This is a genomic window from Ruminococcus sp. D54t1_190329_F1 (assembly GCF_015551645.1).
Taxonomy (GTDB): domain Bacteria; phylum Bacillota; class Clostridia; order Lachnospirales; family Lachnospiraceae; genus Blautia_A; species Blautia_A faecis.
On record NZ_JADNDC010000034.1, the window covers coordinates 1 to 51,672 of the forward strand.

The 51,672-nt window shown below is 41.1% G+C and carries 43 protein-coding genes and 3 pseudogenes; 43 read left to right on the forward strand and 3 right to left on the reverse strand.

The window, feature by feature from the left end; genetic code table 11:
* Positions 1 to 589: 589 nt before the first annotated feature.
* Positions 590 to 2,116, forward strand: coding sequence for an anthranilate synthase component I (gene trpE, locus I2D69_RS14845; protein WP_173719752.1), 1,527 nt, complete (start codon positions 590 to 592; stop codon positions 2,114 to 2,116).
* Positions 2,113 to 2,682, forward strand: a complete 570-nt coding sequence (locus I2D69_RS14850; RefSeq protein WP_173719753.1) for an aminodeoxychorismate/anthranilate synthase component II — start codon at positions 2,113 to 2,115, stop codon at positions 2,680 to 2,682. The genes trpE and I2D69_RS14850 overlap by 4 nt, the downstream gene beginning before the upstream one ends.
* On the opposite strand, the pseudogene I2D69_RS21180 reads toward I2D69_RS14850, so the two are convergent.
* A pseudogene (locus tag I2D69_RS21180) lies at positions 2,616 to 2,762 on the reverse strand (DUF6783 domain-containing protein); the annotation flags it as partial. The gene I2D69_RS14850 and the pseudogene I2D69_RS21180 overlap by 67 nt on opposite strands.
* Between I2D69_RS21180 and I2D69_RS21185 the strand changes: the two are divergent.
* The 4 genes and pseudogenes from I2D69_RS21185 to I2D69_RS21190 all read left to right on the forward strand — a co-directional run.
* Entirely contained in the window at positions 2,700 to 2,852 is a 153-nt protein-coding gene (locus tag I2D69_RS21185; RefSeq protein ID WP_306467785.1) for a DUF6783 domain-containing protein, read from the forward strand. The pseudogene I2D69_RS21180 and the gene I2D69_RS21185 sit on opposite strands and share 63 nt — an antisense overlap.
* A 38-nt stretch (positions 2,853 to 2,890) precedes the next feature.
* Positions 2,891 to 3,904 carry an anthranilate phosphoribosyltransferase gene (gene trpD, locus I2D69_RS14855; RefSeq protein WP_195380147.1) on the forward strand — a complete coding sequence of 338 codons (1,014 nt, stop codon included), beginning with the start codon at positions 2,891 to 2,893 and terminating at the stop codon, positions 3,902 to 3,904.
* Positions 3,905 to 4,046: 142 nt separating this feature from the next.
* On the forward strand, positions 4,047 to 4,844 hold the full coding sequence (gene trpC / locus I2D69_RS14860; protein ID WP_195380148.1) for an indole-3-glycerol phosphate synthase TrpC: 798 nt from the start codon (positions 4,047 to 4,049) through the stop codon (positions 4,842 to 4,844).
* Between the two features lie 28 nt (positions 4,845 to 4,872).
* Positions 4,873 to 4,950, forward strand: a pseudogene (locus I2D69_RS21190) (DUF6783 domain-containing protein); the annotation flags it as partial.
* Here the strand turns inward: I2D69_RS21190 and I2D69_RS21195 are convergent.
* A pseudogene (locus I2D69_RS21195) lies at positions 4,931 to 5,163 on the reverse strand (DUF6783 domain-containing protein); the annotation flags it as partial. The pseudogenes I2D69_RS21190 and I2D69_RS21195 overlap by 20 nt on opposite strands.
* On the opposite strand from I2D69_RS21195, the gene I2D69_RS14865 reads away from it, so the two are divergent.
* The 13 genes from I2D69_RS14865 to leuS all read left to right on the forward strand — a co-directional run bounded on the left by I2D69_RS14865 (position 5,078) and on the right by leuS (position 22,729).
* Positions 5,078 to 5,728 (forward strand): phosphoribosylanthranilate isomerase, encoded by a 651-nt coding sequence (locus tag I2D69_RS14865; RefSeq protein ID WP_195380149.1) that lies wholly within the window; start codon positions 5,078 to 5,080, stop codon positions 5,726 to 5,728. The pseudogene I2D69_RS21195 and the gene I2D69_RS14865 sit on opposite strands and share 86 nt — an antisense overlap.
* Positions 5,729 to 5,775: 47 nt before the next feature.
* On the forward strand, positions 5,776 to 6,960 hold the full coding sequence (trpB, locus tag I2D69_RS14870) for a tryptophan synthase subunit beta (RefSeq protein WP_195380168.1): 1,185 nt from the start codon (positions 5,776 to 5,778) through the stop codon (positions 6,958 to 6,960).
* Positions 6,953 to 7,732, forward strand: a complete 780-nt coding sequence (trpA, locus tag I2D69_RS14875; protein WP_118578364.1) for a tryptophan synthase subunit alpha — start codon at positions 6,953 to 6,955, stop codon at positions 7,730 to 7,732. Before trpB ends, trpA begins: the two co-directional genes overlap by 8 nt.
* A 200-nt stretch (positions 7,733 to 7,932) precedes the next feature.
* Positions 7,933 to 8,832, forward strand: coding sequence for a diacylglycerol kinase family protein (locus I2D69_RS14880; protein ID WP_347708398.1), 900 nt, complete (start codon positions 7,933 to 7,935; stop codon positions 8,830 to 8,832).
* Between the two features lie 199 nt (positions 8,833 to 9,031).
* Entirely contained in the window at positions 9,032 to 11,146 is a 2,115-nt protein-coding gene (locus I2D69_RS14885; protein WP_173773491.1) for a glutamine synthetase III, read from the forward strand.
* 68 nt (positions 11,147 to 11,214) lie between these two features.
* Positions 11,215 to 12,135 carry a MoxR family ATPase gene (locus I2D69_RS14890; protein ID WP_118578362.1) on the forward strand — a complete coding sequence of 307 codons (921 nt, stop codon included), beginning with the start codon at positions 11,215 to 11,217 and terminating at the stop codon, positions 12,133 to 12,135.
* Positions 12,125 to 14,329 carry a nitric oxide reductase activation protein gene (locus I2D69_RS20245; protein ID WP_227199091.1) on the forward strand — a complete coding sequence of 735 codons (2,205 nt, stop codon included), beginning with the start codon at positions 12,125 to 12,127 and terminating at the stop codon, positions 14,327 to 14,329. The genes I2D69_RS14890 and I2D69_RS20245 overlap by 11 nt, the downstream gene beginning before the upstream one ends.
* A 25-nt stretch (positions 14,330 to 14,354) precedes the next feature.
* On the forward strand, positions 14,355 to 15,224 hold the full coding sequence (locus tag I2D69_RS14900) for a YitT family protein (RefSeq protein WP_148463244.1): 870 nt from the start codon (positions 14,355 to 14,357) through the stop codon (positions 15,222 to 15,224).
* A gap of 388 nt (positions 15,225 to 15,612) precedes the next feature.
* A complete protein-coding gene (locus I2D69_RS14905) occupies positions 15,613 to 16,701 on the forward strand; it encodes a helix-turn-helix domain-containing protein (RefSeq protein ID WP_173716296.1) in 1,089 nt (362 codons plus the stop codon).
* Positions 16,702 to 16,972: 271 nt separating this feature from the next.
* Positions 16,973 to 17,656, forward strand: coding sequence for a cell division ATP-binding protein FtsE (gene ftsE / locus I2D69_RS14910; RefSeq protein WP_118578359.1), 684 nt, complete (start codon positions 16,973 to 16,975; stop codon positions 17,654 to 17,656).
* Positions 17,646 to 18,554, forward strand: coding sequence for a permease-like cell division protein FtsX (gene ftsX / locus I2D69_RS14915; protein ID WP_148463242.1), 909 nt, complete (start codon positions 17,646 to 17,648; stop codon positions 18,552 to 18,554). The genes ftsE and ftsX overlap by 11 nt, the downstream gene beginning before the upstream one ends.
* A gap of 351 nt (positions 18,555 to 18,905) precedes the next feature.
* Positions 18,906 to 20,090, forward strand: coding sequence for a S41 family peptidase (locus I2D69_RS14920; RefSeq protein ID WP_195380150.1), 1,185 nt, complete (start codon positions 18,906 to 18,908; stop codon positions 20,088 to 20,090).
* Between the two features lie 236 nt (positions 20,091 to 20,326).
* On the forward strand, positions 20,327 to 22,729 hold the full coding sequence (leuS, locus tag I2D69_RS14925; RefSeq protein WP_195380151.1) for a leucine--tRNA ligase: 2,403 nt from the start codon (positions 20,327 to 20,329) through the stop codon (positions 22,727 to 22,729).
* 221 nt (positions 22,730 to 22,950) lie between these two features.
* Here leuS and I2D69_RS14930 read toward each other — a convergent pair whose 3' ends face one another.
* Positions 22,951 to 23,352, reverse strand: a complete 402-nt coding sequence (locus tag I2D69_RS14930) for a helix-turn-helix domain-containing protein (RefSeq protein WP_195380152.1) — start codon at positions 23,350 to 23,352, stop codon at positions 22,951 to 22,953.
* A 447-nt stretch (positions 23,353 to 23,799) separates the two neighbouring features.
* Between I2D69_RS14930 and I2D69_RS14935 the strand changes: the two genes are divergently transcribed.
* The 24 genes from I2D69_RS14935 (at position 23,800) to I2D69_RS15055 (ending at position 51,639) form a co-directional block, all read left to right on the forward strand.
* Entirely contained in the window at positions 23,800 to 25,380 is a 1,581-nt protein-coding gene (locus tag I2D69_RS14935; RefSeq protein ID WP_195380153.1) for an ASKHA domain-containing protein, read from the forward strand.
* A 108-nt stretch (positions 25,381 to 25,488) separates the two neighbouring features.
* Positions 25,489 to 26,031, forward strand: a complete 543-nt coding sequence (locus tag I2D69_RS14940) for a Uma2 family endonuclease (protein WP_195380154.1) — start codon at positions 25,489 to 25,491, stop codon at positions 26,029 to 26,031.
* Between the two features lie 154 nt (positions 26,032 to 26,185).
* Positions 26,186 to 26,566 (forward strand): diacylglycerol kinase family protein, encoded by a 381-nt coding sequence (locus I2D69_RS14945; protein WP_148463237.1) that lies wholly within the window; start codon positions 26,186 to 26,188, stop codon positions 26,564 to 26,566.
* Between the two features lie 77 nt (positions 26,567 to 26,643).
* Positions 26,644 to 27,033: a hypothetical protein gene (locus I2D69_RS14950; RefSeq protein ID WP_148463236.1), complete on the forward strand. Its 390-nt coding sequence runs from the start codon at positions 26,644 to 26,646 to the stop codon at positions 27,031 to 27,033.
* Between the two features lie 156 nt (positions 27,034 to 27,189).
* Positions 27,190 to 28,890, forward strand: a complete 1,701-nt coding sequence (locus I2D69_RS14955; protein WP_227199093.1) for an AarF/UbiB family protein — start codon at positions 27,190 to 27,192, stop codon at positions 28,888 to 28,890.
* 397 nt (positions 28,891 to 29,287) lie between these two features.
* The gene (locus tag I2D69_RS14960; protein WP_195380155.1) at positions 29,288 to 30,739 is read left to right on the forward strand and encodes a sugar transferase; all 1,452 of its coding nucleotides are present in this window, start codon (positions 29,288 to 29,290) and stop codon (positions 30,737 to 30,739) included.
* Between the two features lie 67 nt (positions 30,740 to 30,806).
* Complete coding sequence (locus I2D69_RS14965; protein ID WP_195380156.1) at positions 30,807 to 33,875, forward strand: L-fucokinase; 3,069 nt, start codon at positions 30,807 to 30,809, stop codon at positions 33,873 to 33,875.
* 193 nt (positions 33,876 to 34,068) lie between these two features.
* On the forward strand, positions 34,069 to 34,836 hold the full coding sequence (locus I2D69_RS14970) for a WecB/TagA/CpsF family glycosyltransferase (RefSeq protein WP_227199095.1): 768 nt from the start codon (positions 34,069 to 34,071) through the stop codon (positions 34,834 to 34,836).
* Between the two features lie 10 nt (positions 34,837 to 34,846).
* Positions 34,847 to 36,028 carry a glycosyltransferase family 4 protein gene (locus tag I2D69_RS14975; protein ID WP_195380157.1) on the forward strand — a complete coding sequence of 394 codons (1,182 nt, stop codon included), beginning with the start codon at positions 34,847 to 34,849 and terminating at the stop codon, positions 36,026 to 36,028.
* Between the two features lie 11 nt (positions 36,029 to 36,039).
* Positions 36,040 to 36,621: a glycosyltransferase family 2 protein gene (locus tag I2D69_RS14980; protein WP_207741821.1), complete on the forward strand. Its 582-nt coding sequence runs from the start codon at positions 36,040 to 36,042 to the stop codon at positions 36,619 to 36,621.
* A gap of 228 nt (positions 36,622 to 36,849) precedes the next feature.
* Positions 36,850 to 37,947: a glycosyltransferase family 4 protein gene (locus tag I2D69_RS14985; protein WP_195380159.1), complete on the forward strand. Its 1,098-nt coding sequence runs from the start codon at positions 36,850 to 36,852 to the stop codon at positions 37,945 to 37,947.
* 46 nt (positions 37,948 to 37,993) lie between these two features.
* Positions 37,994 to 39,247, forward strand: coding sequence for a glycosyltransferase family 4 protein (locus I2D69_RS14990; RefSeq protein WP_195380160.1), 1,254 nt, complete (start codon positions 37,994 to 37,996; stop codon positions 39,245 to 39,247).
* Between the two features lie 29 nt (positions 39,248 to 39,276).
* Positions 39,277 to 40,281 (forward strand): glycosyltransferase family 2 protein, encoded by a 1,005-nt coding sequence (locus tag I2D69_RS14995; RefSeq protein WP_195380161.1) that lies wholly within the window; start codon positions 39,277 to 39,279, stop codon positions 40,279 to 40,281.
* Positions 40,257 to 41,243, forward strand: coding sequence for a glycosyltransferase family 10 (locus I2D69_RS15000; RefSeq protein WP_195380162.1), 987 nt, complete (start codon positions 40,257 to 40,259; stop codon positions 41,241 to 41,243). Before I2D69_RS14995 ends, I2D69_RS15000 begins: the two co-directional genes overlap by 25 nt.
* Entirely contained in the window at positions 41,230 to 42,396 is a 1,167-nt protein-coding gene (locus tag I2D69_RS15005; RefSeq protein WP_195380163.1) for an O-antigen ligase family protein, read from the forward strand. The genes I2D69_RS15000 and I2D69_RS15005 overlap by 14 nt, the downstream gene beginning before the upstream one ends.
* The gene (locus I2D69_RS15010; protein ID WP_195380164.1) at positions 42,383 to 43,885 is read left to right on the forward strand and encodes a hypothetical protein; all 1,503 of its coding nucleotides are present in this window, start codon (positions 42,383 to 42,385) and stop codon (positions 43,883 to 43,885) included. Before I2D69_RS15005 ends, I2D69_RS15010 begins: the two co-directional genes overlap by 14 nt.
* A gap of 259 nt (positions 43,886 to 44,144) precedes the next feature.
* Positions 44,145 to 44,891, forward strand: coding sequence for a hypothetical protein (locus tag I2D69_RS15020; RefSeq protein WP_227199099.1), 747 nt, complete (start codon positions 44,145 to 44,147; stop codon positions 44,889 to 44,891).
* A gap of 551 nt (positions 44,892 to 45,442) precedes the next feature.
* Positions 45,443 to 46,114 (forward strand): hypothetical protein, encoded by a 672-nt coding sequence (locus I2D69_RS15025; protein ID WP_195380165.1) that lies wholly within the window; start codon positions 45,443 to 45,445, stop codon positions 46,112 to 46,114.
* 13 nt (positions 46,115 to 46,127) lie between these two features.
* A complete protein-coding gene (locus I2D69_RS15030; protein WP_195380166.1) occupies positions 46,128 to 48,158 on the forward strand; it encodes a metallophosphoesterase in 2,031 nt (676 codons plus the stop codon).
* Positions 48,148 to 48,771, forward strand: coding sequence for a hypothetical protein (locus I2D69_RS15035; RefSeq protein ID WP_173718816.1), 624 nt, complete (start codon positions 48,148 to 48,150; stop codon positions 48,769 to 48,771). Before I2D69_RS15030 ends, I2D69_RS15035 begins: the two co-directional genes overlap by 11 nt.
* The gene (locus tag I2D69_RS15040; protein WP_173718817.1) at positions 48,768 to 50,657 is read left to right on the forward strand and encodes a metallophosphoesterase; all 1,890 of its coding nucleotides are present in this window, start codon (positions 48,768 to 48,770) and stop codon (positions 50,655 to 50,657) included. Before I2D69_RS15035 ends, I2D69_RS15040 begins: the two co-directional genes overlap by 4 nt.
* Positions 50,658 to 50,660: 3 nt before the next feature.
* Positions 50,661 to 51,017: a hypothetical protein gene (locus I2D69_RS15045; protein ID WP_173718818.1), complete on the forward strand. Its 357-nt coding sequence runs from the start codon at positions 50,661 to 50,663 to the stop codon at positions 51,015 to 51,017.
* A gap of 149 nt (positions 51,018 to 51,166) precedes the next feature.
* Positions 51,167 to 51,409, forward strand: coding sequence for a hypothetical protein (locus tag I2D69_RS15050; RefSeq protein ID WP_173718789.1), 243 nt, complete (start codon positions 51,167 to 51,169; stop codon positions 51,407 to 51,409).
* Between the two features lie 56 nt (positions 51,410 to 51,465).
* Positions 51,466 to 51,639: a hypothetical protein gene (locus I2D69_RS15055; protein WP_195380167.1), complete on the forward strand. Its 174-nt coding sequence runs from the start codon at positions 51,466 to 51,468 to the stop codon at positions 51,637 to 51,639.
* Positions 51,640 to 51,672 lie beyond the last annotated feature (33 nt).

A 51,672-nucleotide genomic window follows, 5' to 3' on the forward strand; every position in this document is an offset into this window, starting at 1 on the left:
CTGTTGATGGAAGCATTATACTACATTGGGACATTTTCCTTTATGGTATATTAGGACATTATCATAAATGGTTCATAATGTTTATAAAATATGAAAAAATTGCTTGACAATTCATTGCCTGTATGCTATTTTAAATAAAAATTCGATTCAACGAACTAAACCGATGAAGCGGGAATAAAAACAATCGTGCACCCACAGAGAGTCCGGGAGGCTGAGAGCCGGGCGGTAAGGCAGTTTGTTAAATGGGCCGCTGAGGGCGCATGGAAAGGCAGAACAAATGCAGAGAATTGCAGACATATCTGATTGAAGCATGAAAGTAGATTCTGCAGAAGCCAAGTATTATGCGACGTAGGACATACGTCAGTTGTCAGGAATATGATGGTATTCCGTTAAGAGCACGATTTTATCGTGAAGCAAGGTGGCACCGCGGGTGAATATTCAGACCCGTCCTTGACAGATATGGAAATTCTGTCCTGGACGGGTTTTTTGTGTACTAGAAAATTACTCCGTAATGTTCCTGTTACACCTAAAAACGCTCTGCGAGGATGCGGCGCGTGCACTGTTCAGGAAATAAATCGGGAGGTGTTCTATGTATCCAACATTTGATAAGATCAGGGAAATGGCAGCAGGAGATTACAAAAGAATTCCAATCTGCAAAGAGTTATACGCAGACAGCTACACACCAGTAGAGATGATGCGGATTCTGCAAAAGGCAAGTCATCACTGCTATCTGCTGGAAAGCGCCAGCCAGAGCGAAGCGTGGGGCAGGTATTCTTTTCTGGGATATGACCCTTCCATGGAAATCACCTGTACAGACGGAATCCTGCGAATTCGAAAAACCAGTAAGACGGAAACTTTTGGTAGAAGCGGCAATGCTGCAGAAAGCAGTACAGAAAGCAGTACAGAAGAGGTTCGACAGGTTGCCCATCCAGGCGATGCCATCCGTGAAATCATCAGTCAGTACAAAAGTCCGGTTATGGACGATATGCCCACATTTACCGGCGGTCTGGTAGGTTACTTCTCCTACGATTACATCAAATACAGTGAGCCCAAGCTGGAACTAAAAGATAAGGAACAGCAGGATTTCCGGGATCTGGATCTGATGCTGTTTAATGATGTGATCGCATTCGACCACTACCGTCAGAAGGTTCTTCTTATTACAGGTGTGATGACAGATGATCTGGAAAAGTCCTATAAACAGGCCTGTGAAAAACTGGAAGAAATGACAGAGCTGATCAAAAAGGGTGAGAAAAAAATCTTTCCTCCGATCAGGCTTAAATCTGAAATCCAGCCTCAGTTCGCTAAAGAAAAATATTGCCAGATGGTGGAAACGGCGAAGCATTATATCCACGAGGGCGATATTTTCCAGGTGGTTTTGTCAAACCCCATGAGGGCAAAAGCAGAGGGCAGCCTGTTTGATACTTACCGTGTTCTGAGAGCTACCAACCCATCCCCCTACATGTTCTATTTTTCCAGTGATGACATTGAAATCGCAGGTGCCTCCCCGGAGACACTGGTGAAATTAGATCATGGCAAGTTAAGCACTTTCCCACTGGCAGGAACAAGGCCGCGAGGAAAAACACCGGAAGAGGACAAAGCACTGGAAGCGGATCTTCTTCAGGATGAAAAAGAGCTTGCCGAGCACAACATGCTTGTGGATCTGGGAAGAAACGATATTGGAAAAATCAGTGAGCTTGGCAGCGTAAAAGTAGAAAAATATCTGACTGTGGAACGTTATTCCTGTGTCATGCACCTGGGCTCCACAGTAACAGGAACCATCAAAAAGGGTAAAGATGCCATAGACGCGGTGGATGCCATCTTACCTGCAGGAACCCTTTCAGGGGCACCGAAATTCCGTGCCTGCCAGATCATTCAGGAACTGGAACAAAGCAAGAGAGGCATTTACGGCGGTGCAATCGGATATGTGGATTTCACAGGAAATCTGGATGTGTGCATTGCAATCCGTCTGGTATATAAGAAAAAAGATGAAATCTGTATCCGGTCGGGAGCCGGAATCGTGGCAGACAGCGTACCGGAAAAAGAATTTGAAGAGTGCCAGAATAAGGCAAGAGCGGTGGTAAGGGCCATCAGCCAGGCAGAGGAGGGATTAGAATGATTTTACTGATTGATAATTACGACAGCTTTTCCTATAACCTGTATCAGCTGATCGGGTCCGTTAATCCGGATATTCAGGTGGTTCGAAATGACGAAATTTCCCTGGGAGAAATAGAGAAGTTGATACCAGAAGCAATTGTTCTTTCCCCGGGTCCTGGAAGACCGGAGGAGGCAGGCATCTGTATTCCGGTGATCAAAGAGTTCGCTGGAAAAATCCCAATTCTGGGTGTGTGTCTGGGACATCAGAGCATCTGCGAAGCCTTTGGCGGAGTGGTTTCCTATGCAAAAGAACTGAAGCATGGGAAAAGAGATGAGATGATCCAGTGCGGTTCCAATGTCCTGTTTAAAGGACTTCCGGAAAAGTTCCCGGCAGCAAGATATCATTCCCTGGCAGCAATAGAAGAGACTCTTCCGGAGGAGCTGGTTGTGACAGCCAGAGCAGAAGATGGAGAAATCATGGCAGTGGAGCATAAGGAATATCCGGTTTACGGTGTGCAGTTTCATCCGGAGTCTGTTATGACTCCCGATGGAAGGAAGATGATTGAGAATTTTCTAGAGCGTGTTTGAAAAAGGCTTTCTGCAAGATGTGCGTCACAATTTGTGGGAGATTTTGTCCGGATGAGGGAGCCGTAGCGGGCTACGGAAACCGAATTCGGGCAAAATATACCGCAAAGTGGGGCGTGCAGATTGCGGGAATGATTTTTCAAACACGCTCTGGAAGCGCAAGTCAGATTTGACAATTTATAAAGGACAACATCAGAGAGGAGCAGAAAAAATGATCAGAGAAAGTATTATCAAATTATCGAAGAAACAGAACTTAACCTATCTGGAAGCAGAAGAGGTAATGGACGAGATTATGAGCGGAAAAGCTACTCCGGTACAAATGTCAGCCTATCTGACTGCTCTGGCGTTGAAAGGGGAAACTATTGATGAGATTACCGCTTCCGCGGCAGGCATGAGAGCACACTGCATCAAGCTGCTTCATGACATGGATGTACTGGAAATCGTAGGTACTGGTGGAGACGGCTCCAATTCCTTTAACATTTCCACCACTGCCTCCCTTGTGATCGCAGCAGGAGGTGTACCGGTAGCAAAGCATGGAAACAGAGCTGCTTCTTCAAAATCCGGAGCCGCAGATGTGCTGGAAGCTCTGGGCGTTAAGATCACAATTCCACCGGAAAAAAGCCAGGAACTTCTGGAAAAAATCGGAATCTGCTTCCTGTTTGCACAGAACTATCACATTGCAATGAAGTATGTGGCTCCAATCCGTAAAGAGCTGGGAATCCGTACTGTATTTAATATTCTTGGACCGTTAAGCAACCCGGCTGGCGCCAATATGGAGCTGATGGGTGTTTATGATGAAGCCCTTGTTGAGCCTCTTGCGCAGGTCATGGCAAATCTTGGAGTAACAAGAGGAATGGTTGTCTTCGGACAGGACAGTCTGGATGAAATTTCCATGAGTGCACCGACTTCTGTATGCGAGATCAAAGATGGCAAATTTACATCCTATGTACTCACTCCGGAGCAGTTTGGTTATGAGCGCTGCACAAAAGAGGAGCTTCAGGGAGGAACCCCGCAGGAGAACGCCGAAATCACAAAAGCAATTCTGGAAGGCAAAGAGACAGGGGCGAAACGTCATGCAGTTTGTCTGAATGCTGGTGCCGCACATTATATTGCAGGCAAAGCAGCTTCCATTGAAGCAGGTGTGAAGATGGCAGAGCAGCTGATCGACAGTGGGGCTGCCCTGAAGAAACTGGAAGAATTTATAGAAAAGAGCAACCAGGAGTAATGAGTAAACACAAATAATAACAAAAATGACAATAATCACATTGCAAAACAAAATAACACAGAAAAGAATAACAATATAACTCATTTGGATAAAGATGACGACAAGAGAGAATGACATCACAGAGAGTTTTACAGGAGATAGAATGAGTATTTTAAACGAGATAGCAGCGCGCACAAAAGAGCGTATTGCGGAGGAAAAATTTAAAGTCCCATTAAGGGAACTTATCTCACAGCAGAATTCCAATCTGGCGAAACATGCCGAGGAAAAAATCTCTTTTCTGGAGGCATTAAAAAAGCCGGGAATGTCTTACATCTGTGAAGTAAAAAAAGCGTCTCCTTCAAAAGGATTGATCGCACCAGATTTTCCTTATCTGGACATTGCAAAGGAATATGAGCAGGCCGGTGCTTCTGCAATCTCCTGCCTCACAGAGCCCTTTTATTTCCAGGGCGCAGACAGGTATTTGCAGGAAATTTCCCAGGCAGTGAATATTCCGGTGCTTCGAAAGGATTTTACAGTAGATGAGTACATGCTCTACCAGGCAAAAGCATTTGGGGCTTCCGCTGTACTTCTGATTTGTGCGATTCTTGATAACAGCCAGTTAAAAGCCTTTGGGGAACTGGCACAGGAGCTGGGAATGGATGCTCTGGTAGAAGCTCATGATCAGTGGGAAGTGGACCGTGCTTTGAAGCTTGGAGCAAAAATCGTGGGAGTGAACAACCGGAATCTCCATGATTTTACCGTTGATATGGGAAATAGTATCAGACTGCGGAACATGGCACCGGCTGATACGGTGTTTGTTTCAGAAAGTGGTATTAAGACAGCGGAGGATATCCGTATATTATATGAAAACAAAGTAGATGCAGTCCTGATCGGGGAGACCTTAATGCGCAGCCCTGACAAGAAAGCGGCACTTGGGGCATTAAATGCAGGGATTGTCTGAGCTGATTCATGGTGATAAGTGATATTCCATGCACGTCCCACTTTGCGGTATATTTCACCCGAATTCGGTTGCCGTAGCCAACTACGGCGTCCTCATCCGGGCAAAATCTCCCACAAATTGTGACGCACATCTTGCAGAAAGCCTTTTTCAAACACGCTCTGGCAATCGGAGATGTATAATGTGCTGATAAAATAGTTGGAAAATAAAAAATTAATGAAAAGGAACGAAACAGTATGGCAAAATTAAAAATTTGCGGCCTGACCTGCAAAGAGGATATTGAAATCGTAAATGAAGCAAAACCGGATTTTGCGGGATTCATAATTGAAGTTCCAGGAAGAAGACGAAGCCTTACGGCAGAACGGGTCAAAGTCCTGGTTAAGGGACTGGACAAGGAAATCCTTCCTGTAGGCGTATTCGTAAACGCTGCCCCGGAACTCCCCATTTCCTTATTAAGAGATGGCACCCTATGGGCAGCCCAGCTTCACGGGGATGAAGACGAAGACTACATCGAAAAAATCCAGAATATGACCGGAAAGCCTGTCATCAAGGCCTTTTCCATAAAAACACCCGAAGATGTACAGCGGGCCCTTCGAAGCCCTGCCGACTACATCCTCTTAGACCAGGGAGCAGGAGGAACCGGCGAACCTTTCGATTGGACCCTGGTTCCCCCAGTCCGCCGCCCATTCTTTCTTGCCGGAGGAATCGGTCCCGAAAACCTCCGCAGCGCCATCGGAACCTTACACCCATGGGCTGTAGATCTAAGCAGCAGCCTGGAAACCGATGGAAGAAAAGACCGGGCGAAAATCCAGCAGATTGCCCGTATGCTGAAGCAGATTAATACGCTGGAAGCATACAGAAAAGAGCGGGAAGCAGATTTAGAGTGAAGAAAGTAATTCATATACAAAACAGCGAAACGAAAGGAACCAACACTATGTCAAACGGAAGATTTGGAATCCACGGCGGCCAGTATATTCCCGAAACCCTGATGAACGCGGTGATCGAACTGGAAGAAGCCTACAACCACTATAAAGACGATCCGGAATTCAACCGGGAGCTTACAGAACTTTTAAATGAATACGCAGGAAGACCATCCCGTCTCTACTACGCAGCTCACATGACCGAAGACCTTGGCGGCGCAAAGGTTTATTTAAAAAGAGAAGACTTAAACCACACCGGTGCCCACAAGATCAACAACGTCTTAGGTCAGGTGCTTCTTGCAAAAAAAATGGGCAAAACCCGTGTCATCGCGGAAACCGGAGCCGGACAGCACGGTGTAGCCACAGCCACTGCAGCAGCCCTTATGGGAATGGAATGCGAGGTATTCATGGGAAAAGAAGACACCGAGCGCCAGGCGTTAAATGTATATAAGATGCGTCTCCTTGGAGCAAAAGTTCATCCTGTAACCTCTGGAACTGCCACCCTGAAAGATGCCGTATCCGAGACCATGCGTGAATGGACAAACCGTATAGCAGACACCCATTATGTACTGGGCTCCGTTATGGGCCCTCATCCTTTCCCAACCATTGTCCGCGATTTCCAGGCAGTTATCTCCAAAGAAATCAAAGAACAGATGCTGGAAAAAGAAGGCAGGCTTCCAGATGCAGTCCTTGCCTGTGTAGGCGGCGGCTCCAATGCCATCGGAACCTTTTACCACTTTATTGAAGACAAAGAAGTACAGCTGATCGGCTGCGAGGCAGCAGGCCGCGGCGTAAACACTGCAGAGACCGCAGCCACCATTGCCACTGGCAGACTTGGAATCTTCCATGGAATGAAATCCTATTTCTGCCAGGACGAGTACGGACAGATCGCGCCGGTTTACTCCATTTCCGCAGGACTGGATTATCCGGGAATCGGACCGGAGCATGCCCACCTTTACGACACTGGCCGCGCCCAGTATGTACCCGTAACAGATGAAGAAGCAGTAGAAGCCTTTGAATATCTTTCCAAAACAGAAGGAATCATTCCTGCCATTGAAAGCGCCCACGCTGTTGCCTATGCAAGAAAAATCGTGCCGCAGATGGGCAAGGATCAGTGCGTAGTTATCACCATTTCCGGCCGGGGCGACAAAGACTGTGCAGCAATCGCAAGATACAGAGGGGAGGATATCCATGAGTAACCGAATTTCAGAAGCATTTGCAAAAGGAAAAGCATTTATCCCATTTATCACCTGCGGGGATCCATCTCTGGAGATCACCGAGCAGCTTGTCTATGCAATGGAGGAAGCAGGGGCAGACCTTATTGAGCTTGGAATCCCGTTTTCCGATCCGACAGCAGAAGGTCCTGTGATCCAGGAAGCCAATGTGCGTGCACTAAGCGGCGGAGTAACCACAGACAAGATCTTTGACATGGTGGTAAAAATCCGTAAAAAAACCAGTATCCCAATGGTATTTATGACTTACGCAAACGTTGTTTTTTCCTATGGAACAGAGCGTTTCATCAGGAAAGCAGCAGAAATTGGAATGGATGGACTGATTCTTCCTGATGTACCTTTTGAGGAAAAAGAGGAGTTCGACGTGGTCTGCAAACAGTATGGTCTGGAGCTGATTTCCCTGATCGCCCCCACATCCCACGACCGGATCACCCGGATTGCAAAAGAGGCAAATGGCTTCGTATACTGCGTTTCCTCCCTTGGCGTAACCGGAACCAGAACCCAGATCACCACCGATATCGGAGCGATGGTGAAGCTGGTAAAAGCTGCAAAGGACATTCCCTGTGCAGTAGGCTTCGGCATCTCCACCCCGGAGCAGGCAAAGAAAATGGCTGCCCAGTCTGACGGTGCGATTGTAGGCTCCGCCATTGTGAAAATTTGTGCCGCACATGGAGAAAACTGCGTCCCATATGTAAAGGATTATGTAAAGTCTATGAAAGACGCTGTGCGTGAGGCTTAAGCAGGAAGAATATAAAAAATGGAAAAGAAATGCTTCAGTTTTTCCAAAAATAAGCAGAACAGACCAAAAAAATTTAGCTTGTTTTAATTCTAAAAAGACTATAAAAGAAGGCAAAAGCGTTGACATTTTGCCCTCTTTTTTTTATAGTATCATATGTGAATTAATTTTATGTGTAAAATAAATGGTAATGAAAAAGAGGAATGAAGTTGGAGAAAAAACTGGTATTTATTTTTAATCCCAAAGCAGGGAAGGGCAAGATCAAGACATCTCTGATGGATATAGTAGATATCTTTAATAAAGGCGGTTATGAGGTGATCATCCGCGCAACTCAGGCCCCGAAGGATGCCTATGAACAGGTGAAGAAATATGCAGACAAGGTGGATCTGATCGTCTGCAGCGGCGGTGACGGCACGCTGGATGAAGTGGTTACAGGAATTACCGAGATGGGAAGCAAGGTTCCGGTCGGATACATACCGGCAGGAAGCACCAATGACTTTGCCAACAGCCTTTTTATGCCGAAAAATATGCTGGATGCGGCATCTATGATCATGAAGGAAGAGATTTACAGATGCGACGTAGGCAGATTTAACAGCCAGACTTTTGCCTATGTAGCTGCTTTTGGTCTTTTTACAGATGTGTCTTATGAGACAAGTCAGGATCTGAAGAACATTCTGGGCCATCTTGCTTATGTCCTGGAAGGCGCCAAGAGACTTCTGGATATCAAGGCTTACCATATGAAAGTGACAACAGAGAATGGTGTGATCGAAGATAATTTTATCTACGGCATGGTCACCAATTCCAGATCTGTGGGCGGATTTAAGAACCTGACCAAGGATGTGGATATGAACGACGGCCTTTTTGAGGTCACTTTGATCGTACAGCCTAAGAACCCGCTGGAAATGCAGGAGATTATCCGGAATCTTCTCAACATGGAGGATAATTCTGACCTGATTTATTCTTTCAAGGCACGAAAGCTTACAGTTGAAGCAGAGGAAGAAGTAGCATGGACACTGGATGGTGAGTACGGCGGAAGCCCAAGGCTGGTAGAGATTGAGAATCTGCAGCAGGCGCTGAACCTTTGCCTGAAGAGCGACAAGTAAACAGGGTGAGACCGGCTGGTATCACCAGAGAGAATTTTTGCGCGTTTTTTGCCTTGCACCTGTGAAAGCATTGAGTGCTTACATGTGAAAAAATAAGAACCAGTAATGTGTGATGAATCGTTGTTTATGGAGAGAAGGTACCGCAGATAAATGGCAGCCTGGGGAAATAAGCAGCGAGATGAACGAGAGGAGAGGAACAATGGGAGATTATGTTAATGTGAAGGAATTATTCGGATGTGATGTATTCAATGATTCCGTCATGCAGGACCGTCTGCCGAAGAAGGTTTACAAAGAGCTGAAGAAAACCATTGAAGAGGGCAAGGAGCTTTCCATGGAGGTTGCAGATGTGGTTGCCCACGAGATGAAGGAATGGGCCATCGAGAAGGGTGCCACTCATTACAGTCACTGGTTTCAGCCCCTTACAGGCGTAACTGCAGAGAAGCACGATGCATTTATCACCGCACCTATGGAGAATGGAAAGGTCCTTCAGAGCTTTTCCGGTAAAGAGCTGATCAAGGGAGAGCCGGATGCATCTTCTTTTCCATCTGGCGGACTTCGTGCCACCTTTGAGGCAAGAGGCTATACAACATGGGATTGTACCTCACCGGCTTTTGTAAGACATGATGCAGCAGGTGGAACCTTATGCATTCCTACCGCTTTCTGTTCCTATACAGGAGAAGCGCTGGATCAGAAGACACCGCTTCTTCGTTCTATGGAAGCCATCAATACACAGGCATTAAGACTTCTCAGACTTTTCGGAAATACGACCTCCAAACGGGTGACACCATCTGTTGGTGCAGAGCAGGAGTATTTCCTTGTTGATAAAGAGAAATATATGCAGAGAAAGGATCTGGTTTACACCGGACGCACTCTTTTTGGAGCCATGCCTCCGAAAGGACAGGAGATGGATGACCATTATTTCGGAACCATCCGTCAGAGAGTTTCCGCATATATGAAAGAAGTAAATGAAGAGTGCTGGAAGCTGGGAGTTACAGCCAAGACCCAGCACAATGAGGTTGCACCGGCACAGCATGAGCTTGCGCCGATCTATGCACCTGTTAATATTGCAGCAGATCACAACCAGATCATGATGCGTATCCTGAAAAAGGTGGCAAGCCGTCACGGCATGCGCTGTCTGCTTCACGAGAAACCTTTTGCAGGCTTGAATGGTTCCGGTAAGCACAATAACTGGTCCCTGACTACTGATGACGGAATTAATCTTCTGGAGCCGGGGAAGACACCACATGAGAACATTCAGTTCCTTCTGGTTCTGACCTGTATCCTGAAAGCAGTTGACAAGCATGCAGATCTTCTTCGTGAGTCCGCTGCAGATGTTGGAAATGACCAGCGCCTTGGCGGCCATGAGGCTCCGCCAGCTGTTATTTCGGTTTTCCTTGGAGAGCAGCTTGAGGATGTGCTGGAGCAGCTGATCAGCACTGGTACTGCTACAAGAAGTAAGACAGGGGAGAAAATGGATACAGGCGTTAAGACGCTTCCGGATTTCATGAAGGATGCTACAGACCGTAACCGTACTTCACCCTTTGCTTTTACCGGCAATAAATTCGAGTTCCGTATGGTTGGTTCCAAGGATTCCATTTCCGCATGCAATGTGGTGCTGAATACCATTACTGCTGAGGCGTTTAAGGAAGCCTGCGATGTTCTGGAGAGCGCAGAAGACTTTGATCTGGCAGTTCATGATTTGATCAAGGAATACGCTACCGAGCATCAGAGAATCGTATTTAACGGCAATGGCTACGCTCCTGAATGGGAAAAAGAGGCACGCCGCCGCGGACTTCCTGTTCTGCCATCTATGGTAGATGCCATTCCGGCACTTACTACAGATAAGGCAGTAGAACTGTTCGGAGAATTTGGAGTATTTACAAAGACTGAGCTGGAGTCCAGAGCGGAGATCCAGTATGAGATTTATGCGAAAGCAATTAACATCGAAGCGAAAACCATGGTGGACATGGCAACCAAGCAGATCATTCCGGCAGTTATCAAGTATACAACTGTACTGGCAGAGTCCATCAATCAGGTGAAGGCAGTTGGACCAATTGACGTGAGCGTTCAGATGGATCTTCTGAAGAAAGCAAGCAAGCTTCTGAAAGAAGTGAACAGTACCATGAATAAGCTGAGCAAGCTGGTAGATCAGATCGAGACGCATCCGGAAGGACGTGACAGGGCAGTGTTCTGCAGAGAGAAACTGGTTCCGGCAATGGAGAAATTAAGAGAGCCGGTTGACGAACTGGAAATGTTAGTGGATAAAGATATGTGGCCGATGCCATCTTATGGAGATCTGGTGTTTGAGCCGTAAAGTGATCAGGAGGACTGCAGCCGCAGTCCTCTTTTCTATTAAAGAGGTAAAGTGAAAGCAGGAAAAAGATGAGTGAATTTGATTTTTTAGAGGAACAAGGCGTCAGTGCGGCGCTTATTAAGGCGGCGGAAGAGTTTCGACAGGAATATGGTGTTTCAGAGGAAGCGAAGCACAGACGGATAAAGCCGGCACTGCCATTTTATGGGAAGGAAACACTGGAGATGGCCATGGCAGCGGTGCTGGAGCAGGAGAATCTGCTTCTGGCAGGACCGAAGGCTACGGGAAAGAATGTGCTGGCAGAGAATCTGGCATATATTTTCGGGAGACCGGTGTATAACGTGTCCTTCCATGTGAATACAAACAGTGGTGACCTGATTGGAACAGATACTTTCGTGGATAATCAGGTGAAGCTGCGTAAGGGAAGCATTTACCAGTGTGCTGAGGAAGGCGGATTCGGTATTCTGGATGAGATCAATATGGCGAAGAATGATGCGGTTTCTGTACTTCACGCCACATTGGATTACCGTCGGTCTATTGATGTGCCAGGATATGACAAAATAGACCTTCACCCGGCGGCAAGATTTATTGGAACCATGAATTACGGGTATGCCGGAACCAAGGAGCTGAATGAGGCTCTGGTTTCCCGTTTCTTGGTGATTGACATGCCGGCGCAGAATGAGGAAACGCTTGGATTTATTTTCAACAGGATGTTCCCGGATGCAAAGAAAGAGGCTGTGGAGCAGTTTATGGGAGTATTTCTGGATCTGCAGCAGAAATCCATGAACAGCGAGATTTCTACAAAGCCGCTGGATCTTCGCGGCCTGCTTGCTGCTATGAAGATCGTGCGTACCGGGCTTTCCCCATGGCAGGCGGTACGCATGGGCATTGTGAATAAAACATTTGATGTGTTTGAGAAGGAAATCGTGGAGGATGTGGTGCGAACCAGAATTCCACAGGGCTGGACCCGGGAAGATGTTTATGGAGAATAAAGAAAACGAATCTTTAAAAATTTCTGCCAAATTGGTTGATCTTGAAGATGCAGAGGAATTTTTGAAGAAATCAGCTATTGGGAAAGAAAAAATTAAAATTGCAGCTGGGGATAAGAAATCAGAAAAAGTTTCAATGGAAGTACCTGTAGCGGAGGAAAGCGAAAATTTTCAGGCAAGAGAGGATAACTGTGAAGAACTGAATCTCCAGGATTATCAATTAGAGTTGGAAAACCGTATCCGAAATCTGCTCTGGACCATCAGCGGGGACTACACCCAGCAGATGAAGCCGGATGTTTCCCTGTTCCTCAGGTCAAAGGATATTGCATTGTATGATGGGATTAAGCAGGGCGCATTGGCGAAATTCTTTGATAAAGATTTTCTGGGAATGTATCTGGTGAAAAAAATCTTCATGGGCGCGGATGAAGCGGCGCTTACCTTTGTTTCACAGCTCTGTATTGAAGAAGCCATAGGAGAACGGATCTGTGAACAGCGCCCTGGAATCTGGGAGATGCAGAGAAAAGCCTGCGAGGACATACTGGATCAGGAGTATGAGACTATGCCGTCGGCAACAGATAAGCTGGGCTATCTGAGAGTGAACTTGCTGAGAAGGCGGATTGACAGAGGAGAAAACACTTCTTTGAAAAAGAAGAATCCGCAGGCTGATTCCAGAAGTGAGGAAAAATCGGCGGATAGTGTGGAAAATGCGAACGTATCAAATGGGATAATAGTAGGAAATGTGGATGCATCGAACGGAATAATAACAGGAAATGCGGATGCATTGAACGGAATAATAGCAGAAAATGCTGATGCGTCAAATGAAATCATAACAAAAACAACGAAAAATAAACAAAAAGATAGAAAATACAAAGGAATCTATCACTATATTGACTTAATTTCCAACGCAGCAGAGACTGCGGATACAATGTCTTTAATTCGCATCATAGACACAGTATACAATGAAGTCGCTGACCCCGACTTTTCCCAAAAGGCAACCCTTGAGCAGGTGCTTGCTGTCACTATGGAAGATCTGACGGAGTTTGACTGGCACGACTATCTTTCCGAAGAAATGTATGAGGATGCATTGGAAAGCTATATGGAGCAGCTTACCTCCAATGTGGCGGGTATGGAGAATGCGGATGTCACCCGGGAGATGGAAGAGGAACGGAAATCGAAACAGAAAATTACAGTTCTGCCTCCGGAGGCTTTGGAAAAAGCCCACACCTATGTGGAACTGAATTTTGGAAAAACTTATCTGAGCGAGCTGGAAGAGAAGCGGATGAACCAGCTGATGTGCCGTGACATTCACAGCGACTGCAGCCTGTATTTTACTGAGGGAATTCTGAAAAGTCCGGTAAAACGAAATTACCAGTATGAATATGCAAAAAGGTTGAAAAATAAGAATATCTGGCTTTATCATGACAAACACCGCATTGTGAAGCGGAATATCGCCCTTCTCACAGAAATGCTGAAAAAGTCACTGGTCATCAAAAGTGAAAATCAGGAGATTCTTTCAGACAGAGGAATGATTGTTCCATCAAGGCTGTGGCGGCTTGGAAGAAGCAGTGATGCACAGGTTTTTAGGCGGGAATTGAAGGGGGATTCTTCTGATTTTGTGGTGGATGTGCTGATCGATGCCAGTGGTTCCCAGATGAGCCGCCAGGGCGAGGTAGCGCTGCAGGCCTACATTATCAGCGAGGCACTTAGCAATGCAGAGCTGCCCCACAGAGTGATGAGCTACTGCACCTTCTGGGACTATACCATTCTCCACCGCTTCAGAGAATATGACGACCAAAGAAGTGCAAATGAAAATATATTTAACTATGTAACATCATCCAACAACCGTGACGGACTTGCCATCCGGGCAGCAGGATACGGCCTTCTGAACCGGGAGGAAGAGAAAAAGATTCTGATCATTCTCAGTGATGGACGTCCTTACGATGTTATTGTCAATCGTCCCAATGCGAAGAATCCGGCACCGTATCATGGGAAGTATGCAATTACCGACACTGCAGCCCAGATCCGTAAGCTGCGCAGCCAGGGAGTGAGCGTGCTGGGTGTTTTCGCCGGGGAAGAGAAAGATCTGGCGACGGAGAAGAAGATTTTTGGAAAGGATTTTGCATATATCCGGAATATTACCGGATTTTCCAAAATCGTTGGAAGATATCTTACAAAGCAATTGGAGGATGATGAATAAGAAAGCAGAATACGGAGGTAACGCCATGTTTCAAAATAACAAAAAAGCTGCCTTCCTGGATTATCTGATGATCATTGTTGGTACAGCCCTTATGGCAACTGCCATAAACAGTGTTTTCGATATGTCCGGTATGGTAACCGGAGGCTTTTCCGGTATTGCGATCCTGGTAAAAGAGTGGACAGAGGGAGTCGTGCCGGGAGGCATCCCACTGTGGATCACGAACTTAAGTCTGAATATCCCGCTGTTTCTGATTGGAATGAAGCTTAGTGGATTCCAGTTTGTGAAAAGGGCACTGGTGGGAGAAATCTGCCTGTCATTCTGGCTGGCGGTTCTTCCGGCATTTGACATTGCAGGAAATGATCTTTTGCTGGCAGCCGTTTATGGTGGTGTGATCCAGGGAATTGGAATCGGACTTGTGTTTCTTGGAAGAGGAACTACCGGGGGCACAGACATGATGGCGGCACTGCTTCAGCGGAAGCTCCGCCATTACTCCATTGCCCAGATTATGCAGTTTATTGACGGAGCCATTGTACTTGTAGGTATGTATGTGTTCGGTGTGCAGAAAGCACTTTATGCCATCATCGCCGTTTACCTTGTGACAAAGGTATCTGACAGCATGATCGAAGGTTTGAAATTTTCCAAACAGGCGTATATCATTACCAGCAAGCCTGACGAGATTTCCAGAGAAATTATGGACAAACTGGATCGCGGCGTGACCGGAATCCACGGAAAGGGAATGTACTCCGGCCAGGACAAGCTGCTTCTTTACTGCGTTGTGGGACGCAAGGAGATCGTGGCATTGAAAGAGCTGGTGGACCATATTGACCCAGATGCTTTTGTGATCGTGTCTGACGTGCGTGAAGTCCATGGTGAGGGATTTATTGAACGTAAGTAAAAAGGAAAACTTTACCAAAGCCTTTTGCGCACCGCAAAAAAAGGGGAAAATAGGGCTTGAAATTGGAGTGATATAGAAAAAGTTAAAAAAATATGCTGGAAATTTGTAAATTTTTTCTACTTTCCTCTTCCTTTTTTGGTGATTTTGTATTAAAATAGGTTCATGAATTTTTGGAATCAGTAGATTTTCCTAAGACTGTCTGAGGTTTTGTGCAATATTACAGATTTGAGACCGCGAATTTTGGCACTAATGGACAGCGATTCATGCCGGGTATACCGGCGAACATATAATGTTACTGCTCTCTTTGACAATGTTTTCACTATCCTGGAATACATTGACAGCTGTGAGACCAGTAGCCCTATAATTTACAAGAAGGGACGGAAGGGTAATGATATCAAATCAGGTACTGCAGAATACACTTGAGGGGCTCAGGGAGATATCTAGGACGGAGTTTTGCATTATTGACACAGATGGCAAGACACTGGCGTCCACCTACAGTGAATTTGAGATTCAGCCACAGGATATTCAGGCATTTGTGGAATCCCAGGCTGCCAGCCAGCTTGTGAAAGGTTATCAGTATTTCAAGGTCTGTGATGATTACCAGCTGGAATACATTCTGGTCGCCCACGGAGAAGATGAAGATACTTATATGGTAGGAAAGCTTGCCGCTTTCCAGATCCAGAGCCTGATCGTTGCATATAAGGAGCGTTTTGACAAGGACAGCTTCATTAAGAACCTGCTTCTTGATAACCTGCTTCTGGTAGATATTTATAATCGTGCGAAGAAGCTTCATATTGATGCTGATGTTCGACGGGTGGTTATGATCCTGGAGCTTGAGCAGGAGAGAGAGCACAGCTCCATGGAGAGCGTGAAGAGTCTGTTCGGCGGCAAGAGCAAGGACTTTATCACAGCTGTTGATGAGAAGAGCATTATCATTGTCAAGGAACTTGAGGAGAACGAAGGATACGAGGAGATGGACAAGCTTGCCCAGACCATCCTTGATACCTTAGGACTTGAGAAAGAGAATACTACACATATTGCATACGGAACTATCGTAAGCGAGCTGAAGGAAGTTTCCCGTTCCTACAAGGAAGCCAGAATGGCTCTTGATGTAGGCAAGATTTTCTCACCTGAGAAGGACGTTATTGCTTACAGCTCTCTTGGAATAGGCCGTCTGATCTATCAGCTTCCGATCCCGCTGTGCAAGATGTTCATTAAGGAGATCTTCGGCGGCAAGTCCCCGGATGATTTCGACGAGGAGACTCTGGTTACCATCGACAAGTTCTTTGAGAACAGCCTGAATGTATCCGAGACCTCCAGACAGCTTTACATTCACCGTAATACTCTGGTTTATCGTCTGGACAAGCTCCAGAAGAGCACCGGACTTGACCTTCGTGTATTCGAGGATGCGATCACATTCAAGATCGCGCTGATGGTTGTAAGATACATGAAGTATATGGAGACTCTGGAGTATTAAGTTTCATATTTGTAATTTCTGTGCCTGCTGCATTTGTTTGTGGCAGGCATTTTTCATCTTTGTGCTGGACTAGAGCCTGTTTGAAAAGCATTTCTGGACCTGCTTTGTGTTTCCTTTGTGAAATCTATTGCGTTCTTGGTTTTCTCTGGTATAATAAGGTACTGCAAAAAATAAGGTTGCATTTTTACCAGACATATATTACAATAATGTTACATAAAAATTAAGCAAACTGCTGAATTGAATTTTTACATGAAAAATTTAGGAGGATATCATGATTGATCTGATAGATGTGAGCAAGTCCTATGGACCGGGACTGCCGGCAGTGAATCACGCCAATCTCCATGTAGATAAAGGTGAATTCGTATTTATAGTAGGAAATAGCGGTTCCGGTAAATCCACGCTGATCAAACTGCTTTTGAAGGAACTGGATTCCACATCCGGTACGATTATCGTAAGCGGAGAGAAGCTTGAGGGAATGAAGCACCGCCGTGTGGCCAAATACCGCCGTAAGCTTGGTGTCGTATTCCAGGACTTCCGTCTTCTGAAGGACAGGGATGTGTATGAGAATGTAGCTTTTGCCCAGCGTGTTGTGAACCGTCCTACCAGAGTTATCCGCAAGAGAGTTCCGGAGGTACTTCAGGAAGTTGGACTTGCAGGGAAATACAAGGCGTACCCGGACGAGCTGTCAGGTGGAGAGCAGCAGAGAGTTGCTCTTGCCAGAGCGATTGTAAACCGCCCGGACATCCTTCTTGCAGACGAGCCCACTGGTAATCTTGATCCGAAGACATCCGAGGAGATCATGAAGCTCCTTGAGGAGATCAACCAGCGTGGAACCACCGTTCTGGTAGTAACCCACAATAAAGAGATTGTCAATTCCATGAAGAAGCGTGTACTGACCATGCATAATGGAGTGATCATCAGCGACGAGAAAGAGGGAGAATATTATGAGGCCTAGTACCATCTGGTATACTCTGAAGCAGGGTATCAAGAACATCAAGAGAAATTTCATGTTTTCCATTGCTTCTATTATTACGATGGCAGCATGTATTTTTCTTTTCGGAATTTTCTTTTCCATTGTAAATAATGTGAATACGCTGGCGCATAAGGTTGAGGAAGATGTGCCGATCACAGTGCTTTTTAATGAAGGAACCACACAGGAGCAGATGGATGCAGTTGGAGAACTGATCAGGCAGCGCCCGGAGGTTTCCAAGATTGAGTTTGAGTCCGGTGATGAAGCCTGGGAGAAGATGAAGCAGGAATACTTCGGTGATGACTCTGAGGCAGCAGACGGTTTCAAGGATGATAACCCGCTGGCAAACTCATCTAACTACCGTGTGTATATGAACAACATTGAGAAACAGTCTGAGCTGGTTGCCTATATCAAGACACTGGATAATGTACGAGAGGTTAATCAGTCTGAGCAGGCTGCCAAGACTCTTGGTTCCATTAACCGTATTGTCTCCTATGTGTCTGTGGCAGTGATCGTGATCTTGCTGCTGATTGCCATTTTCCTGATCAGTAATACCATTTCCGTTGGTATTACAGTTCGTAAGGACGAGATCGGAATTATGAAATATATTGGTGCTACCGATAGTTTTGTACGTGCTCCGTTCCTTCTGGAGGGTATGATCCTGGGACTGATCGGTGCGGGAATTCCACTGATCATTTTGTATTTCTGTTACAATAATGTGGTAACCTATGTATATACCAAGTTCAGCGTACTTCTGGGTGTTGTAGATTTCATTCCGGTTGGACAGATCTACCAGACACTGGTTCCGGTGGCGCTGGCACTGGGAATTGGAATTGGTCTTGTGGGAAGCTTTATTACTACAAGAAAACACTTGAAGGTGTGAGAGTTCTGTTTTACAATAAGGGCGGTTATTCGCATTCCGCCAGAATATGAGAAGAGGATATGGGGGCTGCTGGAGAGATCTGGCAGTCCTTTTGTATAAAAACAAGTAAGGTGTTTCAAGGCGGACGCATTGGGTCAAATGATATTCCACGCAAGTCGGTGCAACGCTCCGGTGAGCTAACAGCTAACTACGACTAAACATCTCAGGAGAGCCTTCGATGTTAAGTCTTCGTAAGCTGTGGATCTCACCTGCACTAAGGGCGCACCTGAAATGACTTGCTTAGGAATATCATTTGCCCCAATGCTGGTAATTGGATAAAATTTGTAACTTGTATAATGAGGAGAACTATAAATGGCAGATAAACAATTTATAAAGGGAGCTGTAACTGGTGTGCTTTGCGCATCCCTGGTGCTGGGCGGGGGATATGTGGGGCTTCAGAAAGCGGGACGTGCGGGAAGTAATGTACTGTCGGATGTGGCGGTTACGCAGAAGATTAAGTATCTGGAAGATATTATAGATCAGAATTATCTGGAAGATGTGAATGAGGATTCTCTGAAGGAGGGTATTTATACCGGACTTCTTTATGGGCTGGGGGATCCGTATTCCAGGTATTATACGGAGGAAGAATACGAGGAGGAGATGAGAGACACCGAGGGCTCTTACTCTGGAATCGGTGTGAGCATTACCCAGAATACGGAGGGTGGTATTCTGGTGGTGGAATGTTATGAGGGCAGTCCGGCAGATGAGGCCGGGCTGAAGGCGAATGATGTGATCACGGCTGTGAACGGAACGGATGTAACGGAAATGACGCCTGCTGAGGTCTCAAAGATGATACGGGAAAAGGAGGACGGTACTTCTATTCTGACCGTCTACCACCAGGAGGCAGATGAACCGGAAGAAATTACAGTGACTTTGAGCGATGTGGAGCTGCCCACTGTTTCTTATGAAATGCTGGAGGATTCTATAGGATATTTGCGAATTACAGAGTTTACCATGGTGACACCCCAGCAGTTTGAGGATGCTTACAAAGATCTTCAGGCAAAAGGCATGGAGAAGCTGATCGTGGATCTTCGTGACAATCCAGGTGGTGTGCTTTCTTCTGTGTGCGATGTGCTGCGCCAGATTCTGCCCGAAGGACTGATCGTGTATACAGAGGACAAATATGGGGAAAAACAGGAGATGAAGTGTGACGGCGATACCCCGATCGACATTCCTTTGGCAGTGCTGGTAAATGAGAACAGCGCCAGTGCATCGGAGATTTTTGCCGGAGCTGTGAAGGATTATGAGATTGGAACGATTGTGGGAACCACCACTTATGGAAAGGGAATCGTTCAGAGTATCCGACAGCTCTCTGATGGAAGTGCGGTAAAGCTGACTACGGCGAAATATTTTACCCCCAAGGGCAATGATATCCACAAGGTGGGAATCACACCGGATGTGGAGGTAAAACTGGATGCCAGCCTTTTGAACCGGACGGATTATACCCATGACGAGGATAATCAGCTTCAGGCCGCAATAGAGGCGGTTTCTCGTTGACAAAACCACTATGTTGGATTAGAATGGTAAAAGGATTTTTGCAAAATAACGCGCCTGATCTGCGCGATAAACAGGCAGATCATCTGACGGTTATTTTGTTGACAGGCAATAGCTGTGGAAGTATTAAACAGTTATGACAGGCAATAGCTGTGAAGGTATTAAACAGTTATGATAGGCAATAACTGTGAAGGCATTGAACAGTTATGACAGGCACAATAAATGTGGAGGAACCATCAATGAAACACAATTTTAAGAAAATCGAGCCGAAATGGCAGAAAAAGTGGGAAGAGCAGCAGGCATTTAAAGCTGTTGACGGAAGTGATAAACCGAAATTCTACGGCCTTGTAGAGTTCCCATACCCAAGTGGTGCGGGAATGCACGTCGGACATATTAAGGCATATTCCAGTATCGAGGTACTTTCCAGAAAGAGAAGAATGCAAGGATACAATGTACTGTTTCCCATCGGATTCGATGCATTCGGACTTCCTACTGAGAATTATGCGATTAAGACGAATACACATCCTCGTGAGATCACAGACCAGAACATTGCGAAATTCACCAATCAGCTGAAGAGTGTTGGATTCTCCTTTGACTGGAGCCGTGTGATCGATACCACACAGGAAGATTTCTATAAATGGACCCAGTGGATTTTCCTTAAAATGTTTGAGAACGGACTTGTTTTCCGTGATAAGACATTAGTTAACTATTGCCCATCCTGTAAGGTTGTTCTTTCCAATGAGGACAGTCAGGGCGGCAAATGCGATATCTGCCACAGCGACGTTATCCAGAAGTCCAAGGATGTCTGGTATTTAAGAATCACCCAGTATGCAGACAAGCTTCTTGAGGGACTGGAGGATGTGGACTATCCGGCGAACATCAAGCAGCAGCAGGTAAACTGGATCGGTAAATCCACAGGTGCTTTCGTAAACTTCTCAGTTGACGGAATTGATGAGACCCTGCAGATTTACACCACCAGACCAGATACCCTGTTCGGTGTAACCTTCATGGTTATCGCACCGGAGCATCCGCTGATCGACAAGTATGCTGACCGCATCACCAATATGGATGCGATCAAGGCTTACCGTGAAGAGTGTGCGAAGAAGACTGAGTTCGAGAGAACCCAGCTTGTAAAAGAGAAAACAGGTGTATGCATCCAGGGACTTGAGGGCGTAAACCCTGTAAATGGCAAGAAGATCCCGATTTACATTGCAGACTATGTAATGATGGGATATGGTACCGGCGCGATCATGGCGGTACCGGCACATGACCAGAGAGACTATGATTTCGCCAAGAAATTTGGTATCGACATTATCCAGGTTATCAAGGGCGGCGATATTGAGAAAGAAGCCTACACAGGTGACGGCGAGATGATCAACTCCGATTTCCTGAATGGCTATACAAATAAGAAGGATTCCATCAAGCGCATGCTGGAAGAGCTTGAGAAGAAGGGCATTGGTAAAGCTGGCGTTCAGTATAAGATGAAAGACTGGGCATTTAACCGTCAGAGATACTGGGGCGAGCCAATCCCGATCGTTCATTGTCCGAAATGTGGTGATGTAGCAGTTCCATATGAGGAGCTTCCGCTTCGTCTGCCGAAGATCAAAGACTTCCAGCCAGGTGAGGACGGACAGTCTCCACTTGCAAAGATCGATTCCTTCGTAAACTGCAAATGCCCGAAATGCGGCGGCGATGCCAAGAGAGAGACTGATACCATGCCACAGTGGGCTGGATCTTCCTGGTATTTCCTTCGTTATGTGGATCCACACAATACAGAAGCTCTTGCAGACCGCAAGAAGATGGAATACTGGATGCCGGTTGACTGGTACAACGGCGGTATGGAGCATGTAACCAGACATATGATCTACTCCAGATTCTGGCATCATTTCCTGTATGACATGGGAATTGTCAATACTCCGGAGCCATATGCGAAACGTTCTGCACAGGGTATGATCCTTGGTTCAGACGGCGACAAGATGAGTAAATCCAAGGGCAACGTTGTTGACCCGCTTGACATTGTAAATGAGTATGGTGCAGATGCACTTCGTACCTACGTTCTCTTCATGGGTGACTACGGCGCAGCTGCTCCGTGGAACGACAGCTCCGTAAGAGGCTGCAAGCGTTTCCTTGAGAGAGTTGCAGGACTGACCGATATCATGACAGAGGAGCCGGCAGCCAAGGATATGGAGGTTAAGATCCATAAGGCAATCAAGAAGGTATCCTCCGATATCGAGGCTATGAAGTTCAACACTGCAATTGCCTGCCTGATGACTCTTATCAACGAGATTTATGCAGTTGGCAAGATCAGCAAGGATGACCTTGTAATCTTCATCAAGCTCCTTTGCCCGTTTGCACCTCATCTTTGCGAGGAAATCTGGGAGACCATCGGCGGAGAAGGCTTACTTTCCCTTTCCAAGTGGCCGGAATATGAAGAGAGCAAGACTGTAGAGGACTCCATAGAAATCGGTGTCCAGGTCAACGGTAAGGTTCGTGGAACCATCGTAATCCCGAACGGCTGTGCGAAAGAGGAAGCTCTTGAGCTGGCGAAGAAGGACGAGAGAGTAGCTTCCTTCTTGGAAGGCAAGACTCTTGTAAAAGAGATTTATGTACCGAATAAGATCGTAAACTTTGTTGCGAAATAAAGATTACTGGAATAGAGAAACTCTCCACTGAATGATCGGTGGGGAGTTTTTTGAATTACAGCAGTTATCTTCAAATAAAAGAATAAAAGACTATCTTATAAAGGAAGATCAGTGGTCAGATAATATGAAGACTGACGGCACACTTGGAAAATTATAGCCAGAGAAAATGCAGAGATAGTCCACTGCTGGCTATAGAAGTATATAGAAAATGCATAAAACGATTATGACTGTTTTAAGAAATTAAACGCCTGCTCATAATGGAGAATGCGGTTTTTTTGATTTTCCAATAAGGTGGTTCGCTTTAATTCAATGGCAATTGTGTAATCTACAAGTTCTTTTCCAGTGCAGTCGAGAAGACGATATTTCTCGATAAGCTGCTGTTCGGAGATGGATTGAACATCGACAGCTGTAGTCGCTCTTTCTTCTGTTAATCCTAACAGGTAATCGGTAGAGACATGAAAAAGCTGCGACATCTTTATAAGAAATGGAAAGCCTGGTTCCCGAATGTCCATTTCGTAATTGCGCAAAGTGTTGGCAGGAATGCCAAGCTCGGCAGCGAAAGCGTCGCGATTGCGATAACCATGTTCTTTACGCAGCTGCATAAGTCTTTTTCCAAAAGTCATGATAAAAATCCCTCCATTTTCTATTATTGATTGACAAAATCATATAGAATAGATATAATATACTCACCAGAACAGCTGGAAGGTAGATGCTCTCTACCTGATCCTGTTATATTGGGTGTTGACTATTGAGATAGCCGTTCCGCAACTTTCCGAGGGTTAGGACGGCTATTTCTTATGTATGGCGAATTCCAGAATAGAAACAAGTAAAATACCTGCGGTTAAAATAACCATAAATTCTTCATAGGTTGACATAAGTATCACCTCCTCCATAAAACTCGGATGGGTGAGAGCACGTCCCCCAGCTGCTCGGGAAAATATATTAAATTTGAAATACATATATTTATTATATAGAATAATTCAAATTACGTCAATAAAAAATATCCAAATAAGGAATGAAATATATAAATACACTCAAAATGAGTAAAAAAAATAAGGAGCTGAAAAACGATGAATGGACTCAGCCAAAAACGATATCTCGAACTCCCCCTCCCAACCGAAGACGATCCCCGCTCAGACCAGCAGCGGATCCTGGATAGTCTGGCGGCAGCAGGTGTGGAAGAGCGAGTTCATATACCTGTCCACATTTTGCGGCAGTTATACCCTTTGCTGGACAACGCAAAGTGGAAAATAACGGTTTCCCTTGCCTGGAATGGGGAAAACTGGGAAATGGTGGAGATAGAGGAAGGAGATACCACCGCGCAGCATTATGGGCTGGCAGTGGATCTGGGAAGTACCACTGTGGTGGCGAGACTTCTGGACTGCAACAGTGGAGAGATTTTGAAGGAAGTCAGTAGCTTCAATAAGCAGATCCAGTGGGGGACAGATATTCTGTCCAGGATTTTTTACTGCAAAGATAATAAAGAAAAGCTGGAAGAAGTGCGGCGGGCTACGGTGGAATCCATTTGTGAATGCATGGATAAGCTGGATGCAAGCCACTCCGCGCTCTCCATGGTAATCGCGGGTAACACCACTATGATTCACTTCCTTCTTGGAATGGACGCCTTCTGCGTTTTCTACACTCCACATGCAGTCCACGCCGATCGCCCCGGCTTCCAGCTGGCGCGCGATCTGGACATTCCGCTGAAAGGCTACGTTTATTGTTACCCTGCCAAGTCAAACTACCTTGGTGGCGATATTATCAGCGGCATGATTGACACTGAATTATACAAGAAAAACGAGATCAGTGTTTTCTTCGATATCGGAACCAACGGCGAGCTGGTGATTGGAAATAAAGAATTTCTTCTATGCGGCGCAGGCGCAGCAGGACCAGCGCTGGAGGGAGGCGTGGTGCGTACCGGAATGCGGGCGGAGGCTGGTGCTGTGGATGAAGTGAAGATAAGAGATGGAAATATTTATGTGCATGTGATTGGAAGCCATAAGGAAGACTCAGGAAGCCATGAGAAAAATTCAGGTAATCATGAGGATAATTCATCAGGTGAAGAACCTCAGGGAATCTGCGGTTCCGGCATCATAGACCTGATCGCAGAGCTTTTCCTGGAAGGCTGGATCGACATCCGCGGCAAGTTTTCCACGGAAAAAAGCCCTCTTATCCAGGAGAGAGACAACCAGCTCTGTGTGGAATATGCCCCAGGTCTGTACTTCTACCAGAAAGACATTGACGAATTCATCCGCACCAAATCCGCCGCTCACACCATGGTGGAGATCATGCTCCGTGAATCCGGTCTTGACTTAGACCAGGCTGACCGCTTCTACGTGGCAGGAGCCTTTGGTAAACACGTATCCAAAGAGTCTGCCATCACCATCGGCATGTATCCTGACATGGATCGCGACCATATTATCAACGCTGGAAATTCCTCACTGGAAGGAGCCCAGAAGCTGCTTCTGAACCGGAGCCTTCTCACTGACATCGACCAGATCCTGGAAGAAATGGTCTACATTCAGTTCGCTGAGGTAGAAGACTTCCTGGAACTAATGGTAGCAGCCCAAGCATTGCCACATACAGATTATAAGCGGTATCCTACGGTTATGAAGAAGCTAAAAGAACGGCAGAAAGATATAAAGTTATAAACTGCTTTTTGATTTATTTCAATGGAAATTCATTTTCAAATGGTTGATTTGAAGGAGTTCTTTCGATATACTTAGAAGTAATAGAAATCATCGAAAAGGAGTGATTACATGCCATTACTCGAAGAAAAAGTTTATACAATAGATGATATATATGCTCTTCCGGAAGGGGAGAGAGCGGAGCTTATTGATGGACATATATACTATATGGCACCACCTAACAGGACACACCAGAAAATATCCATGGAACTGTCAGCCAGAATTCTTGAGTACATCCGTTCCCATAAGGGAAAATGCGAAGTCTATGCTGCTCCATTTGCAGTATATCTGGATGATACGACTGGTACTTATGTAGAGCCAGACATTTCAGTAATTTGTGACCCGGATAAACTGGATGATCAAGGATGCAATGGTGCACCAGACTGGATTATTGAGATTGTTTCTCCTGCAAGTAAACGAACGGACTATTATACGAAGCTTTTTAAATACAGAACAGCAGGTGTAAGAGAATACTGGATCATAGATGCGGCTAAGAATCAGATATTTGTATATAATTTTGAAAAAGAAGATACGGAACAATATACACTGCAGGATTCGGTAAAAGCAGGAATTTATGAGAACCTGGTGATTGATTTTAGTAAACTGGATATTTAGAAAATGTATGTAAGGGCAGGTCTGTTTTGCAGCTTGCCCTTTTTGCAATTCGTACAGCAATAATGAGAAAAATGTAAAAATTATCTAAATTTATAGTAATTTCTCACAAAATATGCTATACTACTCCCAAACCAACAGACAGGAAGTGTACGAAATGACAGCACCCAAGAAACCACCAATTACGAAAAGTTTCGGATACGCATTTGAAGGAATTTTCACCTGTATCCGCAAGGAACGGAACATGAAGATCCACTGTATCATGGCAGTCCTGGTAGTGATCGCAGGCATCATCCTGAAGCTTTCCCCAGTGGAATGGTGCATCTGTCTTGGCCTTTTCGGACTGGTGATGGCACTGGAGCTGGTGAACACCGCCGTAGAATCCGTGGTGGATTTGGTGACCAGCGAGTACAAGCCCCTGGCGAAGATCGCCAAGGACACCGCAGCAGGCGCCGTCCTGATCGCCGCCATCATGGCCGCCATCGCCGGACTGATCATTTTCGTACCTAAAGGGCTGGTATTTCTTGGACTTTTATGAGAAGTCCGATCTGCTGAAAACGAAAATCCCACAGGGAGTTGGCAGATACAGCTGTAAATAAGAAAGGAGCACACACTATGGAACTTGGAGAAGGCATCAAAAAAATATTACTTGCAGGAATCGGCACTGCAGCAGTGACCGCAGAGAAATCCAAAGAAGTTCTGGATGAACTGGTAAAGAAAGGTGAGCTCACTGTAGAACAGGGCAAGGTCCTCAATCAGGAACTGAAGCACAATATCAAAGAGAGCGTGAAGAAGAACGTAAACGTAACCCTGAAGCCGTCCAACCCGGACGAGCTGAAGGAAGTCCTTGGCAAAATGACTCCGGATCAGCTGGCCGCCCTGAAAGAGCAGATCAGCAAGATGCAGGCGAAAGACGTAGACGCAGAGGAGACTGCCGAAGAAGAGGAAGAGGCAGAAGAAGTGGAGGAAGCCAAAGAAGAATACGAGGACGACCCTCAGGAATAAGCAATAACATTTTCCGAAAAAGAAATAGTATTGCCTTGTTTAAGAAGTGCAGCAGGAAATCCTGAACGGCATTGCAGAACAAAATAAAGAAATTTATGAAGGCAGGATGAGGAGAAAGAGTACCCGAATCCTGCCTTTTCAGTAAGGGGAACAGACATGGGTGTGACAAAGAATGACAGTACGATGAAGTCAGAAGCAGACCAGGCACAAAGAAAGAATCTGGAAGTGGAAATCCAACAGGATAAAAATGAGAAAAACAGCACAGCTGGTAAGAAGTCAAACGGTAAAGACACCGGCACGTATAAAGAAAGGCTAAAAGAAATTACAGCCGTTCTCCACAAGCATGCCATCACCCGAGGCGTCTCCCCGGAGAAGCTCCGCCTCATTCTCACAGATCTCGGCCCCACCTTCATCAAGCTGGGACAGATCATGTCCATGCGCTCCGACATTTTGCCCAAGCGTTACTGCGACGAGCTGATGAAGCTTTGCTCTGATGTAGACCCCATGCCATTTGCAGAAGTTGAAGAAGTCCTCCGGGAAGCATTTGGCTGTCCCTGGCAGGAAGAATTTCAGGAAATCCAGGAGAAGCCCCTTGGCTCAGCCTCTATCGCCCAGGTACACCGCGCCGTCCTGAAAACCGGCGAAGAAGTTGTGATAAAGGTTCAGCGAAAGGGCATCTACGAAATCATGGCCCGGGATATCGGACTGATGAAAAAGGCGGTGAAGCTCCTTCCCCCTGTAAGCATCAAGGAAGCGGTAGATCTGAATCTTGTGCTGGAAGAGCTGTGGCGTGTCACCCAGGAAGAGATGAATTTCCTGACGGAAGCAGCCAACATGGAAGAATTTTCCAGGAAAAATAAAAATGTGGCATTTGTAAAAACGCCCATTCTTTACAGAGAATATACCACAGCCAGCGTCCTTGTTATGGAATACATTGATGGTATTCCCATCGACCATAAGGAAGAGCTTCTCGCAGGCGGCTATGACCTTGATGAGATCGGCAGCAAATTTGTAGATAATTTTATCAAGCAGGTTATGGACGACGGCTTTTTCCACGCAGATCCCCATCCTGGAAATGTGATGATCCAGGGAGGCAAGATCGTGTGGATCGACATGGGAATGATGGGACGGCTGAATGATCGTGACCGGGAGCTGATCGGGCAGGCTATCGAAGGGGTGGCACTGAATGACATTGGAAAAATTCAGGATGCAGTGCTGGCACTTGGAGAATTCAAGGGGAAACCCAATCAGAGCCGTCTTTACACAGACATCCGCGACCTTATGGCGAAATACGGCACTGCAGATTTTGGCGAAATCGATATCGTAGAAATCCTTACAGATCTGATGGACGTAATGAAGGAGAACAAGATTGTCATGCCCCATGGCCTTACCATGCTTGCAAGAGGGCTGACTCATATGGAAGGGGTACTGGCAGATATCAGCCCGGAGATCAATATGGTGCAGATTGCAGCAGCCCGCTTGAAGGGAAACCTTCTGGAGGAGGGAAACTGGAAGAAGCAGATGAAGGGCACCGGGAAAAAGCTGTATCGCTCCATGCTCCGCGCCGTGGATATCCCTGCGCTGGCAGCAGATTTCCTGCAGGGCTGCATGAAGGGCCAGACCAAGATCAATCTGGACCTTCACGCCTCCGATGACCTGGCGTGGCTGATGCGCCGCCTGATCCGGAACATCGTGCTTGGTCTTTGGGTCATGGCACTTCTGATCAGCTCCAGTATTATCTGCACCACAGACATGACACCGAAGATAATGGGAATTCCGGCTTTTGGAGTGCTGGGGTACTTTGGGGCACTGGTGATTCTCATGTACCTGTTTATCAAACACTTTATGAAAAAGTAGTGGAAAAAACAAGTGGGAAAATCGGGTTAAGTGGATAAAATTACCAAACTTTGCCGGAAAGGCCAGAAAGAAACCTGGGGGGGTTGACACTAATAGGGCAGGGTGGTATTTTATTAAGAAGACTGGAATGGTGAAATTTGTCGAAATTGGAAAAAAAGGAATAAATAATACCGCTGACGCATGAACGGTGGTTACAGATCCAAAGAGAGATGTGACCCAAAGATGCTTGAGAAAAATCATAACCGGGAAGCGTTGGCGGGAAAATATAAATTTAGATAAGTTATAAATATAAGATAAAATAGATTTTGCCATTGCATTTTAGAGAATGGAGGGCTTCTGTCAGCTGTATTTACCTAAGCTGAACGGAAGAAAAGTACTTGGGAGGGAAAAGCAAAATATGTATCGGAAGGACTCAGAGGGCTGGTTAAAACATGGGGATTTTATTGTTCTGGATATGATCTGTCTGCAGCTGGCATTTATTTTGGCATATGCATTCCGCGGGTACGGATTCAATGTGTATGGAGATATATTGTATCGAAATATGGCAATATTCCTTGGATTTGCCGACCTGGTGGTGATCTTCACCTCCGGTACCATGAAAAGCGTTCTGAAAAGAGGTCACTATAAGGAATTTGTCACCACCTTGAAAAATGCTGTGGCAGTAGGTGCTCTTGCAATCGCTTATCTGTTCATAATCCAGGAAGGCCAGAGCTTTTCCAGAATGATCCTGATCACCACAATTGTGATCTACCTGATCCTCACCTATGCCATAAGAGAAATCTGGAAAAATTCCTTACATAAAAAAATGGAAAACGGCGGCGACAAGAAGCTGCTGATCATCACCTCCAAAGCGGTAGCAGAGAACGTAGTGCACAGCATGCAGGAGAACAATTATGCCAGATATTCCCTTGCCGGAGTGGTTGTGATCGATGAGGACTGTACCGGTGAGAAAATCTGTGGTGTCCCTGTTGTGGCAGGCGAAAGTGACGTGCCTATGTATGTCTGTCAGGAGTGGATTGACGAGGTGCTGATCGTCATCTCCGAAAATCTGCCATATCCGGACGGGCTTATCGACAAGCTCACCGAAACCGGTGTAACCGTTCATCTGAACCTTGCAAAAATCACCAACCAGACTGGCAAAAGACAGTTTGTGGAAAAGGTTGGAAGCTACACAGTTCTGACCACCAGTCTGAACTATGCATCCTTCGGACAGCTTTTCCTGAAGCGCCTGATGGACATCTGCGGCGGACTGGTTGGCTGTATTTTCACAGGAATCATTACTATTTTCGTTGGCCCCGCCATCTATCTGGCATCCCCAGGTCCGATTTTCTTCTCCCAGGAACGTGTGGGAAAGAACGGAAAGAAATTCAAAATGTACAAATTCCGCAGCATGTACATGGATGCGGAAGCGCGGAAAGCCGAGCTTATGAAAGAGAACAAACTGGGCGATGGCAAAATGTTCAAGATGGACTTCGACCCCAGAGTAATTGGAAATAAGGTGCTGCCGGATGGGTCACATAAGACCGGGGTGGGAGATTTCATCAGAAGGACGAGCCTGGATGAGTTCCCGCAGTTTTTTAATGTGCTGAAAGGGGATATGTCCATTGTGGGGACGAGACCGCCGTTGATTTCGGAGACGAATTTGTATGAACCGAGACATAAGGCGAGACTGGCAATCAAACCGGGAATCACCGGTATGTGGCAGGTGAGTGGTAGAAGTGATATTACGGATTTTGAGGAAGTTGTGAGGTTGGATAAGGAATATATTGAAAACTGGGATATTGGGTTGGATATTAAGATACTTTTGAAGACAGTTATGGTTGTGGTTAAGAAAGATGGATCTATGTGATTTTATATTGCTTCGTATACAGAATAATGGAAAGGAAATCTGGTTATCAGATAATTGATAGAAAGTTATGATAATTGATCAATACAAAAAGATGAAAAATCTGTTTTTAAGACAAAGCTATATAGATGCCTGGGAAGATTATCAGCGTTCCATTCGAAAAAGAAGCTTTGCACAATGGGATTATATAGTATTGACTGCATCAAATGAGGAACAGGCCAATGCTTTCCGCAGCCAGATTACATATCGACAAAATAAAAATGTGCTTCCATGTAAAACAAAGTATCTCGTATTACCAGATCCAGATGGAAAAAGAGTTGGATCTGGCGGTGCTACTTTGCAGGTGCTGCGAAAGCTGGCAGAGCAGGAAGATATTGCAGGAGATTTCCACAATAAGCGAATTCTTGTAATTCATTCTGGCGGCGATAGTAAACGTGTTCCGCAATATTCTGTATGTGGAAAGCTTTTTTCGCCTGTACCACGTGAACTTCCTGATGGAAGAGCGTCAACTTTATTTGATGAGTTTCTTATAGGCATGGCAGGGGTACCATCGCGCTTTCGTGAAGGAATGCTGGTACTTTCCGGTGATGTCCTTCTTTTGTTTAATCCATTACAGATTGATGCACAGTTTCATGGTGCCGCAGCAATCTCCATGAAATCCCCGGTAGATGTGGGAAAAGATCATGGCGTATTCCTGAATAATGGAAAAGACTATGTAAAAAAATTCCTTCATAAACAATCCATTGAAACCCTGGAAAAATTAGGGGCTGTAAATACCCATGGAAATGTAGACCTGGATACAGGCGCAGTTTTGTTTGATGTAAACCTGATGAATGCTCTATTATCACTGGTTCAGACAGATGGCAAAATCGATGCAGAAAAATACGCCCGTTTTGTCAATGAAAAATCACGAATCAGTTTATATGGAGATTTTCTTTATCCATTAGCTGAAGATTCTACACTGGAGCAGTACTACAAAGAGCAGCCAGAAGGAACTTTCTGTGAAGAACTAACTGAATGTCGTACCAGAATATGGGAAGCATTGCATTCATTCGGAATGAAGCTGATTTGCCTTTCTCCTGCTGAATTTATTCATTTTGGAACAACCAGGGAGCTTCTGGCTCTTTTAACAGATGAGATTGCAGATTATGAATATTTAGATTGGAAGCCAATGGTGTTTACCAATTATAAATCTGAGAAAAAAATACAGGCAGCAGTACATAATGCTCTTATTGAGGGAACAGTGCAACTAGCTGATAAATGTTATGTGGAAAACAGCTGGCTGAGAGGAAATACCGTTTTAGAGAAAGACTGTGTGATTTCACAGCTGGAGCTTAAAGATGTAACGGTTCCATCCATGGTGCTGCATGGAGTTGCGTTAAAAAGAGAGAATGGCGAAAAGAGATATATCGTAAGAGGATATGGAATTAAAGATAATCCGAAGAAAACACTGGAAGAAAGAGGCAGCTTCCTTGACGGAGATTTACAGAGCTTTATAAATTTAAATAATTTAAAGACAGAAGATATATGGGAAAGTGAAGATCACTCTTTGTGGAAGGCGAAGCTTTATCCGGTTACAGATAGCCAGGAAAAAGCTGTTTCCTGGGCATTGCTTCTTCATAGAATGAGTTCTGAAAAAGCAGACGAAGTGAAGGTTGCAGAATGGAAGTCTCTGAAACGTTATTCTCTGGAAGAATCTTTCCAGATAGCAGATGCTTCTGTATTGGTTCCATGGGAAGAAAATCTGGAAAACCGAATCCTTATAGAGCGTTTCCTCAATCGGTTACGTGCTGGAGAACATTATGTAGATTCCCTGAAAACATTTGGCATTACAGAATTGGATGAAAAACAGTTTGACATGCTTATGGAAATGGCAGAAAAAGAATTGCCATTTGAAGAGAAAATCCGTGTTTTATACAGTATTTCCCGTTCTATGAAGTTTATGAAAAAGAATTTTCACGGAATCAGCTACGATCAGGTAGAGCAGAAATGCTTTGCCACAATCCAGCAGGAAATATTTAAAGCAAGTAATGTAAATCAGGTAAAGAAATATAAGATTGCAGAAAATCAGGTAAAAGTAAATCTTCCGGTTCGTGTGAACTGGGGCGGCGGCTGGACGGATACTCCGCCATATTGTAATGAAAAAGGCGGTGTTGTATTAAATGCTGCAATTTTGCTGAATGGACAGGAACCAATCGAAGTGGAATTAAGAAAGCTGCCGGAAAACCATATTGAATTTGCAAGTCTCGATCTGGATGCACATGGTGTTGTGACAACTGCAGCAGAAATTCAGGATTGTCATAATCCTTACGATTCCTTTGCACTTCATAAAGCAGCATTGATTGCGTGTGGAATTATCCCTATGGAAGGTGAAGCTGATCTGGAAAAAATCCTGGATGAGATGGGCGGTGGTTTTTACATGTCCACTCGTGTAAAAGGAGTTCCAAAAGGTTCCGGGCTTGGAACCAGCAGCATCCTTTCAGGAGCCTGTGTTCGTGCTCTTGGAAAATTTTTAGGAACAACCTGGAGCGATTCCGATATATATGAACTGGTACTGAATCTGGAACAGATCATGAGTACCGGTGGCGGTTGGCAGGATCAGGTTGGAGGACTTACAGGTGGTATCAAATATATTACCTCAAGACCTGGAATGAAGCAGAAACTGAAAGTAGAATATCTGGATTTAGATGAAGATACAAAAGCAGAGCTTCAGGAAAGATTTGCACTTATTTACACCGGCCAGCGCCGCCTGGCAAGAAACCTGCTTCGCGATGTAGTTGGAAACTATATCGGCGGAAAGAAAGAATCAAAAGAAGCCTTGGAAGAGATGAAGTACCTAGCTGTTATGATGCGGTATGAATTGGAACAGGGAGATGTAGATGCCTTTGCCAGATTGCTGAATGAACATTGGGAAGTGTCTAAGAAACTGGATACTGGATCAACCAATACCTGTATTGATCAGATTTTTGCAAGCTGTGAGGATTTGATTGATGGAAAATTCATTTCTGGTGCTGGTGGGGGTGGATTCTTGCAGGTAATTTTGAAAAAGGGTGTTAGTAAGGACATGCTTAGAGCTAGATTATTGGATGTTTATCAGGATTCCGGAGTGGATGTCTGGGATGCGGAGTTTGTGTGGTAGAAAACGTCTACATAAAAGTTTTAATAGTGGTCTAAAAAGTGGAACGAAGTATGGCTGTGGAAGATAATTCGTGTAAAAAATGATAATTATAGTGTGAGATTAGTAGAAGACGATAAACATATTGTTTTATATAGCATGAATGGTTTGATGTGAATCTCGCTATATAAGTAGAAAAGAGGAACAGGTGCGAGAAATGGAGTATAAGAGAAAGGTTGATAAAAGACTTATTCCAACTTGCAATATTATGGGGGTTGATATTGCGGCAATTAATATGGAATGGTTGGTGCGCTATCTCGAAAAAAATATCTCAGAATTAAAAGGAGACTACATATGTGTCTCAAATGTACATACAACCGTAATTAGCTATGAGGATGCAGTTTATTGTGCAATTCAAAATGGTGGGTTAATGGCAATTCCAGATGGGGGTCCTCTTTCTACTGTTGGTAAAAAAAGAGGTCATAAGAATATGGAACGCACAACAGGTCCAAGTTTAATGGGAGAGATTTTTGAAATTTCTGCAAAGAAAGGATATCGTCATTATTTTTATGGAAGCAAAAAAGAAACATTAGAACTATTATATCAAAAACTCATAAGTAATTATCCAGGAATTCAAATTGCTGGAATGTACAGTCCACCGTTTAGAGCGTTGACGAAAGATGAAGATAGAGCTGTTATAGAGAGAATTAATGAAACTAAACCGGATTTTGTCTGGGTTGGGCTTGGGGCACCAAAACAGGAGAAGTGGATGGCAGCACATCAGGGGGAAATTGATGGATTGATGCTTGGTGTCGGAGCGGGGTTTGATTATTATGCGGGAAATATTAAGCGTGCTCCAATATGGATGCAAGAACACAATCTAGAATGGTTATATCGCTTAGTACAGGATCCAAAGAGGCTATTTAAAAGATATTGGAGCACTAATACGAAATTTATTTGGAATGCAGTGATAAGGGGAAAGTGAGGTAATGACTGTGAACAATGAAAATAAAAAGAATATTTTGATTGTACATAATTATTACCAGATTTCTGGAGGAGAAGATACGGTTGTAGCCAATGAAAAGAAAATGCTTGAGAAGCATGGACATAAGGTGAGTTTATATAGTCGCAGTAATGTGGAATTAAAGCAGATGTCAAAACTTCAGAAAGTTTTTTTACCGATTACAACTGTATTCAATCCAAAAACATACAAAGAAATCAAGAATTTGATAAGGCAAGAGAGTATAGAAATTGTTCATGTTCATAATACGCTTAATCTAGTAAGTCCAGCAGTTTATTATGCTGCAAGACATATGAAAGTTCCGGTAGTTCAGACAATACATAATTTTCGCTTGCTCTGTCCTGGTGCAACTTTTTATAGAGATGGACATATCTGTGAGGATTGCGTAGAACATGGTTTGAGATGTGCAATAAAACATAGTTGCTATCGAGAAAGTAAAATTCAGACAGTTGCGTGTGTGATTAGTACGATGTTTCATCGGATAACTGGCATTTACGGAAAAATCAATTATATTTGTTTGACTGATTTTAATAAGAAGAAATTATTGGAATTAAAACAAATAAAACAAGAGAGAGTATTTGTAAAACCTAATTTTGATGAAAGTGAAAATGAGTGTGTTCCAGAGAAAGAGAGAAAAGATCAATTTGTTTTTGCAGGGAGATTAGATAAGTTGAAAGGAATTGATCTTCTTTTTGAAGCGTGGAAAGTGATGGGGGAGGAGGCTCCAAAATTAATCGTTTGCGGTACAGGACCAATGGAAGATTGGTGCAAAACGTTTGTTAGAAAAAACTCCGTGAATATTGAATTACAAGGGCTTGTATCTAATGAGGAAGCTCGAAAGACGATTACAAACAGCAAGGCTCTTATAATGGCAACACAGTGGTACGAAGGTTTTCCGATGAGTATTGTGGAAGCATTTGCGGTTGGAACACCTGTTATTTGTTCTGATTTTGGAAATGCGGGAAGTATTGTAGAAGAGGGAATTACAGGGTATAAATTTGAGTGTAAATCCATAGAGAGCATAATATTAGCGGTTGAAAAAATGAGAGAAAAGCCATTAGATAGGGAAAAAATAAAAGAATTATATGAAATGAAGTATAGCGAAAATGCAAATTACAAGATTTTAAATGACATATATGTCAATATAAGTAATTAAGGAGATTGATGGTGGAACGACTAAAAGTTAGCATGATTACAATTTGCTATAACGCAGAAAAAACAATTGCAAAAACGATAGAGAGTGTATTGAGTCAGGACTATGAAAATCTAGAATATATTATTGTTGATGGGGGCAGTAAGGATCATACAGTAGATATTATTAAAAGCTACGAGAATAAAAAAATACATTGGATTTCTGAAAAAGACAACGGTATTTCTGATGCATTTAATAAAGGAATAAAAATGGCAACAGGAGATTTAATTGGGCTGATTAATGCCGATGATTATTTGTTTCCTCATGCGCTGGCAAATTTGACTTTGGCGTGCCATGAGTGTACAGATGTATTATATGGAAATACTATTGTAGATGATCAAGAAAACGAATTGAAATTAATAAAATACGCTGGTTCAGCAGAAGGTCTTGAATATTCACTCCCATTTATACACCAAAGTTCATTAGTAAGAAAAAAAGCTTATGATCAATATGGAGGATATTCAGAGAAATATAAAATATGTATGGATTATGATTTGTTCGCAAGATTTTATCGGGGGGGGGGGGGCAAAGTTTCAATTTGTCAATACAGTTGTTAGTTGCTTTACATATGGAGGAACATCATGTAGTCATCCATTTCAGACAATTAAGGAAAATGTATCCATTGCAGAGAAATATGGTTTAAGTCATTTCAGGGCTATAATGTATAAAATAAAAATGTATATCCAAAATTGTATAAAAATTGTTTTAGTGAGATTAAGAATATGGAAAGCGTTCTATTGCTTGCTTAAACGGGACAGCATATATAAGTATTAGAGGAAAAAAGAATGAAAAAGGTTTTATTGGTTACAAATATACCGTCACCATATAGAGTGGATTTATTTTATTATTTGCAGACACATATCAAACAGTATGAATTTTATGTCATCTATTGTGCGCGGGAAGCTGATAATAGGTGCTGGAATGTTGATACTGCAAAATTATTGAATACAACTTTTGCTAAAACAAAAGTGATTTCGATAAAGAGAAAATATGATACGAAACATATTTATATCCCTAAAGGAATTGGAAAAGATTTATTAGAAATAAATCCTGATATTGTAATTGCATGGGAGTATAATCCGATTGCTGTTAAATGTTTGTTTTGGTGTAAATGGCATAGGAAAAAGTATATTAGTTTAACAGATGGCACATTATATTCTGAAAGAAATATTAATTTTATACAACGCATTACTAGAAAAATAATTATAGGAAAATGCAATGCATCAATTGCAAGTAGTACAAAGGCTAAAGAAAAACTTTTGAAATGGGGACTCAGTACCAATAAAATTTTTGTTAGTTTGTTAACGGTTGATGTAAATAAAATACGTACGATAGGGCATGTTCCAGAACAGGGACGATTATTATATGTCGGAAGTATGATTGAAAGAAAAGGATTAGACCTATTAGTATCGGCTTTAAGATATGTGGATGAGGACTTTCAATTGCGTATTGTTGGAAATGGAACAGATAAAGAAATTGAAGAATTAAAAACTAGAATTAAAAATGCAAATCTGTTAGGTAAAGTCGAGTTTTGTGGCTTTAAACAGGGAAAAGATTTGCTCGAAGAGTATCAATATGCAAGCGTATTTGTTTTGCCAACCCGTGAGGATTGCTTCGGGTTGGTGCTACTGGAAGCAGCGTGTACAGGCACCCCTATTGTAACCTCGAAGTATGCGGATGGAGCATACGATATTATTACTGAGAATGTAAATGGTTCAATCATTGATCCTTATAATGCAGAAGAGTTTGGAAAAACAATAGAAAGCATTTTAAGAAATCCAGAAAAGTACAGAGCAGATAAAAAGATTTTTGACAAATTTTCATTTGAGAGTGTAAGCAAGGGATATGTGGATGCTATAGAATATACGCTGAAAGATAATTAATATTTGTCAAAATTGTGAAATTGAAAATGGTAATAGGATAAAGAAGATGAAAATAGCATTTTGGATTAAGAGTAATGAAAGAAAAATAAATTTAGATGAGTGTCAATTTGGAAATCCGGGGCTTGGAGGGACTCAATATGAAATAGGTATTGTATCAACATTGTTAAAATTGAGATATCCTAATTTGGATATAACTTTATATACAGATAATCAAAGAATTATTTCTGAGATAATTGATTTAGTTTATGTAAAGTCAATATATGAAATGATAGATTTAATAGAAAGAAAACATGAAATATTAATATTTACTCAAACAGACGTTAATAAGAATTTTTATTGTAGAATCAAAGAAAAAGATATAAATGCTATTGCGTGGGTTCATAACTATCTTTTATATGAAGAATATAAATTTATTACAGAATTATCACAGATAAAAAAAGTGATATTTGTAGGACAGCAATTATATGATTATTATTGTGATTCAAATATTATAAAGAAAAGTTTGATTATTAATAATTGTATTCCTTCTTCTTATAAAATGAGAACAAATGCTGATACAAAGAAAGTTGTTTATTCAGGAGCTCTGATTAAACAAAAAGGATTTCATATTTTGGCTAAAGCCTGGAAAAATATTTTAAAGGCAGTTCCAGATGCGGAATTATATGTACTTGGCGGAGGCTTATATGGGAATGAAAAAGATTTATCAGCTTACCAAGATTATTGTAATTGTTTCTTAAAGGATTCTGATGGAAACTTGATGTCGTCAGTTAAATATATGGGAACAATGGGAAATGAAAAAGAAGAATTTTATAATTCAATTAGAGTTGGCGTATCTAATCCTACAGGAAAAACAGAAACATTTTGTTTGTCAGCCGTCGAATTTCAAGCACATGGAATTCCTGTAGTAACATATAATGGATATGGGCTTATTGATACAGTGGATGATAAAAAAACAGGATATAGAATAAAAGGAGTAAAGGCGTGTGAAAAAGCAATCATAAGGTTGCTTTGTGACAATGAAGTGAACGAAAAGTTATCTAGACAGGCAAAAAAATTTGTTGATAGTCAATTTACACCAGATATAATTATTCCGCAATGGTATTCTCTTTTAAAAGAAAAAATAGAATTAGAAGAAATGGTAGATCTTTTTTCATATGATAATTATAAAGATAATTTTAAGTGGTTGCGATTCTTAAATAGAAAAGTCAAAGAACTTTTTAAAATAGAAAGAGGTATTTCAATACAAGAGACGTGGAATTACTTTAAGTATAAAGTGAAGAAAATAAGAAATAAAAATTAAACATGTAGATTATGTGAAGGGAATAGGATATGGATAATGCATGTAGTGTTTCTATTATTGTGCCAATTTATAATGTAGAGAAATACTTGTATGAGTCTTTACAAAGTTTAAAAAAACAAACATTTCCAGTATTTGAAGTTATAATGATTGATGATGGTTCAACTGATGAATCATCGGAAATTGCAATTAAAATAGCAGAAGAAGATTTTCGATTCAAATATATTAGAAGGAATAATTCCGGGCTTAGTGCAAGTAGGAATGTAGGCTTAAAATATGCAAAAGGGAAATATATCTTATTTATGGATAGTGATGATACATTAGAAATAGACGCGATAGATAATTTATATCATATGGCAGAAAAAGAACAATTAGAATTGATTGTATTTGGCGGAGTAAAAGATTTCTATGATGTGAGTGAAAATATAGTTGTAAATTCAGAGATATGTGGAAATACAATGGATTATAAGTGTAAATCAGGAAAAGAATTATATAATATTTTGAGAAAAAACGATTCTTATTTTACAGGAGTTCCATTTCAGTTTGTTAAGAAAAGTGTAATTGTTGAAAATCAGTTATCTTTTTATGAAGGAATATTACACGAAGATCATTTATATACATTTCAATTAATACATAGCGTAAAAAAGTGTGCAGCAATTAGCAATCAATATTATCATTATAGGATGCGATATGGATCCATAACTAAAGGCAAGCGATTTCTTGAAAGAACAGTGGGATTTGCTTGTACATTTAATGAGATGGTTAAATGGTCTGAGAAAAAGGAAGGGTTAATTAAAGAAAAAGAAGTAAAAAAGCATATAGATGAAATTTGGAGACAAACAATTAAATATATTGTTTTTATGAGCAAAGATGAAATGAAAAATGTTAATTTAAAAGAGTTTATATATATGACACAAAATATATATAATCGTTTTAATATTAAACATTATTGGAATATATATTTTCCATTTATGAGACTTTTACATTACGTGTATGTATTGAGGGAGAACAGATGGAGACAAAAACATTTAAAATAAAATATTTAGGTTTTTATTCATCATTTGATGAAAAAAATAATTTTATAAGTGATTCAATAAAAAGGTTTGGAAATATTGAATTGTCGGAAAATCCAGATTATGTGTTTTATTCAGTTTTTTCTAATGAATATTTGTTATATCCAAATGCTGTTCGAGTGTTTTTTACAGGAGAAAATATTGCTCCAGATTTTCAAATGTGTGATTATGCAATAGGATTTGAACGTTTATTATTTGGAGATCGATATATTAGATTTCCATTTTATTATGGAATGTATGAATACGCAAAAGATTTGAAATTAGCGGAAGAAAAAAATAAAAATATTACCCAAAAACTATTCGATAGAGAGTTTTGTAGTTTTGTATATTCAAATAATGATACGGACTCAATGAGAATTAATTTATTAGAAAAACTTTCAACGTATAAGAGGGTTGATTCTGGTGGAAAATTAAAGAATAATTTATTGAATGGGCAAGTTGAAGATAAATTACTTTTTGAGAATAATCATAAATTCTCAATTGCATGTGAGAATAGCTCGCACCCAGGCTATGTTACAGAAAAAATACTTCAAGCATTTGCGGCTAAAACAATTCCTATATACTATGGAGATTCCACTGTATGTGAGGACTTCAATTCAAAGGCATTTATTAATTGTCACGAATTTGATTCTTTGGATCATTTATTAGAGAAAGTAAAGAAATTAGATAGTGATAAAACAGAATATTTATCAATGTTAGAACAACCGATATACAATGACAAAATGTTTTCCATAAAAATGAAAGATAATTTCGATAAATTTATTGAAAATATATTTATACAAGAAAAAGAAAAAGCATTTCGGAGAAATCGAGTGTTTTGGGGAAAGAAAATAGATGATAAATATATAAAACTTTTTAAATTTGAACAGTTAGTTAAAAAAGGGAAAAAAGTGCTGACTTTAGGTAAAAAAAATGATAATAAATAAAAGAAATATGGGAAAGGAAAGAATAATTATCTTTTTGTGTCTATTTCCTTATTTGGAACCGGTGGTAATAACAGGAACATTAGATATAATTTTTAACATTGGAAAGATTGTATCTGTAGTTTATTGTATAACAACGTTAATGGCAAAAAGAAAAACGAGAAAATATTGCAAATATATAAAATATATAGTTTTCTTTTATTTGAGTTATGTCCTTAATACTGCTATTAATGGTGGTCAAGTATTTAGAGCATTCATTGATGGAATAACAGTTATAGGTTTTTCTCTGATGTTTTGTACATTTGCATTTTCGGATTCCAAAAGAAAGTTTTACCAAATTGCTTTTGATGTATATTCAGTCTTGTTAGTTATAAATTCTATATCAGTTATTTTATATCCGGGTGGAATTACAGCTTTGGATACATATTTCCTAGGCCACGATGATACATTGTTATATTGGTTGATTCTCTATATAATATTTACATTTATGTATCAGCAATGTTGTAAAAATAAGAAAGAAATTTTATTGGTATGTACTTTTGTTAGTGGAACTTCTTTATTAATACTGAAATCTATTTCTGGAATATTATGTATGATAATTTTTATTCTTTTCTATAATATTATAGGAAAATCAAAAAAATTATTAATAAGCTCTAATATAGCGGTATTAGTACTTAATGTAGGTATAGTTATATTTAAAATACAAAAAATATTTTCCTTCTTTATTGTGAATATTTTACACAAGTCAATAGACTTAACTGGAAGAGAAAAAATATGGAATAGAGTATTATATTGGGTAATGCAAAAACCGATAATGGGATATGGCTATGAAACATCGGAAATCTTACAAAAGAAGTTTATGCTTACGGACGGTTCGTATTTTCATTTTGCACATTGTCATAATTTCTTGTTACAAATTACATATACAATGGGAGGAATAGGGCTACTTATATTTTTAGTAATTTATTTTATTGCATGGAAAAAAATGTTTGAAAATGGAATAAATAAGTGGAATAGAATTGTGGCTGCATTATTATTGACGCTAATGATCTCATTAATAATAAATTCATATCAGCAACCAGTAGCATTATTTATTTTAATGATAATAGGATATGATATTTCAAAAATAGGAGATGCATTTCATGAGGCTAAATAGAATAGAAAATACAAAAAGAAATATGGTATTTGGAATTATATTTAGGGGAGTAAATATATTATTTCCCTTTATAAATAGAACTGCAGTATTATATATATTAGGAAACTCTTATTTGGGACTAAACAGTTTGTTTTCATCGATATTAGGAATTTTAAATTTGGCAGAGTTGGGAGTTGGATCTGCAATAGTCTATTCTATGTACAAGCCGATAGCAGAAAATGATGAAAAAACAGTTGCAGCATTACTTCAATTATATAAAAAAATATATAGGATAATTGGATTTTGTGTGTTCGTGATGGGAATAGTATTTTCACTGTTCTTGGACCGTTTGGTAACAGGTGAAACACCAGAGGGGATAAATGTACAGATTGTATTTTTTATTCAGCTATTTAATGTTATTTGTAGTTATTTGTTTTTTGCGTATAAGACATCTGTAATCAGTGCTTATCAAAGAGAGGATATTTTAAGTAAAATTTCAATTGTTGTTACGATATTATTAAATGGTAGTCAACTTATTATTTTATATATAGCAAAAGATTTCTATTTGTATTTATTGATGCTTCCTATAACAACGATAATTGGAAATATACTAAAATATTGGATTGCTTCAAAAATGTTCCCGGTATGTAATATAAATGCTATAGAAAAACTGAATGAAAGTTATCTTGATGAAATAAAGAGAAAGGTTAAAGCTCTTTTCCTACATAAAATAGGTGGTACTATTAGTAATTCTTTAGATAATATAATAATTTCCGCTTTTTTAGGACTTAATTTAGTCGCAATATATAATAATTATTATTATATAATATTAAGTCTTGTAAATATAATGAATATATTTTACACATCTATATTAGCGGGACTAGGAAATAGCATTGCATTGGAGTCGACACATCAGAATTATGAGAAATTCAAAAAATTAACATATGTAAATAATTTAATAATAGGTTTTTTATCTACATGTTTGATATGTTTATATCAGCCATTTATGAAATTGTGGACCGGTGATGGAAATTTATTTGAATTTAATACAGTGATTTTACTAGTAGTATATTTTTATATTAATATGTCAAGAAGAATTGTTGTAACTTTTAAAGATGCAACAGGCATGTGGGAGGCAGATAAATTTAAACCGTTGATTAGTGGGATTGTGAATGCTTGTTTGAATATTATTTTAATACAAAAAATAGGAATTAATGGAGTTGTAATTTCTACAGTTATAGCTTTTACATTTATAGAATATCCATGGGAAACAAAAGTGTTATTTGATGACTATTTTCAAGAGAAAGAACGGGAATTTTATGTGAACCAATTTAAAGATTCATTGATTATATTAATTGTTGCAATAATTACTTTTAGAGCTACATATATGATTCCGTTGAATAATGTTATAGGTTTTATTAGTAGAGGAATATGCTGTGTGTGTATAAGCGCTATATTGTTCTGCATTATATGGAAAAAAAGATTAGATATTTTAAAGACGTATTTATAGTATCATTTTAAGGTCAGACTCCAATGCTATTATAGTGGTTCAGTTGTCAAGACAAAAAAATAAGCTTTTTATAATGAACTGATATATGTAACTGGGTAGGGGAGAAAATTCCCCCCTAGGCTGCGCAATCATCCAGTAACAGGATTGGATAATAGCAGGATGCTGGTGTCTGATTATTGAGTGCGGAATGACAACGTTCAAAGTTGTATGTATGCACATATTTTCCAATAGCCTTCCTTGCTTCTCGGATATTGTTGTATTGGGTCAGATAGGCTTCCTCGTACTTGAAACTCCGGAACCATCGTTCAATCATGATATTATCAGCCCAGCGGCTTTTACCATCCATGCTTTGACGGATCTGGTTCTCTTTGAGAAAGTTCATGTACTCATTGCTTGTGAACTGACAGCCCTGATCCGAAAAAAAGCATTGGGGTCAGACCCCATAAAGGATACACCATTTGTTGTCATTAATGCAGATGACTATTATGGCAAAGAAGGTTTCAAAAAGGTTCACGAATATCTGGTGAATGGCGGAACTTCTTGTATGGCTGGTTTTGTTCTGAAGAACCCCCTTTCTGATAATGGTGGTGTGACCTGCGGAATCTGCAAAATGGATGAGGAAAACAATTTTACTGAGGTTGTGGAAACTCATAATATTATGAAAACTGCGGATGGTGCGGAAGCAGACGGAGTAAAGGTAGATACAGAGTCTTTGGTTTCCATGAATATGTGGGGATTGACACCAGATTTTGTGGAGACTCTGGAAAAGGGATTTGAGGAATTCTTTGAGAAGGAAGTGCCAGGGAATCCTATGAAGGCAGAGTTTCTGATTCCGTCTTTTATTGGGGAACTGCTGGAGCAGGGGAAGATCAGTGTGAAAGTTCTGAGAACCAATGATAGTTGGTATGGGATGACTTATAAGGAAGATGTTGAGGCTGTGAAGGACAGCTTTAAGAACATGTTTGAAAAGGAAATATATAAAACAGATTTATTTGCTGATCTGTAAAATGAAAAGTAGAACTGAATTTGTTTATATTGCATTATTGCGTCAGATAAGTTGAAGTGATATACTGATGATATAAATAGATAAGTTATAAAATAATATATGAAATCCCATCAGTTTTATAAAAAAGAAAAATTATAAATAAGACAATTAAAATTTCCAAGAACCAATTATGTAGAAGAAAACTATTAGAATATATTTATGGAGGAATTGGTGCAGTGGATATAGTGGGATATGATATTTTGGAGGATGGAGGTCTCCGTTACGCGTGGAAGGACGCACGTTTTAAGAAGTGCATAGAAAGCGCTGCGTTCATAAACCGCTCCAAGGGAAAATTGGAAGATATATGCGGTTATACGACTTCAGTAAGTTCAGGATGTATTTTGCGGACACAAGGGAATCAGTGTGCATTTTGCAGAACTGGAAATGTATTGCCTTTCGGTGGATTATTGACCTATAAGGAAATTGCTAAGCAAAATATTTTTATGGTCTTATCAGATATATATTGTGAAGATCATCCTGAATTACATAATAAGAAAAGAGAATTTGCATATATGGGCCAGGGAGAACCTGGCTATTCTTACAGTCAGGTCCGCATGGCGATTGAGCTTACCAATACTGTAATGAGGGAATTGAACCAGCAAGTATACCGTCATATATTTGCAACGTGCGGAATTCCTGAAGCTGTGGACAACTATATGAGTGATGTCCAGCACTATTTCACAGAAAGAGTGACGCTGCATTTATCTTTACATGTGGCGGGGGATAGGGATTTGATCATGCCGATTAACAAATTATATCCAATTGAGGAAACTGTGAAGAAAGTGAATCAGGTTGCCGAAGTATCAGGAGAGAAGCCTTGTGTGGGAATTATGTTATTTAATAATTTCAGACCAAAGGGGAAAACATTTTCCTATACAAATTCTGTGGAAATGGTTATGGAGATACTAAAGAAGCTTAATCCCGGAAAGTGCCGCCTTAGTTTTTGCGAATATAATTCATCAGATGAGATTGGGGAGGCTGACGAATATCCCCAGGAACTGGTGGGAAAATTATTGGAAACTGTAAGAGAATATGGATTTGAGGCGAAACATTTTTCATCATATGGAAGAAAGAAAATGACAGCGTGTGGAATGCTTGGAAGTAAAGAACCGGAAAAACTGGCATCAAAGAAATGGCTGGAATTAAATGCATTAGCAGATGAATTGATAGCAAAAAATGTTTAAGGCAGGGGTACAGATGAAGAAATTTAGGTGGATCCATTTATCAGATATTCATTTTCAAACAAAGAATGTAAGTTTTAATACTCAAAAATTGAGGGAAAAATTACCTGAATTTTTAGCAGGGTTAGATGGAAATTTTGATGCAATGATTATTACTGGCGATTTCAGATATGCGCCGGAAAAAGAAAATAATCCTCAGAAGGTAGTTGATTACATTAATTTATTGTGTGAGAAACTGAGATGGACGGATACTCCTAAGGTTATTACAGTACCTGGAAACCATGATTTGGATCGTGGATCAGTGAGAACTGCTGTCATAAGAAGCGCGAAAGACAAGTATCAGCCTAATATGGGAACATTTGATCCGGAACTGTTGGGACAGCTTCTTGGCGGTTTTAATTTTTACAATAATATGCATGAGAAGCTGAGAGATGTATCGCAGTGGGATGGCAGTAATCCCCATGGAATTGCAGAATTTGACGAGTGTAATTTTTTACTTTTAAATACTGCAGTGACGGCGGGGCTTAGCAGTGAAGAAGAGCAGCATACATTGCTTTTGGGAAGCTCTTATGTGGCTGAGAAATTGGATTACCTAAAAAAGAAAAACAAACCAGTTATTGCAATTGGACATCATGCATTAGAGTTATTAAGTACGGAAGAAAAGAGAGAGATTACAAATTTATTTGAGCAGGAAGGGGTTAGGCTTTATTTATGTGGACATTCACATTCTCAGGAGGCTGATTCCTTTAGTCAGAATGGGCGATATGTGAATATTGGATGTCTGCTCCAGAAAAGTAAAACCGAAGCGGTAAGAGCCAGCTTTGATATTGGGGAATTAGAGACGGATGGTACTGTGAAGCTAACAAGTTATAAATGGGATATCGATCAAAAAAACTGGTTTGCAGATCCACCTTATGACAGGGACTATAGATCTTTGTATGATTTTCCAAAAATCAATGACAATAGTAAAGAGAAAAAGCATATTAAACTGGTTGAAAATCCATTTACAATTGTGGGATACACTTTATTAGGCTCTTTAGGCTGTGATGGGATTAAGTATTACTGGAAAAAAGACGACAAGTATGTTGAGAGCATCGCTTTTAATAGACGTTTACGAAATCTGAAAATTAAGGAAGATGCAGATATTTCTGCGTATACGATTTCTACAAGCTTTGGATGTGTTTTGTCTGCCACAGAGCAGCAATGCCGCTTTTGTGAGACCGGCACTCTAAAATTTGGCGGTCATTTGCGGGCTGAGGATATTGCGCTTCAGTGTATTTTTATGGCGGAATATGACAGCAATTGTCCAAGCTATAAGCAGGTCCGGAATAATGCAAGAGAGTTTGCCTTTATGGGCCAGGGGGAACCAGGATACTGTTATCCAGCCATTAAGCGGGCAATCATGTATACGGATTATGTAATGGATAAGTTAGAGCAGAAGGTATCCAGGTATGTGATCTCTACTTGTGGGGTGACTGAATTTATTCAGGCGCTGACAGAGGATTTGAAGAATTCCGTTTTCAAAAATAAAATCACAATTCATTTATCGCTGCATGAAATTGATGAAAAGAGAAATGAATTGATGCCGATCAATAATATTTATGATTATCAGGAAGTAATTGCCTGTTGCAAGAAGCTATATCAGGTTACAAATGAAAAAATCGGGGTTGGTATATTGATGTTTGATAAATATCAGACAAAAGATGGAAAGTCTTATACGCTGACACCTAAAAGACTGGAAGAAATCCTGTCAGTTTTGGATAATGATGTGTTTCGCATTGATCTGTGTTTTGTAAACAACACAGATGCAGGAAGGCAAAAACACGAATTAAGCAATGAAATGGCAGATGCGTTATTCCAGGTTGTTCTGGATAAAGGTTTTGAGGGAAAAATTTTTACCTCTTTTGGTGACATGCAAAAATCAGGCTGCGGCATGCTGTCTTCCTCAATGGAGAATAAATCAGAAGTTGGATCGACTACAATTGAGCATTTTAATAAGGCGGTTCAACTGTTACAAGAGGTGAAAGAGTATTGTTATGAGCGATAGCATAATTTCCTCACTTATTGCCTCTGCAATCTGGGGTCTACTGGTAGTATTTTTTTCTCCCAAGATTATCAAGTTTTTAAAGAAAATGATAGTATCTTTAATGGATTCTGGTTCTTTGTTTGTTTTTAACTCTTACAATGATGAGGAATTTATAAAGGATTTCAAGCATGAAATGAAAAAGGCGAAACGTTTGGCAATCTGTACAAGCCGCGGCAGTTTTCTGATGGATCCGCCATATAGAGAGTATTTAAACAAGAAGACGATACCCATAAAGATCCTTTTACCAGATACCAGAAATGATAAATGGATAAAGAGACGTACGTCAGAAGTTTCTGCTTCTGGAGATGGATATACAGAGAGGGCATTTACAGGAGCGATTGATTCTAATATAGAATTTTTGCAAGCCTGCAGGGGCTCGATTAGTATTAGAGTATATGATTGCATTCATATTGGAAGGATAATACTTACGGATAAGGTGGCTTATTTCAGTCCCTATTTGGAGAATACATATGGGGAAGATGTTCCCGTCTATAAGTATAAAGTGAACTCTACGAAATATAACTGGTTGAAAAGAATGTTGCAGGAAATGTGGATTGAAGGTAAAAAACTGTGAATGATTTTACTATTTTACATCTGTCTGATTTACATATTAATGGTACTGGAAAAGGCTTGACTCCGTTACTGAAAAATCTTCTGTCAGACATAAAAGAGGAATTGAAACCTGTGGACAATGTAATTCTGGTCATTACAGGAGATATAATAGATAAAGCCAATTATGAGAAATGTAAAGAGAACGTTCTTGCCTTTTTCGAACAGTTAAAGGATGTGTTGGCGGAAAAGCTGAAAGACGTATATATTGTACCCGGAAACCATGACAGGGTGCATAAACCTTTTGATGAGTGTACAATAGAATATTATGATGAAGCCAGAAGTGAGGAATTTAAGAAGTCTTATTGGCAGTATATTATGGTTGGATATGGAGAATATATAAGTCTTATCAATAATATATATGGAATATTAGGAGTTTCTCACAGGGCTGATAACACCTACGGAGTAAGATGCACGGAAATTAATGGGAAAAAGATTTGTTTTTTATCATTAGATACGTCATGGAGTTCAAACGGTGGAGAACAGGATATCAGGGCCTTAAAATTTGGCAGATTTCAAGCAGAAGATATTTACCAGCAATATAACAAGGCAGTTGAAGATAAAAATGCAGATCTGGTGATCGCCCTCGCGCATCATCCATTAGATTGGCTGACTGGTAAGGAACAAAGTATTGCACAGGGGGAATTGCTGTCAGTAAATCGTCTTAGAGCGAACATTTATATAAGTGGACATGTCCATAACCGCGATGTGATCAATTGGCAAAATAACAGACATTCTATGACAACTCTGGTATCTGGAATTGGGTGGCCAGAAGGCAGTGATCTGCATAGTGCGCCGCATGTTTATTCCTGCTATACATTTAATTTGGATCTGAATTCTATTGATGTGTATGTAAGAAGCAGCAATGAGGCAAATTGTTTCAAACCCGATTTTCGAATCTATACCCAGGAAAACCAGGTGAAAAACCGAAAGATTGTAATGCCGATCAATATTACGGAAACCCAGCCTTATTTTGAGTTAGGGGCGGTAAAGGGACGATCTCCTAAGGTATGTTATATTACGCCGCAGATGATAAAAGAAATAAGCGGTATGATGCAGCTGATTATGAGATGTCAAAGTGCAATGAGTTGGAAACTGCAAAGCCTTCGATATGATTATATAGAACAGATAAGAGGAGATAATGGGACAGATGAGAGTGAGAATGTCCGAGAATTATACGAGTACTTCTTTGGAGGTGACCATGATACAGTTTCAGGGAAAATTAAATTAAATAAAGAGCGTGTATATGAGTCCTTTGAAATTTATCTGCAGCAGTTATGTGATGTGCTGGCCCAGTTGTTGGGAACCAAAAATGAAAAAAGAGAAATCAGAGTGCATTTCAGATACTGGACTGCGGAACTGGGAGACAAAAATCTATATAAGCCATTGGTAATTGCTGGTGAGGGAATGAAAATTAAAGAGATGAGAGATCTTTCCTGGTCAGAACTTTTGAAGGGAAGCTATGAGGCCGGTCATTGTTTAATTGCTTCTATAAATGAAAAATATTGCCAGAACAGCTTTAAGAATAACAAGAATAAGGATGAAAGCAAAAAGAAGTGGTGCGACTTTTGGACTGCTATTCCAAAGCTTGGAAAAAATAAAGGAAAAAATACTCGTAAAGATATTGATAAAAATGTATATAAAGAGTATAATTCTGTAACAGATGAAGTGACTGTTGATCAACCTTATCTCACATTTGGAATTACGATTTATGATGAAAGAGACCGCAGATTATTGTATGTACTAGATTATCTGCATATCGATGAAATCATAAGCGATATGATTGATGATTTCTTATATTATTTTCCAGTTGATTTTGAAAAATATGCTGAATCAAGGAGGCTCGATTAGTAGATGGCTGATGAAAATGTAGCAGTGCAGCTAAATGACGGAGGGAGAATAAGATTATCTGGAAAAGATATTAAAAATGAAAAAGACGACGCTGTAGTGTTGGTTAATATGAATCGTCTCTATTTAAAACAGGTAAGGATTATTCAAAAAAAATATACAAGTGATAAAGAACGAGAAGAAGCTGAGAAGGTTCTTCATGTAATTAATACCACTTTACGAAAAATTCCTGATGAGAGACAGATGTTTGTCGACATGTCTGTAAAAGATGTTAAATTTTGTTTCCATAACGAGCTTGTAAATCTTCCGGCTAATTCATTCAGAAAGATTAATATGTGTAAAATGCAGGAAGCAAATGGCTAACCTGGTTTATAATAAGGTTGCATGAATTTTTGAAAGATGAAAATAACTTTGGAAAATGAGCAGAAACTGGATTATGATATAAGAAAAAATATTCAATATGCCGGATGATGGGAAGTCATCCGGCATGTTGAATATTAGGGGGGATGTTTATGAATGAGCAGTTGCTGAAAATGAATGGCTTATCGGTGGAAATTCCGAATGCGTTGTCGTTTAAAGCACATCTGTGGCATGAATTTAAGGCGGTGTTGAATAATGTGCTATCTGGTAGCGAAAGATCAAGCATTGGGGTCAGACCCCATAAAGGTGTAACGCGCCGAAAAATAGTTTGTTATTTTTTCATAACCATCCTAAGAATTCATGCTTTTCAGAAAAAGATTTGGAATCCTTTTTAACATCAGATGCAATAATAATGATGTCTGTAGTGTGTAATAATGGCAGATTGTACTATTTGATAAAAACGGATACATTTGATAGGTATGCTGCTTTAAATTACTATGGTAAAATATACGAAAAGACAGAAAACGGAAGTATTCAGGAGTTTCTAAGAACCTGTGGTTCAATAGGGTTGAAATTTATTTATGGAGCTTCCTGTATAATAAAAAACGTAGATGTTGAAAATTGAAAATACCTCAGAGTACAATAAGACTACTGACTG

Excerpts from the sequence above, each read along its gene's own strand:
- trpE (WP_173719752.1), top strand. The coding sequence starts at position 590 with ATGTATCCAACATTTGATAAGATCAGGGAAATGGCAGCAGGAGATTAC.
- I2D69_RS14850 (WP_173719753.1), top strand. The coding sequence starts at position 2,113 with ATGATTTTACTGATTGATAATTACGACAGCTTTTCCTATAACCTGTAT.
- I2D69_RS21185 (WP_306467785.1), top strand. The coding sequence starts at position 2,700 with ATGTGCGTCACAATTTGTGGGAGATTTTGTCCGGATGAGGGAGCCGTA.
- trpD (WP_195380147.1), top strand. The coding sequence starts at position 2,891 with ATGATCAGAGAAAGTATTATCAAATTATCGAAGAAACAGAACTTAACC.
- trpC (WP_195380148.1), top strand. The coding sequence starts at position 4,047 with ATGAGTATTTTAAACGAGATAGCAGCGCGCACAAAAGAGCGTATTGCG.
- I2D69_RS14865 (WP_195380149.1), top strand. The coding sequence starts at position 5,078 with ATGGCAAAATTAAAAATTTGCGGCCTGACCTGCAAAGAGGATATTGAA.
- trpB (WP_195380168.1), top strand. The coding sequence starts at position 5,776 with ATGTCAAACGGAAGATTTGGAATCCACGGCGGCCAGTATATTCCCGAA.
- trpA (WP_118578364.1), top strand. The coding sequence starts at position 6,953 with ATGAGTAACCGAATTTCAGAAGCATTTGCAAAAGGAAAAGCATTTATC.
- I2D69_RS14880 (WP_347708398.1), top strand. The coding sequence starts at position 7,933 with ATGAAGTTGGAGAAAAAACTGGTATTTATTTTTAATCCCAAAGCAGGG.
- I2D69_RS14885 (WP_173773491.1), top strand. The coding sequence starts at position 9,032 with ATGGGAGATTATGTTAATGTGAAGGAATTATTCGGATGTGATGTATTC.
- I2D69_RS14890 (WP_118578362.1), top strand. The coding sequence starts at position 11,215 with ATGAGTGAATTTGATTTTTTAGAGGAACAAGGCGTCAGTGCGGCGCTT.
- I2D69_RS20245 (WP_227199091.1), top strand. The coding sequence starts at position 12,125 with ATGGAGAATAAAGAAAACGAATCTTTAAAAATTTCTGCCAAATTGGTT.
- I2D69_RS14900 (WP_148463244.1), top strand. The coding sequence starts at position 14,355 with ATGTTTCAAAATAACAAAAAAGCTGCCTTCCTGGATTATCTGATGATC.
- I2D69_RS14905 (WP_173716296.1), top strand. The coding sequence starts at position 15,613 with ATGATATCAAATCAGGTACTGCAGAATACACTTGAGGGGCTCAGGGAG.
- ftsE (WP_118578359.1), top strand. The coding sequence starts at position 16,973 with ATGATTGATCTGATAGATGTGAGCAAGTCCTATGGACCGGGACTGCCG.
- ftsX (WP_148463242.1), top strand. The coding sequence starts at position 17,646 with ATGAGGCCTAGTACCATCTGGTATACTCTGAAGCAGGGTATCAAGAAC.
- I2D69_RS14920 (WP_195380150.1), top strand. The coding sequence starts at position 18,906 with ATGGCAGATAAACAATTTATAAAGGGAGCTGTAACTGGTGTGCTTTGC.
- leuS (WP_195380151.1), top strand. The coding sequence starts at position 20,327 with ATGAAACACAATTTTAAGAAAATCGAGCCGAAATGGCAGAAAAAGTGG.
- I2D69_RS14930 (WP_195380152.1), bottom strand. The coding sequence starts at position 23,352 with ATGACTTTTGGAAAAAGACTTATGCAGCTGCGTAAAGAACATGGTTAT.
- I2D69_RS14935 (WP_195380153.1), top strand. The coding sequence starts at position 23,800 with ATGAATGGACTCAGCCAAAAACGATATCTCGAACTCCCCCTCCCAACC.
- I2D69_RS14940 (WP_195380154.1), top strand. The coding sequence starts at position 25,489 with ATGCCATTACTCGAAGAAAAAGTTTATACAATAGATGATATATATGCT.
- I2D69_RS14945 (WP_148463237.1), top strand. The coding sequence starts at position 26,186 with ATGACAGCACCCAAGAAACCACCAATTACGAAAAGTTTCGGATACGCA.
- I2D69_RS14950 (WP_148463236.1), top strand. The coding sequence starts at position 26,644 with ATGGAACTTGGAGAAGGCATCAAAAAAATATTACTTGCAGGAATCGGC.
- I2D69_RS14955 (WP_227199093.1), top strand. The coding sequence starts at position 27,190 with ATGGGTGTGACAAAGAATGACAGTACGATGAAGTCAGAAGCAGACCAG.
- I2D69_RS14960 (WP_195380155.1), top strand. The coding sequence starts at position 29,288 with ATGTATCGGAAGGACTCAGAGGGCTGGTTAAAACATGGGGATTTTATT.
- I2D69_RS14965 (WP_195380156.1), top strand. The coding sequence starts at position 30,807 with ATGATAATTGATCAATACAAAAAGATGAAAAATCTGTTTTTAAGACAA.
- I2D69_RS14970 (WP_227199095.1), top strand. The coding sequence starts at position 34,069 with ATGGAGTATAAGAGAAAGGTTGATAAAAGACTTATTCCAACTTGCAAT.
- I2D69_RS14985 (WP_195380159.1), top strand. The coding sequence starts at position 36,850 with ATGAAAAAGGTTTTATTGGTTACAAATATACCGTCACCATATAGAGTG.
- I2D69_RS14990 (WP_195380160.1), top strand. The coding sequence starts at position 37,994 with ATGAAAATAGCATTTTGGATTAAGAGTAATGAAAGAAAAATAAATTTA.
- I2D69_RS14995 (WP_195380161.1), top strand. The coding sequence starts at position 39,277 with ATGGATAATGCATGTAGTGTTTCTATTATTGTGCCAATTTATAATGTA.
- I2D69_RS15000 (WP_195380162.1), top strand. The coding sequence starts at position 40,257 with ATGGAGACAAAAACATTTAAAATAAAATATTTAGGTTTTTATTCATCA.
- I2D69_RS15005 (WP_195380163.1), top strand. The coding sequence starts at position 41,230 with ATGATAATAAATAAAAGAAATATGGGAAAGGAAAGAATAATTATCTTT.
- I2D69_RS15010 (WP_195380164.1), top strand. The coding sequence starts at position 42,383 with ATGAGGCTAAATAGAATAGAAAATACAAAAAGAAATATGGTATTTGGA.
- I2D69_RS15025 (WP_195380165.1), top strand. The coding sequence starts at position 45,443 with ATGGGCCAGGGAGAACCTGGCTATTCTTACAGTCAGGTCCGCATGGCG.
- I2D69_RS15030 (WP_195380166.1), top strand. The coding sequence starts at position 46,128 with ATGAAGAAATTTAGGTGGATCCATTTATCAGATATTCATTTTCAAACA.
- I2D69_RS15035 (WP_173718816.1), top strand. The coding sequence starts at position 48,148 with ATGAGCGATAGCATAATTTCCTCACTTATTGCCTCTGCAATCTGGGGT.
- I2D69_RS15045 (WP_173718818.1), top strand. The coding sequence starts at position 50,661 with ATGGCTGATGAAAATGTAGCAGTGCAGCTAAATGACGGAGGGAGAATA.
- I2D69_RS15050 (WP_173718789.1), top strand. The coding sequence starts at position 51,167 with ATGAATGAGCAGTTGCTGAAAATGAATGGCTTATCGGTGGAAATTCCG.